The 57671-nt window shown below is 45.6% G+C and carries 49 protein-coding genes and 10 tRNA genes (1 of these 59 cut by a window edge); 14 read left to right on the top strand and 45 right to left on the bottom strand.

Translation table 11 applies throughout. The features are described from left to right. From ACOCLE_RS03620 to ACOCLE_RS03610, 3 genes are all read right to left on the bottom strand, one after another. Positions 1-824: the 5' portion of a hypothetical protein gene (locus ACOCLE_RS03620; RefSeq protein WP_419535544.1), read on the bottom strand. Its footprint begins 82 nt before the window's first position; the window shows 824 of its 906 coding nt (coding positions 1-824); it begins with the start codon at positions 822-824; its stop codon lies off the left edge, out of view. Between the two features lie 93 nt (positions 825-917). Further along, positions 918-1199 (bottom strand): hypothetical protein, encoded by a 282-nt coding sequence (locus tag ACOCLE_RS03615; protein ID WP_419535543.1) that lies wholly within the window; start codon positions 1197-1199, stop codon positions 918-920. 350 nt (positions 1200-1549) lie between these two features. Beyond that, positions 1550-2440, bottom strand: a complete 891-nt coding sequence (locus ACOCLE_RS03610; protein WP_419533099.1) for an IS982 family transposase — start codon at positions 2438-2440, stop codon at positions 1550-1552. A gap of 158 nt (positions 2441-2598) precedes the next feature. On the opposite strand from ACOCLE_RS03610, the gene tnpC (ACOCLE_RS03605) reads away from it, so the two are divergent. Beyond that, complete coding sequence (gene tnpC, locus ACOCLE_RS03605) at positions 2599-4104, top strand: IS66 family transposase (protein ID WP_419532963.1); 1506 nt, start codon at positions 2599-2601, stop codon at positions 4102-4104. Here tnpC (ACOCLE_RS03605) and ACOCLE_RS03600 read toward each other — a convergent pair whose 3' ends face one another. Then, entirely contained in the window at positions 4105-4632 is a 528-nt protein-coding gene (locus ACOCLE_RS03600) for a redoxin domain-containing protein (RefSeq protein ID WP_419535542.1), read from the bottom strand. Between the two features lie 399 nt (positions 4633-5031). Between ACOCLE_RS03600 and ACOCLE_RS03595 the strand changes: the two genes are divergently transcribed. Then, entirely contained in the window at positions 5032-5640 is a 609-nt protein-coding gene (locus tag ACOCLE_RS03595; RefSeq protein WP_419537146.1) for an epoxyqueuosine reductase QueH, read from the top strand. A gap of 300 nt (positions 5641-5940) precedes the next feature. Beyond that, positions 5941-7395: a sodium:solute symporter family protein gene (locus tag ACOCLE_RS03590; RefSeq protein ID WP_419535541.1), complete on the top strand. Its 1455-nt coding sequence runs from the start codon at positions 5941-5943 to the stop codon at positions 7393-7395. 13 nt (positions 7396-7408) lie between these two features. Here the strand turns inward: ACOCLE_RS03590 and ACOCLE_RS03585 are convergent, their stop codons facing one another. Both ACOCLE_RS03585 and ACOCLE_RS03580 read right to left on the bottom strand, forming a co-directional pair. Then, the gene (locus ACOCLE_RS03585) at positions 7409-8251 is read right to left on the bottom strand and encodes a sterol desaturase family protein (protein ID WP_419535540.1); all 843 of its coding nucleotides are present in this window, start codon (positions 8249-8251) and stop codon (positions 7409-7411) included. Between the two features lie 53 nt (positions 8252-8304). After that, positions 8305-8961, bottom strand: coding sequence for a TetR family transcriptional regulator (locus ACOCLE_RS03580; RefSeq protein WP_419535539.1), 657 nt, complete (start codon positions 8959-8961; stop codon positions 8305-8307). Positions 8962-9356: 395 nt separating this feature from the next. Between ACOCLE_RS03580 and ACOCLE_RS03575 the strand changes: the two genes are divergently transcribed. Then, positions 9357-10610: an MFS transporter gene (locus ACOCLE_RS03575; RefSeq protein ID WP_419535538.1), complete on the top strand. Its 1254-nt coding sequence runs from the start codon at positions 9357-9359 to the stop codon at positions 10608-10610. A gap of 66 nt (positions 10611-10676) precedes the next feature. Here ACOCLE_RS03575 and ACOCLE_RS03570 read toward each other — a convergent pair whose 3' ends face one another. The 10 genes from ACOCLE_RS03570 to ACOCLE_RS03525 form a co-directional block, all read right to left on the bottom strand. Continuing rightward, positions 10677-11651, bottom strand: a complete 975-nt coding sequence (locus tag ACOCLE_RS03570) for a hypothetical protein (RefSeq protein WP_419535537.1) — start codon at positions 11649-11651, stop codon at positions 10677-10679. A 183-nt stretch (positions 11652-11834) separates the two neighbouring features. Beyond that, positions 11835-11911, bottom strand: a tRNA-Asp gene (locus ACOCLE_RS03565). 71 nt (positions 11912-11982) lie between these two features. Beyond that, positions 11983-12058 (bottom strand) — tRNA-Val (locus ACOCLE_RS03560). A gap of 39 nt (positions 12059-12097) precedes the next feature. Next, positions 12098-12174: transfer RNA gene (locus tag ACOCLE_RS03555), tRNA-Asp, on the bottom strand. A gap of 71 nt (positions 12175-12245) precedes the next feature. Next, a tRNA-Val gene (locus ACOCLE_RS03550) sits at positions 12246-12321 on the bottom strand. A gap of 41 nt (positions 12322-12362) precedes the next feature. Then, positions 12363-12439: transfer RNA gene (locus tag ACOCLE_RS03545), tRNA-Asp, on the bottom strand. A 71-nt stretch (positions 12440-12510) separates the two neighbouring features. Next, a tRNA-Val gene (locus tag ACOCLE_RS03540) sits at positions 12511-12586 on the bottom strand. Positions 12587-12625: 39 nt separating this feature from the next. Next, positions 12626-12702: transfer RNA gene (locus tag ACOCLE_RS03535), tRNA-Asp, on the bottom strand. 122 nt (positions 12703-12824) lie between these two features. Next, positions 12825-12901: transfer RNA gene (locus ACOCLE_RS03530), tRNA-Asp, on the bottom strand. A gap of 77 nt (positions 12902-12978) precedes the next feature. Next, positions 12979-13054: transfer RNA gene (locus tag ACOCLE_RS03525), tRNA-Val, on the bottom strand. A 250-nt stretch (positions 13055-13304) separates the two neighbouring features. Between ACOCLE_RS03525 and rdgC the strand changes: the two genes are divergently transcribed. Continuing rightward, positions 13305-14315, top strand: coding sequence for a recombination-associated protein RdgC (gene rdgC / locus ACOCLE_RS03520; protein WP_419535536.1), 1011 nt, complete (start codon positions 13305-13307; stop codon positions 14313-14315). Positions 14316-14402: 87 nt separating this feature from the next. Here the strand turns inward: rdgC and ACOCLE_RS03515 are convergent, their stop codons facing one another. Then, positions 14403-15266, bottom strand: a complete 864-nt coding sequence (locus ACOCLE_RS03515; protein WP_419537145.1) for a co-chaperone YbbN — start codon at positions 15264-15266, stop codon at positions 14403-14405. Between the two features lie 1024 nt (positions 15267-16290). On the opposite strand from ACOCLE_RS03515, the gene ACOCLE_RS03510 reads away from it, so the two are divergent. Continuing rightward, positions 16291-17394, top strand: a complete 1104-nt coding sequence (locus tag ACOCLE_RS03510) for a phosphoribosylaminoimidazolesuccinocarboxamide synthase (protein ID WP_419535535.1) — start codon at positions 16291-16293, stop codon at positions 17392-17394. Between the two features lie 125 nt (positions 17395-17519). Continuing rightward, positions 17520-18800 (top strand): ISKra4 family transposase, encoded by a 1281-nt coding sequence (locus ACOCLE_RS03505; RefSeq protein ID WP_419532972.1) that lies wholly within the window; start codon positions 17520-17522, stop codon positions 18798-18800. A gap of 68 nt (positions 18801-18868) precedes the next feature. Here ACOCLE_RS03505 and bamC read toward each other — a convergent pair whose 3' ends face one another. Next, entirely contained in the window at positions 18869-20041 is a 1173-nt protein-coding gene (bamC, locus tag ACOCLE_RS03500) for an outer membrane protein assembly factor BamC (protein WP_419535534.1), read from the bottom strand. After that, positions 20041-20916 carry a 4-hydroxy-tetrahydrodipicolinate synthase gene (gene dapA, locus ACOCLE_RS03495; protein ID WP_419535533.1) on the bottom strand — a complete coding sequence of 292 codons (876 nt, stop codon included), beginning with the start codon at positions 20914-20916 and terminating at the stop codon, positions 20041-20043. The genes bamC and dapA overlap by 1 nt, the downstream gene beginning before the upstream one ends. A 428-nt stretch (positions 20917-21344) precedes the next feature. On the opposite strand from dapA, the gene ACOCLE_RS03490 reads away from it, so the two are divergent. Further along, a complete protein-coding gene (locus ACOCLE_RS03490) occupies positions 21345-21857 on the top strand; it encodes a peroxiredoxin (protein WP_419535532.1) in 513 nt (170 codons plus the stop codon). Between the two features lie 45 nt (positions 21858-21902). Here ACOCLE_RS03490 and ACOCLE_RS03485 read toward each other — a convergent pair whose 3' ends face one another. Together ACOCLE_RS03485 and ACOCLE_RS03480 are read right to left on the bottom strand one after the other, a co-directional pair. Beyond that, positions 21903-22967, bottom strand: a complete 1065-nt coding sequence (locus ACOCLE_RS03485) for an AI-2E family transporter (RefSeq protein WP_419535531.1) — start codon at positions 22965-22967, stop codon at positions 21903-21905. A 77-nt stretch (positions 22968-23044) separates the two neighbouring features. Further along, a complete protein-coding gene (locus ACOCLE_RS03480) occupies positions 23045-23275 on the bottom strand; it encodes a sulfurtransferase TusA family protein (protein WP_419535530.1) in 231 nt (76 codons plus the stop codon). A 242-nt stretch (positions 23276-23517) separates the two neighbouring features. On the opposite strand from ACOCLE_RS03480, the gene ACOCLE_RS03475 reads away from it, so the two are divergent. Further along, positions 23518-25002 (top strand): M48 family metalloprotease, encoded by a 1485-nt coding sequence (locus ACOCLE_RS03475; protein WP_419535529.1) that lies wholly within the window; start codon positions 23518-23520, stop codon positions 25000-25002. 192 nt (positions 25003-25194) lie between these two features. After that, positions 25195-25536 carry a hypothetical protein gene (locus tag ACOCLE_RS03470; RefSeq protein ID WP_419535528.1) on the top strand — a complete coding sequence of 114 codons (342 nt, stop codon included), beginning with the start codon at positions 25195-25197 and terminating at the stop codon, positions 25534-25536. A 41-nt stretch (positions 25537-25577) separates the two neighbouring features. Here the strand turns inward: ACOCLE_RS03470 and nadA are convergent, their stop codons facing one another. From nadA to ACOCLE_RS03415, 11 genes are all read right to left on the bottom strand, one after another. Continuing rightward, a complete protein-coding gene (nadA, locus tag ACOCLE_RS03465) occupies positions 25578-26621 on the bottom strand; it encodes a quinolinate synthase NadA (protein WP_419535527.1) in 1044 nt (347 codons plus the stop codon). A 273-nt stretch (positions 26622-26894) separates the two neighbouring features. Further along, positions 26895-26970: transfer RNA gene (locus tag ACOCLE_RS03460), tRNA-Lys, on the bottom strand. Between the two features lie 48 nt (positions 26971-27018). After that, complete coding sequence (gene queC / locus ACOCLE_RS03455; protein WP_419535526.1) at positions 27019-27714, bottom strand: 7-cyano-7-deazaguanine synthase QueC; 696 nt, start codon at positions 27712-27714, stop codon at positions 27019-27021. A gap of 27 nt (positions 27715-27741) precedes the next feature. Further along, positions 27742-28380, bottom strand: coding sequence for a 7-carboxy-7-deazaguanine synthase QueE (gene queE, locus ACOCLE_RS03450; protein ID WP_419535525.1), 639 nt, complete (start codon positions 28378-28380; stop codon positions 27742-27744). 303 nt (positions 28381-28683) lie between these two features. After that, the gene (gene ybgF, locus ACOCLE_RS03445) at positions 28684-29427 is read right to left on the bottom strand and encodes a tol-pal system protein YbgF (protein WP_419535524.1); all 744 of its coding nucleotides are present in this window, start codon (positions 29425-29427) and stop codon (positions 28684-28686) included. A gap of 232 nt (positions 29428-29659) precedes the next feature. Continuing rightward, on the bottom strand, positions 29660-30220 hold the full coding sequence (locus ACOCLE_RS03440) for an OmpA family protein (protein ID WP_419535523.1): 561 nt from the start codon (positions 30218-30220) through the stop codon (positions 29660-29662). A 435-nt stretch (positions 30221-30655) separates the two neighbouring features. After that, complete coding sequence (gene tolB, locus ACOCLE_RS03435) at positions 30656-31990, bottom strand: Tol-Pal system beta propeller repeat protein TolB (protein ID WP_419535522.1); 1335 nt, start codon at positions 31988-31990, stop codon at positions 30656-30658. Continuing rightward, positions 31987-32832, bottom strand: a complete 846-nt coding sequence (locus ACOCLE_RS03430; protein WP_419535521.1) for a TonB family protein — start codon at positions 32830-32832, stop codon at positions 31987-31989. Before ACOCLE_RS03430 ends, tolB begins: the two co-directional genes overlap by 4 nt. After that, positions 32833-33270, bottom strand: coding sequence for a protein TolR (gene tolR / locus ACOCLE_RS03425; protein ID WP_419535520.1), 438 nt, complete (start codon positions 33268-33270; stop codon positions 32833-32835). 15 nt (positions 33271-33285) lie between these two features. Then, on the bottom strand, positions 33286-33954 hold the full coding sequence (gene tolQ / locus ACOCLE_RS03420) for a protein TolQ (protein ID WP_419535519.1): 669 nt from the start codon (positions 33952-33954) through the stop codon (positions 33286-33288). Between the two features lie 269 nt (positions 33955-34223). Further along, positions 34224-36362, bottom strand: a complete 2139-nt coding sequence (locus ACOCLE_RS03415; protein ID WP_419537144.1) for an ATP-binding protein — start codon at positions 36360-36362, stop codon at positions 34224-34226. 706 nt (positions 36363-37068) lie between these two features. On the opposite strand from ACOCLE_RS03415, the gene ACOCLE_RS03410 reads away from it, so the two are divergent. Further along, a complete protein-coding gene (locus ACOCLE_RS03410) occupies positions 37069-37191 on the top strand; it encodes an AgrD family cyclic lactone autoinducer peptide (protein ID WP_419537143.1) in 123 nt (40 codons plus the stop codon). A gap of 582 nt (positions 37192-37773) precedes the next feature. On the opposite strand, the gene ACOCLE_RS03405 is transcribed toward ACOCLE_RS03410, so the two are convergent. Both ACOCLE_RS03405 and ruvB read right to left on the bottom strand, forming a co-directional pair. Further along, positions 37774-41454, bottom strand: coding sequence for a hypothetical protein (locus tag ACOCLE_RS03405; RefSeq protein WP_419535518.1), 3681 nt, complete (start codon positions 41452-41454; stop codon positions 37774-37776). A 781-nt stretch (positions 41455-42235) separates the two neighbouring features. Then, positions 42236-43240, bottom strand: coding sequence for a Holliday junction branch migration DNA helicase RuvB (ruvB, locus tag ACOCLE_RS03400; RefSeq protein ID WP_419535517.1), 1005 nt, complete (start codon positions 43238-43240; stop codon positions 42236-42238). Positions 43241-43469: 229 nt separating this feature from the next. On the opposite strand from ruvB, the gene rarD reads away from it, so the two are divergent. Continuing rightward, complete coding sequence (gene rarD, locus ACOCLE_RS03395) at positions 43470-44357, top strand: EamA family transporter RarD (RefSeq protein ID WP_419535516.1); 888 nt, start codon at positions 43470-43472, stop codon at positions 44355-44357. A 7-nt stretch (positions 44358-44364) separates the two neighbouring features. Here the strand turns inward: rarD and ruvA are convergent, their stop codons facing one another. From ruvA to ACOCLE_RS03365, 6 genes are all read right to left on the bottom strand, one after another. Further along, complete coding sequence (gene ruvA / locus ACOCLE_RS03390; RefSeq protein ID WP_419535515.1) at positions 44365-44982, bottom strand: Holliday junction branch migration protein RuvA; 618 nt, start codon at positions 44980-44982, stop codon at positions 44365-44367. Between the two features lie 10 nt (positions 44983-44992). Beyond that, the gene (gene ruvC, locus ACOCLE_RS03385; protein WP_066016450.1) at positions 44993-45517 is read right to left on the bottom strand and encodes a crossover junction endodeoxyribonuclease RuvC; all 525 of its coding nucleotides are present in this window, start codon (positions 45515-45517) and stop codon (positions 44993-44995) included. Between the two features lie 366 nt (positions 45518-45883). Beyond that, complete coding sequence (locus tag ACOCLE_RS03380; protein WP_419535514.1) at positions 45884-46630, bottom strand: YebC/PmpR family DNA-binding transcriptional regulator; 747 nt, start codon at positions 46628-46630, stop codon at positions 45884-45886. A gap of 61 nt (positions 46631-46691) precedes the next feature. Further along, complete coding sequence (aspS, locus tag ACOCLE_RS03375) at positions 46692-48476, bottom strand: aspartate--tRNA ligase (RefSeq protein WP_419535513.1); 1785 nt, start codon at positions 48474-48476, stop codon at positions 46692-46694. A 67-nt stretch (positions 48477-48543) separates the two neighbouring features. Continuing rightward, positions 48544-48816 carry an FmdB family zinc ribbon protein gene (locus tag ACOCLE_RS03370; protein WP_066016453.1) on the bottom strand — a complete coding sequence of 91 codons (273 nt, stop codon included), beginning with the start codon at positions 48814-48816 and terminating at the stop codon, positions 48544-48546. 189 nt (positions 48817-49005) lie between these two features. Next, positions 49006-49905: a hypothetical protein gene (locus ACOCLE_RS03365; RefSeq protein ID WP_419535512.1), complete on the bottom strand. Its 900-nt coding sequence runs from the start codon at positions 49903-49905 to the stop codon at positions 49006-49008. 127 nt (positions 49906-50032) lie between these two features. On the opposite strand from ACOCLE_RS03365, the gene tnpC (ACOCLE_RS03360) reads away from it, so the two are divergent. Further along, positions 50033-51538, top strand: a complete 1506-nt coding sequence (tnpC, locus tag ACOCLE_RS03360; protein WP_419532963.1) for an IS66 family transposase — start codon at positions 50033-50035, stop codon at positions 51536-51538. Between the two features lie 100 nt (positions 51539-51638). On the opposite strand, the gene ACOCLE_RS03355 is transcribed toward tnpC (ACOCLE_RS03360), so the two are convergent. The 3 genes from ACOCLE_RS03355 to ACOCLE_RS03345 form a co-directional block, all read right to left on the bottom strand. Beyond that, a complete protein-coding gene (locus ACOCLE_RS03355) occupies positions 51639-52061 on the bottom strand; it encodes a hypothetical protein (protein ID WP_419535511.1) in 423 nt (140 codons plus the stop codon). Positions 52062-52181: 120 nt separating this feature from the next. After that, a complete protein-coding gene (locus ACOCLE_RS03350; RefSeq protein ID WP_419535510.1) occupies positions 52182-53648 on the bottom strand; it encodes a hypothetical protein in 1467 nt (488 codons plus the stop codon). An 87-nt stretch (positions 53649-53735) separates the two neighbouring features. Then, positions 53736-54212: a hypothetical protein gene (locus ACOCLE_RS03345; protein WP_419535509.1), complete on the bottom strand. Its 477-nt coding sequence runs from the start codon at positions 54210-54212 to the stop codon at positions 53736-53738. A 351-nt stretch (positions 54213-54563) separates the two neighbouring features. Between ACOCLE_RS03345 and ACOCLE_RS03340 the strand changes: the two genes are divergently transcribed. Next, entirely contained in the window at positions 54564-55604 is a 1041-nt protein-coding gene (locus tag ACOCLE_RS03340; RefSeq protein WP_419535508.1) for an OprD family outer membrane porin, read from the top strand. A gap of 52 nt (positions 55605-55656) precedes the next feature. On the opposite strand, the gene ACOCLE_RS03335 is transcribed toward ACOCLE_RS03340, so the two are convergent. After that, positions 55657-56919: an OprD family outer membrane porin gene (locus tag ACOCLE_RS03335; protein ID WP_419535507.1), complete on the bottom strand. Its 1263-nt coding sequence runs from the start codon at positions 56917-56919 to the stop codon at positions 55657-55659. 192 nt (positions 56920-57111) lie between these two features. After that, complete coding sequence (locus tag ACOCLE_RS03330; RefSeq protein ID WP_419535506.1) at positions 57112-57453, bottom strand: HU family DNA-binding protein; 342 nt, start codon at positions 57451-57453, stop codon at positions 57112-57114. Positions 57454-57671 lie beyond the last annotated feature (218 nt).

Genomic DNA, 57671 nt, shown 5'->3' with positions numbered 1-57671 from the left:
ATCACATCAAGCTCATACTTTTGATAAAGTTTCAGTTTTTCCAGCTTCGACTGGTGGTATTGGTTTTCTCCGGAATGCCCTAAGTACTCTATATAAACATTGCCTGCGGGCAGGTAAAACTCACCATAGATACTCTCTTCTATGGGCAGACGACGCTCATAAGCATGGGCAATGCCAACCAGATAGAGCCAGTTGTCGATCAGTAGCTCGGTTTTAGACCTCACCAGATGACCATCTGCACAACGAAGTTTGGCAGGAAATTCAGCTCGGTAATGATTGATGGGATCATCTGCCTCTAAATCCAGACCGATAGCATGGGTCAGGTCTGCTCTGATCTCTTTCAACGAAGAACGCACTACAGGCTGGTCAAGTACAGCAACAGGCCAGCATACCCAACAACTACCGCTTCCAGCCTTTTCTCTTTGCTCACCACCAGAACGAATACCTGCCGAAGTCACCTTCCAGCCGGACTCATCATGTTTAATCCAACCTAACTCGGCAAACATTAAATTAACCTGTCGGGCAGAAACACCAGCGTGCTGGGCAAGACCCGTAGCCGTCAGGTTTCCTTCAGTACTCATAGCTGATGAAGCTGTTTCTTTGCCAACCCTCACAATCTCCGGCCAGACAATGTAAGTGCCATATTTAACGTGTGTTTTATACTCCCCCCCCTCCTCATGGCCCTTACGGGTTAACTCCCAATTGTCATTAATACGCTCAATCCACCCCGCCTGCTCCATTTTTCGGAATAGCTCTCCAACATGAAGCTCCAGCGAACGGGCCAGAGCACTGGTAGAAACCTTGTTTTTTACAGAATCAGACATAAGGACACGCCTTCAGCGGTTATTCTCAAAATTTACTGAAGGCGCTGAAAGAAAAAAAGAGAAAATATCAGAAATGATTGCTATAACTAATCGTTACTCTGCTTCGGCACCTTCCTGAGGGAAGGCAACAAACCTCAGGTAATCAGGATAACCAGAGTTTCGTGAAGGAAGCTCCACCGTTTTCACAGGGCCAAAATTCTGCTCTCCCTGTTCAGTCTTCACCTTTGGATCAAGTACCAAGTCATCACCCAATTTTCCATTGGCTGGGATAGCCACCTGGTTATTGTGAGCAGAAACGGTCAAAAGACCGTCCAACAACCGATTCAGTTCATCAAAATTGCGGCCAATAAACATTGGGTATGAATAGGAAGCCATTATTTTTTTACTGGAATTATCCAAAACAAAAACGGTACGAACCGTAAAATTATCGTAACTATTCAGCACCCTTCATATAAATCTACGCGATGTGCGACTTTGTCTGAAACTATCTCAAATTACTAGCCCGGATATTTCATAAACTGCCCCGAATCTCGGGCAGGACTTTGTCGCCCTAAGGGATTTTGTGAGGGAGTGCCGTACCGGGGAGTACGGTCGACCGAGCAAAACTCCCTTAGGGCGGCAAAGGACAAGCGAGAACGGGAGCACGTTTATGAAATATCCGGGCTAGCATGATGGTAAGTCCAAGTTGTATCTTCAAAATCACGCAATTATTTGCTTTCCGTTTTTTAATCTTCGGAAATAAGGTTCTCAAACTGTATTGCAGGACGACCAGCAATTATATTCAGATAAGAACCAATATTATGTGCCAGTAACTTCCGAGCGATACGTGATGTCATATGCCATCTATCTCGACAATGGCACTTTTCTATTTCAAAGCGCTCTGTCAATTGACCTATCACTGTTTCTATTCTCCGTCGTACCCGTAATACCAGCTTTACAAACGACTTCGGACGTTCATCTTGCATGTTTTTTCTCAGTGGCGTCTGAAGATCAATACCTAATTCCTGACAATCAGCTTTAAACTCAGGCCTTATATAGCCCTTATCGCCAAGCAAGAGGCCAGAAATGGTCTCGAGCATGTCATAGGCTGCATCACGCTCATCTACGTTCGCTGCGGTCAGAGTAAAACCCACAGGAATCCCTCGTGCTTCAACCAGCAAATGCCCCTGAAAGCCATAGAACTTCTTGTCCTTGGAAGCGCAGTAACCATAACCAGCCTCAGCTTTAAAGATACGGCTCTGTGGTGCACGGGTTCTGACGACAACATCAATCGGAAAACCATCGATTAAATGGATATCTGCATTATCTGCATGCATCATCTGGACTATACGAATTTGCAGTCGTTGTTTCACATGCCATAAGTTGGCGGCCTGTTTGACAAATGCCGAGCGTGAAGGAATGTCAGGAAACAGGTGTCGCCAGTGTCGGGTAAAATACTTCCAAATCTCAGTGTCCTTATGATGCCCAAGCCATTCACCGACAACTTCCATGGTGATCGCTTCACTATCAGTGAGCTTTGGTGGAAACCCTCGAAGTCGCAGTGGTACAGGAAAAAGCTCTTTTACCAAATCGTCGATCAAGCAGTAGACTGTAGTGATAAACTCTTCAACGGGCATGACTGAAACCTTCTTTGCTTTCTACTGCTTTTAATAGCAGAAAGCAGGATCAGTCATGTCTCCTTATGCAAACCTAAAAGTCGCACATGGCGTAAATCTGGAATTTTCTGATTTTTCGACCATCATCTTATACTCAATTTTTCTAACAAATCTCCAGTATGGAACCAGACTTCCCAGCTACTCCGTTTACCGAAGCTCTCCTTAAAGAGAATGAAGAGCTTCGGACCGAGAATGCGCTTTTACGGGAACGTTGCAGCGAACTGGAAGAAAGGGTTAATAAAAACAGTCAAAACAGTAGTAAGCCACCATCGTCAGATGGTTATCAAAAGCCCAGTAAAAAAGGGAGTGATAAAGGTGATACATCTTCCAAAGAAGCCCCCTGCTCCTCACAGGAAACACCGAACCCCAAAAGCCTTAGACCATCTTCAGGCAATAAACCAGGTGGCCAGAAAGGTCATCAAGGCTCTTGTTTGAGACGTGTCGCCTTACCCGATTATGTCAGGCATCTGAAGGTTGAAAAATGTTGCTGTTGCCAGTCTTCGCTTATCGATATTAAACCCACCAAATACATTGAGCGACAGGTTTTTGATCCAGGTAGACCCGGAGAATTTGAAGTTACCGCGTACTGGGCAGACGTTAAAGTATGTCCTTGTGGTAAACGGAACACCGCTGAGTTTCCCCAAGGAGTGAAAGCCGCTGCTCAATACGGAGAAGTGACTCAGGCAATGGCTGTTCATTTAAACCAGTATCACTTCATCCCATATCACCGGGTGTCTGAGTATTTCAATACTATTTATTGCATGAGTGTCAGCGCAGGCTCTGTTGCCAATTTTGTTGCCTATACCCATGAGAACCTGGCCTCTACTGAGCAGAGTATCCGCGATGCTTTACAAGAAAGTCCGGTTGCAGGAGCGGATGAAACTGGCATGCGGGTTGACGGTTCACTGTGGTGGTTACACATTATGCGAGATGACCAATGGACGCTTTACTACCTCTCAGAAAGGCGAGGTTGTGAAGCAATGGATGCAATGGGCATCCTGCTGACTTTTGCAGGCATTCTGGTTCACGATCATTGGAAGTCCTACTTTGCCTATGCGGCAGTGCATGTGCTTTGTAATGCCCATCATCTGAGAGAGCTTCAGGGAGTTGTCGATAGGGATGCGAATAAGCTGGCTCTGCGGCTGATGAAATTGCTTACGCTCTCCTGGCACTTCTGCAAGAAATACAAAGCAGCCGGTCTGACTCAAATGCCTGGTGCAATACAGCTTCGCATTGAGACGATATACGACCAAATCCTTCAAAGGGCTCTCACGAAGGAAACCGCTTATATGGAAAAACAACGACAGGTGCTTGGACGTAAGAAGGTCAGGAATACCAAGGCCTACAACCTGTTCAAAAGGCTTATTGAGTTTAAGGTTGAAACGTTGCGCTTCATGTCGGACTTTTCAATTCCCTTCGATAACAATGGCAGTGAACGTGATGCCAGGATGGCCAAACTTAAGCAGAAGATCTCAGGCTGCTTCAGAAGCGAAGACGGAGGTACCATGTTTACCCGAATCCGAAGCTATTTATCATCTGCTAAAAAGCAGGGGTTGAACATATTTCAGGCGCTTCTTAAAGCGGTTCGAAATTACAACAATACGCCTTTGCTGGGTGCTGAATAGTTACAAATTATCTTTCGCACTTCGCTCTATCCTTCCCTCAGTATCCTCAGGCAACATGCCATATTTTTTTGCTACTTCAAGTTCAGTATCCGCAATTACAGGAAAATCGACTTGTTTTGTACCGGCCAAAAGAGCAACATCCTCCATCCAAAGCCGATGCTGTTCAACAGAGTTAGGGCTAAGACCAATAACGTTTACCCCTTTTTTCTTAAAGCCACTCACCAATTTCTGAACTTCTGCAAGTTCGGTTGCACATACTGGGGTAAAATCTTGAGGATGGGAAAACAGAACGGTGAACTTACCACCCTCATTTTCTACCCATTGATAGAAATCAACACGCTCCCCATCCCCTGATGATGAAAGTTCCGCCTGGAAATTAGGCGCTGTATCACCGATGCTAAGTGTTGCTGCAGATGGGTATTGCGACAAACCCAAGAGAATAGCTCCCGCTATAATTGATAGCTGGTATTTTTTACTGACAAGTTCTTTGCTGTCATTAAATGGCTTAAAAAAACTTTTCATTAACATTTACCTTAGGGCTAGTGTTCATTCAGCTATTTTTCAAATGGAATTAATCCGCCTGACTCTCAAACACTGAGACATCAGCACACTGAGATTAGTATTAGACGGTGGTTTTTGTTATATGCTTTCGTATTTAAAAAAAACTAATGGAATACCAAGAGGCAATAAATCATTGCTAACGACTGACAAGCAGTAAATTGCAACAGTGAACGCCCTGTCAATTAAAAATTACCAACTAAACTTGTCCAATGAAATTATACTCAACGTAACATCATCAAAAATGGGGTTTCCATGAAGGCGAATCCTCTCTCTCTTGAAAGCTATCAGAGACCGATCCTCGAAATACCCAGAGAAGCCGAAAGCATCCTTCTTCATTCCTGCTGTGCCCCCTGTGCAGGTGAAGTTATGGAAGCAATTAAAGCATCAGGTATTGAGCAGACTGTGTTCTTTTACAACCCGAACATCCACCCTGCTGAGGAATACCAGCTTCGAAAGGATGAAAACAAAAGGTTCTGTGACAAGATTAATATTCCGTTCATTGATGCTGACTATGATACAGACAACTGGTTTGAACGAACCCGGGGCATGGAGAATGAACCGGAACGGGGTAAACGCTGCACAGCCTGTTTTGATATGCGATTCGAACGGACTGCTCTCTATGCTTATGAACACGACTTTGCGGTTATCTCCAGCACACTGGGCATTTCACGCTGGAAGAACATGGAACAGATCAATGACTGCGGCATCCGGTCTGCAGGGCATTATCCTGGCATTTCCTACTGGACTTACAACTGGCGTAAACAAGGAGGCAGTCAGAGAATGATTGAGCTCTCCAAACGGGAAGCCTTCTATCAACAGGAATACTGCGGTTGCGTATACAGCTTGAGAGACACAAACCGGTACCGGATGTCCCAAGGGCGCCCTCGAATAAAAAGGCTGGTGAATTTTTATGGGCAGAGCAAGGATGGGCATGACAAGAAAGAGGGCTGTGCAATTATTGCTACCTCTTCCTGAAGCTTCCTCAAAAAAATTTCGTCTATATTCCTTAATACTGATGGTCTGTCCATCCAACTCCAGCTGATATCAATAAGAATGAAGAAAATATTCCGGGCAGCTCTGATCTGCCTTCTGCCGCTTACTCTGATTATCTCAGTACCTTGGTACAGGGATAATACAGACATAATTGAGCACAGTTCGTTTACAGGCTTACCGGACTGGGTAGCTGTTGCACTGCTCTGCTACACACTGGTCCCACTGATTAATATCCTCATCTGGGCAACCTGTTACCCCGAAAATGATCACGATAACTAGCCCATGCCACCTATTATCTTCAGTCTGATCAATATCATCATCTATCTGCTTATTCTCATTCCCATATGCATCAAGGCAAAAAGGAGCAGCCTTCAACACAATGCCACTGATCACTATCTGGCGAACCGTTCTCTCGGGTTTATGGTTCTCTTCCTGACCATCTATGCCACTACATTCAGCGGTAACATTCTGGGCGTCAGTGGCCAGGCTTATCGATCCGGATTCACCTGGGTCATGTTTGCCGGTCTGGTGGCTGCCATCACATCCTCATTTCATCTGGTGATCCCCAAACTCCGACCACTGAGTGTTAAACACCATTTTGTGACACCCGGAGACTGGATTCGCTTCCGCTTTGGCAGTCATACCCATAGTCTGAGAATCCTGGTCTCCATTGTGCTGATACTCTCTCTGGGCAACTTCCTTTATGCCCAGCTAAAGGCGGCCGGTGAGATCATTGTTGTCATGACTCAGGAAGCCATCCCCTATGAAGCAGGAGTCATTGCCTTTGCCCTGATCATCCTGACTTACGATATTTTAGGTGGTCTCAGGGCTGTCGCCTGGACAGACATGATCCAGGGACTGATTATGCTGGCAGGCTTCGCCTGTCTGGGGCTGTGGATTATTGATACCTCACAAGGAATTGACAGGCTTTCCATGGCCATCGCGAAACATAGGCCTGAGAGCGTAAAAGTACCCGGCTTCACCACACAGGTTCAGTGGTTCAGCCTGATGATTCTTGGGGGCTTATCGGTCACCATCTACCCACAGACTCTGCAACGTATTTTTGCCGCTTCTTCAGATAAAGCCCTCCATCAGTCAATGGCCGCCATGGGCATTGTCGCTCTGTTTACCAGCACCGTATTTCTTTTCACAGGATGGGTAGCTATTCCCCTGTTCAGCCTTGATTCAGGCTTTCAGGCAGATCAGGTTCTTCCCAGACTGCTGGAGCAGTGGGCAGCCAGTAATATCTGGAATCGGGTCAGTGCCATGATGGTACTGCTGGCCATTCTTGCCGCCATCATGTCTACTGCTGACTCGGTGCTTCTTTCGGTGGTGTCCATGATCCGGCATGACCTGTTGAAAACCACTCAACGGGAAGGGCTCAAGTACGATACCACGATCACCATTACCTTGATGGCCCTGATATCCATTCTGGCACTGCATCGTGATATCACGCTGTGGCGCCTGATGGAACTCAAGCTTGAACTGCTGATTCAGTGCTTTCCCGCTTTTATCATTGCATTGCACTGGCGCAAACTTCCTGCTGTTTCCGTTCTGGCAGGCCTGGCTTTTGGACTGACGCTCCTCGGCGCCTTGCTGGCCCTGGGAATCAAGCAGATGGCCGGCGTCAATGCCGGCCTTATTGCGTTGGGAGGTAATGTACTGCTGATGGGGTTCACTTATTTCATTCAATCGTTACTGCTTCGATCTGACAATCATCAACTCATGTCAAAATAAAAGTTTCCTATGCTTAACTCGCATTCTTTTTTGCAAGAGGCATCAGCGGCTTTTTGATTACGGGCCAAAATAACTCTTCAGCCCAGTGCAAACGTTTTCCAATGGGTAAGCCAAAACGTTTTTGCCGCGTATTTGGAATTTTGGCCGTGCCAAACAGCGTATCAAAAATAAATAAAGTAATGGCGTAATTCCCATTGGGGTGAGATCCCTTGCCAAATGCATGATGAGCATGATGAGTATCCGGCAGAGTAATTACATGTTCAATTACACGCCAGAATGGCTCAGACCAGGGCATTTTCTCCCGCAGCCATAAGTCCCATCGAAAGGTAGTATGCGTCAGAGTATTCACTATGTAGGTCACCAGAACCGCCGCCACATAAGGCTCTCCCAAACCCAGATAGATGGCCAGTGGTCCAAACCAGCTCTGTGGCAGCAGCAATACCCAGAATACGTTATAGCGATATAAAACACCGACATTCAGGGTCTCCGCCGTATGATGAGTACGGTGAAGCTTCCAGAACCAGCGCCACTCATGGGCAAAACGGTGCATCCAGTAGTGCAGAAACTCCTGTACGACAAAAATTACCGCAAACGCCAGCCAGAAGTTTGTTCCAGCCATGGCTCCTGCACTGTCCTGAAAAAACATCAGTACTATAATACCCGACAATGTTCCAACCACCGGTGAAGAGAACACGGCATGAGCTGCAATACCGGCCAGCGTTAATCCAGCATCCCTCAGTGGCCGCTCGCCGCGGTGAATTCGACCGGACAACAACTCAAGCAGAAAAGCAGGAATAAAAACAGCAAGAACAACAATACCCAGTAGTTGCTGTTCCGGCGCAGGGATTGGGAACATAACGTTTTCCTTTTTTTATTATTTTTGGTTGTACTTCAATTAGTGGGTTCAACTCATCGCTGTTTCAAACCACCAACAATAAAGGCAATTAGTTGCTGCGACTGCTCCAGCAAATAATCATTGGTCCATATTTTCGATTGCTGTCGTCTAAGCAAGTCCCATAACGCCACAGTATGTATCAGTTGGGTACCGGCAAAATTCATACGAGAATGGAATTCGGTCTGTTCCAGTTCAGGCAGACAATCACGCACCATCCGAGTCATTAACTGCAGAGAGCTGGAACGGGGTCCATCAAACAGCAGTTGTTGATGTTGCCCACTCAGGGCTAACTGCGTAATCAAACTGACGTAATAGTTTTCACCCGGGTGCTCGATCAGGTGGTGGATATAGGGCATCACCAACGCTTCCACCAACGCTTCTAAAGAGTCAGCCTGATCTGACTGAGCGGCCATCAGCATATCATGCCGCCGGGCATTGAGAGGGATCATGCGCAGATCAAGAATAGCGGAAATCAACCCTTCTCTACTCCCAAAATGATACTGCACCGCCGAGTTATTTTTCTGGCCAGCCTCCCGGGCTATTTCTCTTTCAGAAATAGCATTCAGTCCTTTTTCAGCAATCATCTTTTCAGCCACCAGCATGAGGCTCAATTTGGCTTTACTGAATTTCGGTTCATTGACGACAGGTGTTTCTGACTTTTCTGTATTCATAGCAGCATTAAGTCACAGCAAAAAAATTAAGTCAACTGACTTAATTGAAAAAATTATGCGTTCTCCATCTGCCACCTATGGATACCGGAAGGCATTGGTATTACTATCCGCCCGAGAAATCGGGCTCAACCGAAAAAGCTGAAATGGGCAACCCGTGACTCGGAACCCTTAAGAATTTTTCCCGCAAATGATGAGGTTACACTCCTCTGCCCTGCAGTGAAGAGTTCATCAAAATACTGGATTCTGGGCCATAATTATCTAAACCAGAGCGTTTCTGAGAGCAATTACAAAGTTCCTGCGGGGATTTTCTATTCCGTTTTCCTGTCAGGCCGATAAAACCTGAAATAAATCGCTCAACCTCTCTACTTGTTAACACCGTTACCGGGCTACAAACTATGATACGTTTTGTTGCGCCACTGTCAGGCATGTTTATTTTCGCTCTGGCCAGCGGATACCTGACGACCCTGATTCCTCTGAGAATCAATGCGACAGATGGCAATAACTTTATGGCCGGTCTGATGGGTACCGCCTACTACCTGGGATTACTGGCAGGGTCATTTCGCTCAGAAAGTATCGTTTGCCGGGTAGGCCATATTCGCTCTTTTGCCTGCTTCATGGCGTTACTATGTGCCACCGTACTGAGCCTTGCTCTGTCCGAGAACACTACCAGCTGGCTGGTACTCCGCTTCCTGAACGGTATGGCGGTTGCTGGTATATTTGTGGTGGTTGAGTCCTGGCTTCTCTGTGAAAGTGACAGCTCTAACCGTGGCCGGGTACTGTCCTTCTATATGGTGTCACTCTATGGAGCGAACGCTATCGGGCAGCTTTTTGTCGGCTTCTTTGATAGCAGCAGTCTGACCCCTTTTATCCTGATTGGTATTCTCCTGTCATTGTCAATCTTCCCACCGGCAATGACCCGAATCCCAACGCCAGAGATAGAAGAGGCGTCTACACTGGGCTTCAGAAAGCTTTTCGAACTGACACCGTCTGGGGTACTCGGCTGTTTTGCCGGAGGCCTGGTGTTAGGTGGTTTGTACTCAATGCTTCCCATTTATCTGGCCGACCTGAGCGGCAGCGATGATCACACCGTAGCAATCTTTCTGGCCATCACCATGCTTGGCGGAATGGCACTGCAGTTTCCCGTGGGCTACCTCTCCGATATTATCGATCGCCGTAAAATGTTGATTCTGGTCGCCCTGGCGGGTTGTGCCGTTTGCTTTGCGTTAATCCTCAGCTCCCACGAAAACTGGCTGTATTACCCACTCTTATTCTTGTTTGGTGGTGCAACCTTCACTCTATATCCACTTGCCATCAGCCATGGCTGTGACCATATGCACCCGGATGATATTGTTGCAGGAACCCAGGGACTTCTTCTTGCCTACAGTTTTGGCGCGTGTATCGGCCCGATCTTCGCATCACTGTTTATGGGCCATATTCCAGAAGGCCTGATGCTGTACTTCATCACAATAATGGGGGCCACTGGTATCTTCTTCTTGATTCGGATGGCTTATCGTCCTGCAATATACACCAGTGAAGAGCAACACTTTATTCCCGTACCGCGCACCACCCCTATTGTTGCGCAGATTGACCCTCGCTCTGATGCCGAGGAGCTACTGGATACTGAAGAAACAGCTAATCCAGCCAGCTAAACCATTTACCGGGCAGCATTGACGGAGTTCATGCTGCCCGATAGCAATTCAGGGCATAGACATTGATTAGCCAGGCATTACAGTCAGTGTAATGATGTCGCTGTATGTGCCCGCCGGTAAATTATTTATACTGACTGCAGGCACTGATGCTCTGAATGTTGAAGTGACGGCTGGGCAGTCCTCACTATTATCAGCCAGAAGGTCCTCCACAACTCCGGCACTGCTTGATAAATGCTTTGTAAGGTCATGCCTGCTTCCTTTGCCGACAATCCAGAATGCCGAATAAGCAACCCCTTCTCCACGACTATTTTTCACCATTCCACGATTCGATGACCGGGCTTCAAGGCGATAGCTGGAAACAGAGCTGTAAACGCAAATCCGATTATTTGTAGCTACCCAGCGATTGCCATTTTCATGAAAGGTCAGATCATCAAGATTGGAAATTTTTACCACTTCACTTGCCCCGGTAAGTGTTATTGGTATTTCCAGGATCTTGCCACTGACACTACTATGCACCCAAAGCTGGCCTGAATAAGTGCCGGGCTGCAATTTCCCCAAGCCATAAAATGTCAAACCCAGTGTCATATCATCCCTGTCTGCACTGTCACATACGTTCTGAATATTGAATTTATAAGGTTCGTTATGTTTCACCAGAGCTATTTTTACTCCATTTAGCTCCGCACTGAAATGGTATTCCTGCCGGATACCACTGGCATCATTTTTGACAGAAAATTCCTCAAAGTCATAAGGATAATTGCTGAATGAAATATATAAGTCTTTCGATGTTTTCGTACTGCAGACAGAAATAGCAGTTTGGTACACCTCTTTTTCTACAGCACTCAATAACGATGTATTTATTTCAATACCGCTCACTGAACCAGGAGAAATTTGCATATCAGCCTGCAGTGAAGATGAGCCAAAAAAGAATGACGCAAAAGCATAAAAACAGTTAGCAACAAAACTTTGGACGGGCAGCAGGCGACACATAAATAAATTCTCAATAAGATCACATGCAAAAAACGTGACTCTCGGAATGCTCACCAAGGATCAACTATTCAGACGAGAGGAGAGAAAAAAGAAATTACCAGAAGAGAAATCGTATCTTATTTAAGCGGGATAAAGTCCACTCACAGCGATTTGAGAAGATTATTTGCCAAAAATACACGATAACAAAAAACCCTTACAACAAATATCGTAAGGGTTTCAGTACTATCTCAATAATAATGGCGGACCGGACGGGACTCGAACCCGCGACCTCCGGCGTGACAGGCCGGCATTCTAACCGACTGAACTACCGGTCCGCTGCTGTCATAAATCAAACATTAAATGCTCAATTTATGGTCACTCTGTTAACAACTGACGTTGTTGAATGTGGTGGGTGATGACGGGATCGAACCGCCGACCCTCTGCTTGTAAGGCAGATGCTCTCCCAGCTGAGCTAATCACCCAAATTTTTTTATTCACACGCTTAGAACGCAGGAATAAAATGGCGGACCGGACGGGACTCGAACCCGCGACCTCCGGCGTGACAGGCCGGCATTCTAACCGACTGAACTACCGGTCCGCTGCTGTCATAAATCAAACATTAAAAGCTCAATTTATGGTCACTCTGTTAACAACTGACGCTGTTGAATGTGGTGGGTGATGACGGGATCGAACCGCCGACCCTCTGCTTGTAAGGCAGATGCTCTCCCAGCTGAGCTAATCACCCAAATCTTTCTTTATTCACACGCTTTGAACGCAGGAATAAAATGGCGGACCGGACGGGACTCGAACCCGCGACCTCCGGCGTGACAGGCCGGCATTCTAACCGACTGAACTACCGGTCCGCTGCTGTCATAAATCAAACATTAAAAGCTCAATTTATGGTCACTCTGTTAACAACTGACGTTGTTGAATGTGGTGGGTGATGACGGGATCGAACCGCCGACCCTCTGCTTGTAAGGCAGATGCTCTCCCAGCTGAGCTAATCACCCAAATTTTTTTATTCACACGCTTAGAACGCAGGAATAAAATGGCGGACCGGACGGGACTCGAACCCGCGACCTCCGGCGTGACAGGCCGGCATTCTAACCGACTGAACTACCGGTCCGCTGAAACTTTTTCCGATCACTCCAGTGTTGCCACCAGCGCTACGGGAGGGAGACTTTACCAGAACTCCCCTCGATATCAAGCCCTGTTCAAGACTTGTTGGCATCAAAAGCAAAATAGAGATGGCGGACCGGACGGGACTCGAACCCGCGACCTCCGGCGTGACAGGCCGGCATTCTAACCGACTGAACTACCGGTCCGCTGATTTCATAAACAACAGAAGTCTTTTAACAACAACTGCACTATGAACACTGGATGCTAACAACATCTCTGAATCTGGTGGGTGATGACGGGATCGAACCGCCGACCCTCTGCTTGTAAGGCAGATGCTCTCCCAGCTGAGCTAATCACCCTGAACTCTTTTAAAGAGATTGTTAAGAACTTTGCTTTGGCACTTCAAGTTTCCCGAGAGCCCCTCTCAACAACGCGGCGAATTATAAGCAGCTAACCTGTTGATACGCAACAGTTATTAAAGACTTTTTTTTATACCCTCTTTATCTTTATAAACATCAGTCACTATTTTACGGTCAGGGTTTGCTACCATGTGCCTTTCCATCACAGCCTTGAGCTCATACTCGGAAGTGCAGCCCGACAATATGGAAAGTGGCCAAACTTCCTACTAATCAGGATTCTGGAACGATCATGTGGTTCAAAAATCTCATCTTTTATCGTTTTACCCAGCCATTCAAGACGTCTGCCGAAGACCTTGAAGAGCAACTCCGTCAGAAACGCTTTCGCAGCTGTGGCAGTCAGGATATGAGCACCTATGGATGGGTCCCACCATTAGGCAAGCATGGTGAACTGCTGACCCATGCTGGAAATGGCTTCATTATGATTACCGCCCGCAAGGAAGAGAAGATCCTTCCAGCGAGCGTGGTCAAGGACGCACTGGAAGAGAAAGTTGAACAAATTGAACAGGAGCAGGATCGTCAGGTTTTCAGCAAAGAGAAGAAAACATTAAAAGACGATGTACTGATGGAGCTGCTGCCAAAAGCATTCAGCCGCAGTCAGAACACCTTTGCTTATATTGACCCCGCTCAAGGCTGGCTGGTTGTGGATGCTTCTTCATTCAAGAAAGCGGAAGAGCTGACATCCTGTCTGCGCGAATGTCTTGGCAGCCTGCCGATTATTAATCCGCCACTCAAGAATATGCCCTCTCATGCCATGACACGCTGGCTGGCTCAGGAAGTCTCCATGCCTGACAAACTGGTGCTAGGTGATGAATGTGAGCTCCGCGAGCCTGGAGATGAAGGAGGTCAGGTCAAAGTCAGTAAGCAGGAGCTGGTCGGTGAAGAGGTTGAGGTTCACCTGCAAGCTGGTAAACAGGTCAGCAAGATGGCGCTGATATGGAATGACGCCCTGAGCTTCGTTCTTGGTGATGACCTGGTGATTCGCAAACTGAAGTTCACCGACTCTATTCAGGAGCAGCTTGATGAGGTCAATGCTGAAACAGCAGCCGAGCAGTTTGACGCTGACTTCTCCATCATGACACTCACGCTGCAGCAGATGCTGGACGAACTGATGGAAAACCTTGGAGGAATGAGCGAAGAAGCGCTGGAAAGAAATGAGGTGGTCAGCTTCTCGGTGAATATTACAGAAAAAGAGACCGTTTAAGATGTTGAACCACGAAGTTCACAAAAAGCACAAAGAAAAGATTTTTAAACTTTGTGCTCTCTTTGTGATCTTTGTGGTTCAAAACAATCAGTGCATTAGGCCAAAGAGCTTTCCACGATAGCGTTTGGCAACCGGGTTACCCTGCCCCAGCTGATCAAACACCTTCAACATGAGCAGTCTGGCACCGTCCTCGCGGAACTCACGATCCCGGCGAACAATCGTCAGCAGATTCTCCAGCGCTTCTTCATTCTCATCAGCAATCACCAGCCGAATCGCCAGCTGGTAACGAGCCTCATGATCATTTTCATTCTCGGCCAGTCGGGCTTCCAATTCATTCCGGGCAGGTGCATCTGCAACCATTTCATAGAAAGACAGCTTGGCTTTGGGCTGGGCAATACCTTCCGCATCTCCCGGAAGTACCGCCATCAACTGACGGGCTTCATCAATACGCCCGAGCTCCAACAGCAGGTTAACCTGCAACACCTGCAGTGCATGGTTATCAGGCTCATCTTTCAGAATATTTTGGAGAAGCTCCAGTGCCTGGCCTGCTTCGCCTTCGGCCATCAACGCCTCAACCTGCTGGCGAATCATTTCTGCCGGACTCATGGTCAGTGGGTCCAGCACTTCACGAAGCACCTCTTCTGACTGAGGCCCACTGAACACCTGAACCGGCCGCCCCTGGTGCAAAATTACCTGACCAGGCAATGCTCTTACCTGCAATTGATTCACCAGTTGCTGAGCCAGCATCTGTTCTGTTTCTGCTTCCACTTTCGCCAGTATCAGCTTGCCCTGATAAGATGCAGCCAACGTTTCCAGAACACCCAGCTGAGCCGAGCAGGCCGGATCACTCTGCATACCTATATAAAGCAGTACTGGTTGATCGACGGACTGCTGAAGCACTTCCTGAATATTCGCTTCTGTTACATCCACCACGAAGCTTTGTTCATTCATCACATTTGCCACCTTGAAAATCCTGCTGACCCTATGCTGCACTTCTGGCTGCAATAACCACAGTGCAACTTTAAGCTATGTAGGAATGATAAAGATACTTTCACCTTGCGATAAGGCCTCTGCCAGCATTTTTAACCCTTCATTTTTTAACGACCAGGCTCTACCTGAAGGAATGTGATTGAACACTTCGCCGCAATCCACCGCAAAATCACCCCGACAGAAAAAAACTTTTCTTTAAGAATATCTTGGAATTAGCGGTACTTTGTATAAATAGGCTTCAATCCAGGGCGGCCATCTTTACTTTACCCACAGAATCTGTGGATAAGTTTGTGGATGACCCCACACAACCCGTCACAAAGACCGATGTTTACTACCCCCTTATCAAACTGATCATTTTTTGATCTATTTTTTCTTCTTATTTTTCATACACTTAGGATAAGTACTTACAAAATCAGTCACTTATGGCGCCAAAAAAAAATACACGTCAATCGCTTGACATTTGTGCATAAAAAAAATTAGAACCCTCTTCTAGCCAGCACCTTAAGGCTCCCACCAAAAGCCCCGAACCAAAGCTCTAATAACAAACAGTTATTAATAAACCACCCCCTATTGAGCAGCTCCAAGCCCGTAAAGTCATGCTATGGATTTTTTTCCTGTACAGAGAGCATCGGTTATTTGCTATGATTTCGAGTCTGAACATCCCCGGTCATACCTTGCGCTGGTTAGGTTCTGTTCAAGGATGCACAGATTCAGACAGTAATGAGCCATTCCCTGTGAAAGCGCTTTTGAGTATTTACGTGCTGCCAACTACCAGTTCTACCTTCATGTAGTTAAGTAGTTCGCCTGCATGACAAAAGGCCTTTCATAGCTCAGCTGTCATCAGCCAGGAATATACTCACCAGCATTCAGGCTGCTGAAGGTAGACACTCATTCACTTGTTGCCTGCAAGCACCTCAAATAGCGTTGGGTATAGTTGTACCACCATCATTCGTCATAAATCGACAATACAGAACAGGTAGTTGCAATGAGTCTTGCTGATAAGGTCCTGGCCGTTAACAACGATCTCCCGATTCGAACCGACCATCCTATTCATTCCGGCAAAGTCCGCTCCGTCTACTGGCTTACCGAAGCTGACAGCAGGCGCCTTATTCATGAAAAAGGCTATGATGTTGCTCACGATGCGCCACTGGCCATTATGGTCATTTCCGACCGCATCAGTGCTTTTGACTGTATCTGGCATGGCGAAGGTGGATTACAAGGGATTCCAGGCAAAGGAGCCGCACTGAATGCGATTTCCAACCACTGGTTTAACCTGTTCAAGGAATACGGTCTGGCTGACAGCCATATTCTGGACATCCCCCACCCACTGGTATGGATAGTGCAAAAAGCACGCCCGGTCATGGTTGAGGCTATTTGTCGCCAATACATCACTGGCTCCATGTGGCGCGCTTACAGTCAAGGAGAACGTGAGTTCTGTGGAATCCGTTTACCGGAAGGTCTGCAAAAAGATCAGCAGTTGCCAGAGCTATTAATTACACCATCAACAAAAGGTGTAATGAAGGGAATTCCCGGCGTCCCCGAAGCCGATGACGTCAATATTACCCGTAAAAATCTTGAAGATAACTTCTCCTCATTTAATTTCAGTAGGCCAGAAGACATTGATCGATACGAAATACTGTTAAGGGAAGGGTTCAGCGTTATCAGCCAGTCTCTATCAGCCCTGGACCAGATTTTTGTTGATACCAAGTTCGAGTTTGGTTATGTCACCGATGCCAGCGGGCAGGAAAAGCTTATTTATATGGATGAGGTTGGTACTCCTGACTCATCCAGAATCTGGGATGGTGAAGCATACCGACAAGGTAAAGTGATTGAAAAATCAAAAGAGAGCTTCAGGCAGTTCCTGCTCAACCACTTCCCTGATCCGGATATTCTACTGAATAAAGAGAGAATGCCGGAACGGGAAGCGCTTGCCCGAGAGCATGCATTACCAGAAAGTGCATTTATGGATCTCTCCAAAACCTACACAGACATCGCCGAGACAATTACCGGGAAGCCTCTGGATGTTTCTGACAACCCCAAGGCCGAGATTATCGAGGTTCTGGCTAAAGAGTATGGCCTGATCGTTTAAAGGTCACTATTCAAAAGCAACAACCTGCGCTTAAGAACGACAGGGTGCTCTCTCTGAATGATTGAAACAATAGTGCTCTATTTTCACAGCTACTATGGGAACACCACTCATAATAGTTAACTGTCATGCCCGCTTCTGTTATTTCCAGCTCTACCAAAAGCATCGTTTTGCAAATTGAAGTTTCTATAGATTCAGGCAACATGCTGAATCTTGAAGATAGTTTACAGCGTGCACTCAATGAAGCCGGGCAGCTTGGAACAAAAGAGTTATTGGGGCTATTTGAATCACCCAATAAAGAACCTATCGTCGTTAATCAGCAGAAGTGGAACTACAAAGGAAAGGTTCTTAAGCACTATGAAACCTTATACGGTCGTATACCTTTGGAGCGCTCCGTATATCAGGGTGTCAGAGGTGGCAGTACTCTGGCAGCACTTGATCTTCGTGCCGGTATTATTGGTTCAGCTACCCCCAAATTTGCCAAGTCTATCGCCTGGAAATACAGCCAGATGCCAGCGCCTGCGGTAAAAGAAGATTTTGAGACCAACCATCAAAGGACGCTTTCAAATTCTTATATCAAGCATTTATCGGACAGAGTAGGTGCATTAATTGAAGACCAGCAAGACACTCACTACCACCTTCCTCCACTAAAAGAGCCTGTTGAAACAATAGCCATTGGTCTGGATGGAACCTGCATGCTGCTTTGTGAAGAAGGCTGGAGGGAAGCCATGTGTGGGACATTGAGCCTATATTCTGCAGATGGAGACAGGCTCCACACGATATATACAGCCAGTTCGCCAGAGTATGGTAAACAAAGCTTTATGAGCAAGCTCGACGAGGAGATTGCAGATCTAAAACGACTCTACCCAAATGCCACATACATCGGGGTAGCTGACGGGGCTAGAGAAAACTGGAGTTATTTGAAACAACATACCTCTGGGCAGATACTCGATTTTTATCATGCATCTGAATATTTAGCTGGAGCAGCGGAAGCACTGTTTCCAACCAGTAAGGCGAAGCGACACCAGTGGCTTGAAGACAGGCTACATAGTTTGAAAAACAAGCGTGGAGCAGCCAAAAAAATCCTTCAGGAAATTGAATCAGCCGAGCTCCCGAAAAAGACAATCGCACTGACAGAGAAGCGCTACAAAGCTGTGAGCTATTTTACAAACAATCACCAGTTAATGAATTATCATCAGGCGCTTAAACGCCATTGGCCAATAGGTTCAGGAGTTACTGAAGCGGCTTGTAAGACTCTGGTAAAGCAACGATTATGTGGTTCTGGAATGAGGTGGAAAGCAACAGGAGCGGAAGTGCTTTTGACAACAAGAGCACTGATCCAGAGTAAGGGGCGCTGGGAACAACTTTGGTCTGAGTTCATGACTGGAAAGGTTGAAGCTAACCTATGAGTCAGTTATCAAATTGAGAGAGCACCCGAACGACAGGCAAAAAAAGCAGGCTTGCGCCTGCTTTTTTATTAGAGGTTATTCTGGATAACCTTAAGTAGCCTCTGACTAACCTCTGCAGGTGCTGATGTATTAACATCCTTTTCTACAGAGAGCTGAACGACTTCCGAGTAATTACTCACCCTAACCGTTAACGTTTTCTTCTCATCAGAAACATCCACTTCTTCTTCATCGCTGAACCAGCCAGACCAGAAGCTCTTTTTCTTTTCAGCCTGTTTCAGCTGCGGAACTCCGTCTGCAAGATAAAAGAGACCTGCAGAGCGGTTACGATCCACTACTTTAAGCCCAGCCTTATCCAATGAATTGGAAACAGAGTCCCATACACGAGCATAAGACAAACCACGAACAGTCAGCACCGGGTTACCGTTACCATCCCGCCCTATCTCAGCAAGTGAACTAACATCCAGCCCCTGGGCCTGAAGAGAAACAGATGACTTCGTCTCATTTCGAGCTAGAAAAACCAGCAGCTCAGCGAGTACACCATTATCCAACCGTTTGCTTCGTTCCCCCAGGTTATCCCATTTCACTGGGACAGAAGGCTCTTTTCCTTTCTTTGGAAGAGGGCGCCCCTGATGATAAACATGAATCTCCGTCGTACCCTCTTTCAGACCACCACGAACCTCAAAGCGAAAACGGTCTTCCATTGGATCAAGATCATCAACACCAAACAACTTACCTAATGTCCGGTACATCACACCGTGATCTTTATCGTTGCCAAAATCATTCCACTGGGTTTCTACAATCCCCTTGGCTGGATTCTTTGTGGCAATACCAACACCTAACTCATCAAGATAGCCTATCACTCCGGGCCAGACTTCTGATGGTTCACGATCTACAGACAACCATTCCTGACTGCCATTTCGCTCAAGGCTGTAGTGATCACCCTCTTTCATCATCAATCGCTGGGATGGCCTTGGTACTTCGAAGTCTCTAGGTAACTGCTGGCCAGCTTGACTGATTTCAGGAATCACCAGAATATCACCCAGCTCACGGGACTGAACATTATCAGGCAGTTGAATTGGCTTGGAAGCCTGGGCCTCCGTATAGTCACCAGCACGATCCCGCAGATACCCTTGCTGGCCAAAGGGATTGGCACAACCTGTCAACACCAACGTGCCGATAGCAACAGACAGGCCCAACCGGGTGCGCCTTTTCAACTCACTGATCCTTTGACCTGGAACCATCAAATCAACCCCGCCTTTTTCAGTGCACTTCTAACCTCAGAGTGATAACACCCTGAGAGGGGCGTCAATGGCAAACGAATACCTTCCTTGATCATCCCCATTTCCATTAATGCCCATTTCACTGGAATCGGATTGGCTTCCAGAAAGAGCTTGCTGCTCAATGCATCAATCTGGGCATTGAGCGCTTCAGCTGAACTGCGATCGCCTGCAATCGCAGCGACACACAATTCATGCATAGTTTTTGGAGCAACATTATTAACGACAGAGATAACACCATTTGCCCCCTGGAGCATCAACTCCATACCAGTGGCATCATCGCCGGAATAAATAGCAAAGTCATCACCACACAGTTCCCGAATCTGTCTGCCGCGCTCAATAATACCCGTAGCTTCTTTCACACCAACAATATTATCAAGCTGACTCAGGCGACCTATAGTTTCTGGTAAAAGATCTACCGCAGTACGACCGGGCACATTATAGAGAATCTGGGGAATCGAGACCGATTCAGCTACCGTTTTATAATGAAGATAAAGCCCTTCCTGAGTCGGCTTGTTGTAATAAGGTGTCACCAGCAAACAGGCATCGACCCCCAATGCCTTGGCTTCAGCTGTCAGATGTACTGCCTCAGCTGTCGAGTTCGCCCCTGTACCGGCAATCACAGGAATCCGGCCATTAACCTGATCCACCATCCGCTTAATGGCTTCACAATGTTCCTGCACAGTCAGAGTGGCTGACTCACCTGTGGTGCCCACCACCACGATCCCATCAGTTCCCTGGTCGATATGATGCTCTACAAGTGCATGCATACTCTCCCAGTCCAGCTCACCATTGCCATACATGGGGGTAACAATTGCCACCAGGCTCCCGGTAATCATCAGTTCACTCCTAAAGGCAGAATCTTGCGTAATGTTACTAATGCCCCTTTATATTCACAAGGCCGAAATCTTACCCACAGCGACTCTTTATTGAAAAAGCTCAAGCCCCGAAGAGAGAAAAACCCAATTCTTTGAATACCTACTTCAGAACCTGCCTTTTTTTCAGTGATGGTTTAAACTATCTCCCTGAATTTAATAATGACTTCCGTATTGGCTCCAGAGCTCTTTCTTCTCATACAAGATGGCTCTGAAGAGGAAGCAGAACAATTGCATGGATTACCATGGCAGCTTCGCCGCAGACATACGGGCGGGGAAGTGGTCGAACTTTCGCTGCCTGAGCCGATAAATTTATAATTCTCTGGGGCTGCTGTATTAGACCAACAGAACCTGCAGCTATTTAACCAAATGAGAGCGACTAAGGATAAAACATGAGCGTAACTCTGGGCCAACCCGTTCCTGACTTTACCGCCCAAGCGACCAGTGACACGATGGTCAAACTCTCTGAACTCAAAGGTCGTAAAGTCGTACTGTTTTTTTACCCAAAAGACAATACTCCCGGCTGCACCAGTGAAGGGCAGGCCTTCAGAGATCTCTATGAGCAGTTTCAGGACTCAGATACCCTGGTCTTTGGTGTATCCAAAGACGGCATGAAAGCTCATGAAAACTTTCGAGCTAAACATGACTTCCCCTTTGAGCTGATTTCAGACAAAGATGAAACGCTTTGCAAACTGTTTGACGTTATCAAACTAAAACAAATGTATGGCAAGGAGTATATGGGGATCGAACGGAGCACCTTCCTCATTGATAGCAATGGCGTTCTCCAACATGAATGGCGAAAGGTTCGTATCAAAGGGCATGTAGAAGATGTTTTACAAGCCGCTCAGATGGTAGATACTCAAGCCCTGACAGACAATAGCGAAGAGAGCGACGAAGAGGAGTAATTAAAGCACCATTCTCTCAACTAAAGTGGGCCAAAGCCCACTTTTTTAACTTGATTCCACATCCGCCACAGCAGGCCAGGCATTCATTACCGCCTTTAATAAGGTCGCCAGAGGGATTGCAAAGAAGATCCCCCAGAACCCCCACAAACCGCCAAAAACCAGAACAGCAAGAATAATAGCAACCGGATGAAGGTTCACCGCCTCAGAGAAAAGCAGTGGCACCAGAACATTACCATCCAGCGCCTGAATAATCGCATAGGCCACCATCAGGATGACAAACTGATCACCCACGCCCCACTGGAAAAAACCAATAATGGCAATGGGAATCGTCACCACTGTTGCCCCGATATAAGGTACTACAACCGAGAAACCAACCATCACAGCCAGAAGTGCAGAGTAGCTTAACCCTAATATGGCAAACAGCACATAACTGATACCTCCAACAATGACAATTTCTATCGCCTTGCCACGAATATAGTTGGCAATCTGCCCATTCATCTCATCAGCGACCTGGTCAATCAACCGACGACGACGAGGCAAAATACCGGTTATCCAGCCCAGTAACACATCCTTATCCTTCAGAAAAAAGAAGACAAGAATAGGCACCAGAATTAAGTAGACCATGAGAGCGACAATACCGGGGAGCTTGGATAGCGAAAAAGAAAATGCCCATTGTCCAAAGTCAGCAAGGTGCTTATTAATGGTTGTGACCAGTAAACTAACCTGATGCTCAGAAACAAATCCTGGGTATAGATCAGGCAGGCTGACCAGCAAAGTCTGGCCTTCGCGGACCATGCCAGGCATTGCATTTAACAGATGAGTCACCTGCTCCCAGACTAATGGCACTACCACAAAAATCACCAGCAACAGCGCTGCCATAAACCCCATAAAGACCAGATTGACAGCCAGAAGATGAGGCATCCGTCGCCGCTCAAGCCAGTTCACCAGGCCCTGCATCAGGAAAGCAAAAATCAAAGCAGCCAATGCAGGTGCAAGCATTTTTCCCATGGTAAGGACAACAACAAAACCAACCAGCAATATGACCAGAAGAACAACCGCCTCCTGGTCCGAAAGATAGCTGTGCAACCACCCCTTAATTACATTCAGCATCAAATGCTCCGTTAATTATTCAATGGCCCAAGACTCATTCACTGAACTCAAGTCCCTTCAAGCTTAAGCTGACTGATCTACTTATGCTGCAATGTATGGATATAAATCCCCTGATCTTCTTCACTGGCAACCAGAATATGCCCACTGATTTTGGCAAAACTGGCAAAATCCCTGACAGAGCCTGGATCTGTAGCATACACTCTAATAACCTGACCTGACTGCATTTGACTGAGCGCCTGTTTTGCTTTCAGTAATGGCAGTGGACAGCTCATACCTTTAAGATCAAGTTCCTGGTCAACATCCATCATAACAACTCATTCTTCAGAGGCTTAAACAGTAAAATACACTCAACATTAATATCAGCGACAGAATCAGGATATCTATTAGTTACAGCGTCAAAACTGTGTAAGCACTTTAGCGGGCAAATGGTTAAAAAGGGTAATATCCTGTCCATGATCAAGCACTCTTATGACTGCACTGTGTTATATGGCACCGTCATAAACAGATTCGTGATAAAGTGTACCGTAGAAAACACGAGTATGGATATTCTATGAAACGAGCGGGCTTTTTGTCAGTGTTTATATTAGCCGCAGCGCTGACCTCTGTACTGTCGACTTACTCCAGCGTCACAATGAGCAGTAACCTCAACCTGCCAAGCCTGGGTGATACCACTTCGGGTATTATTTCCCAACAGGAAGAGTATGAACTTGGACGGTCATGGTTAAAAGCACTTCGCAATCAAACCCCTATGGTTTCTGACCCACAACTTAAAGACTACCTTGAAAACCTTATCTTCCGACTGGCCGCCTCAAGCCAACTTCAGGATCACCGGCTTGTCCCCCTCGTTATTGACAGCCCTGTCTTGAATGCTTTTGCGGCACCTGGTGGGATAGTTGGCGTTAACACCGGCCTGTTTCTCAACGCAGAAACTGAAGCTCAGTTTGCTGCTGTTCTGGCACACGAACTTGCACATTTGAGCCAGCGTCACTATGCCCGCAATGTTGAAGAAGCGCGTAATAAAAGCATCCCCAATGCTGCAGCCATTCTTGGCTCCATACTGATCATGGCAACCGCTGGCGGGGATGCTGGTGCCGCAGCCCTAACGTCAACTGTTGCAGGAATGCAGAGTGCACGACTTCGTTTCAGCCGTCAGTTTGAACGAGAGGCTGATAATATCGGCATCACCACGCTAGCTAAGGCAGGCTTTGACCCACAGGCAATGCCTGAAATCTTTGAGCAAATGAACAAAGCCAGCCGTTATGGCAGCCGCCCCCCAGAATTCCTCCTTACTCACCCGGTGACAGAAAACCGTATCGCAGACTCTCGGGCGCGGGCTGACCAGATGTCAGCCCAGAAGCTAAGAACAACTAAAGGTTCTCAAAACTACCAGTTCATGAGAATGCGTGCTGCTGTTTTAAACAGCAACAATCATCACGAAATGGCTCGCCAACTTAACAAAGAGCTGGAATCAGGACTCAATTCAGCGACGAAATCCAGTCAGCCAACGACTCGTTACGGACTGGCACTGGCCAGTATGAAAACGCGAAACTTTAAAGAAGCTGAGCGCCAGATGGCAGTGCTTATGCAGCAATACCCCGACAACCCTCATTTGATCATGACACAGGCAATGCTTGAAGCCGAGTCCGGAAATCCAACAAAAGGCCTGACAAGAATTGACAAGGCCCTGAACACAAACCCACAAAGTTACCCGCTGCTGGCCACACGAGCTGAGATTCTTTTAGAACAACAGAATTACCTTGAAGCACGCGACGAACTGCAAAAACTCAGCCGCCTTCGCCCAGATGATCCAGATACCTGGTTTGAGCTTGCTGAAGTCCAGGGACTTGCAGATGATATTGTTGGCCTTCACCAGTCCAGAGCAGAGTACTTTTTTTTAAATGGTAATACCGACGATGCGATCAAACATCTGCAATACGCAGTAAAAATGGCTGGTGACAACTTCTCTCTCAAATCAAAACTCCAGCAGAAGTTAACGGATATGCAGAATTACCGCCAGAAGATTAGAAACTCCTGATTGGAATGGAATAATACTGAGCTAATGCCTACAAGCACAGGGCATTAGCTAGAAGCTGGGCGACCCATAGCTTTTTAAGCTAATTAGAAATAATAAAAAAAATAATATAACTAATTATCTCAGTAAAAATTAAATGTGACCGTTTTTCTGAAATCACCCGTAAAACTCCAGTAATTAACAGGGAGTGGGACAATGAATACATTTACTATTGAAGGCTGGAAAAAGTCACAACCATCTTCATCTCCAATACCTATCGAAATGCTCCATTTCAGAATTAATGATCATTACCACCTAATACTCGAACAGGCTGAAGAAACGCTGCTGGAAAATGGACAAGACGATATGATGATTGACATTGACATCAGCACAATGGAGCTTGAGACCTCAAAGGACTGCGGAGGTCTGGCAGACTGTCAGTTAAGGGTTTATTTGAGCAGAGACTACCAGCGTGGACACTTCCACCTTGTCGGACACAGTGCCATCGACGGTAGTTTGATTTATTCAAATGCCGTGATGGTTGACCAGTTAGGGTAAGCAATACCCTCCTTTCGGGAGGGTAGTTTCTTAATCACAGGTTAAGTGGCAGGTGCAGCTGTAAAGTCCAGCATACGCTGTAAAGGTTTTAAAGCCTTTTCTCGCAACTCATCACTGACTTCAATAGTATTCAAGTCAGTCGGGTTTTCCAAACACCCTAAAAGAGCATCAAGCGTATTCATTGCCATCCATGGGCAGTGCGCACAGCTGCGACAGGTTGCCCCACTACCTGCTGTAGGAGCTTCGACAAAGCGCTTCTCAGGAGAAGCCTGCTGCATTTTGTAAAAGATCCCTCGATCAGTTGCGACAATAAACGTATTGTTCGCCATTTCCTGAGAAGCTCTCAACAGCTGGCTTGTTGAGCCTACCACATCTGCGATCTCAACCACTGAGTCGGGAGACTCAGGATGAACCAATACAGCCGCATCAGGATAAACACGTTTTAGATCTTCAATACCTTTTGCTTTGAACTCTTCGTGGACAATACAACTACTGTCCCAGAGCAGCATGTCAGCCCCGGTATTTTTTTGGATATAGCTACCAAGGTATTTATCAGGCCCCCAGATAATAGCTTTACCCTGAGCATCAAGATCTTCAACAATATCAAGGGCACAACTTGATGTGACCACCCAGTCTGCCCGCGCTTTTACAGCTGCCGAGGTGTTGGCATAAACAACGACTTCCCGATCAGGGTATTGATCACAAAAAGCAGAGAACTCTTCGACAGGACACCCCAGATCAAGCGAGCACTCTGCTTCAAGAGTGGGCATCAATACCTGCTTTTCAGGACTGAGGATTTTAGCCGTCTCCCCCATAAAGCGCACACCAGCAACGATCAGTGTTTCTGAATCGTGCCTGGCACCAAAACGAGCCATTTCCAATGAGTCAGCAATAAAGCCACCGGTTTCATCAGCCAACTCCTGAACGACAGGATCTGTATAGTAGTGAGCAACCAGAACAGCCCCCTTCTCTTTCAGAAGTTGTTTAATTCTGGTTTTCTTGGCTTCCTTATCAACCGGATCCACCGGCAATGGAGCCTTCTGCAAATGGCCCTGAACGAGCTCTCTGTCTATCACTGCATTCATAAAGCTTGCATCCGGCAAAGCACTCTACCTTCCTAGCCTCTTCAATGAACGGTGTCATATAAGAGCAAGGTAAGTGTCTGCAATTTCCTCTATCTATCAGCCATTAGCCAAAAATATTGCGCTACTTCCATCCCCAAAATGGAAGGAAACCCAGTTCCGCAGTATTTTCAGACACCATCTTATAAGAAAAATGTGGCGGGTAGTCTAACACAGCTCGGACGCCGCATCAGCACTATTGACGATTGTTATGAGTAGATAATAAGAAAGGAGAGATGGTGGGTCGTGTAGGATTCGAACCTACGACCAATTGGTTAAAAGCCAACTGCTCTACCAACTGAGCTAACGACCCAACTCGGGAAATTATACGCACCAGAATTTGTTTTACAAGCCAATTGATTTAAACCGCCTTACGATAAGACGTAGGGTCTACCACCCCCGCCTCAAGAAACCCCTTACGCCGATAACTGCAACTATCACAAACACCACAGGCAACACCATATTCATTGGCCTGATAGCAGGATATGGTCATACCGTAATCCACTCCCAGCTTTACCCCTTCAGATATTATTTCAGACTTGGTTAAATTCAGAAGTGGTGCCCTGATGCGAAAAAGATCACCTTCAACTCCAGCCCTGGTAGCAAGATTTGCCATCTCTTCGAATGCCTTCAAATATTCCGGACGACAATCAGGATAGTTGGAATAGTCAACGATATTGGCACCTATAAAGATATCGCGGGCCCCCAACACCTCCGCCCAGCCAAGCGCAAGTGACAGAAAAATCGTATTCCTTGCGGGAACATAAGTTACCGGAATCCGGCTCTCCGCTTCCTTAATGGGGTCTTGGAAATCCGGTACAGCAATACTCTCATCCGTCAGTGCCGATCCTCCTATGTCTGTTAACCCCAGCTTTAGAACTTTATGCTCAATAACACCTAAAGCCTCAGCCACCCTACGGGAAGCCTTGAGTTCAGAGAGATGACGCTGCCCGTAATCAAAACTGACAGAATAGCATTCAAACCCCTGCGCCAAAGCCATGGCAAGAACTGTGGCCGAGTCCAAACCTCCTGACAAAAGGACTACCGCTCTCTTCATCTGCAACACCTTTGTTAAGAAACAGTATCAGACACCCGGCAGATCTCCCCAGATCATCCGGTGCAGCTGTAATTGAAATCGAACAGGAAGCCTGTCTTCGAGAATCCAGCCGGCCAATGTCTCTGCTGACATCTCTCCACTGACGGGCGAAAAAAGGACATCGGAAACCCTGTTCGGCAGGTCATACTCGATAATTTTAGAAACAGACCACTCATAATCACCTCGGTCTGCAATGACAAACTTCAACTGATCCTTCTTATCCAGAAAGCTAATATTCTCATACAAGTTACGATGTGATTCACCCGATGCCGGAGGCTTCAAATCCATCACCTTAACCACTCGCTGATCCACATCAGATAAGCTTATTGCACCACTGGTCTCAAGAGAGACTTCATAATCTTGATCTGCCAGCTGACTCAATAAGCTGTAGCACGCTCTCTGAGCAAGGGGCTCGCCACCAGTTACAGTGACATATCTGGGACTGTATTCAGAGACTCTGTTTAAAATTGCATCAATGGGCAATAAGTCCCCTCCCTTAAAAGCATAATCTGTATCACACCATCGACAGCGTAACGGGCAGCCTGTTAAACGAACAAACACAGTGGGCAAGCCAGTTGTTCTGGTTTCCCCCTGCAATGAGTAAAAAATCTCAGTAATTCTGAGCATCAAGTTGCCTTCACATACCAGGGGTCAAATGAAAATGCCTTCAGCCTGATTCAAAAGCACCACGAACAGGGGAGCAGCCATTCATCAGGAGCTTAGCAAAACAGGAGCCAATATGAGTAAAGAGACGCGCTTTAAACCTTCACATACCATCATGAGAGAAGTAAGCAGCATAGCAGAGGGACAGAGTTAGAACCGAATATAGTATTTCTACAGAGAGAAGATGAGGAACTGGGGAATTGCCAGAAAATATGAAGGGATTCGCTGGCACAAGAAAGGTAAAAGCTCCGGCACCAGCGTATGGTATCAAGCCCCCCCCATCGTTCTCAGATAGGTATCCGAGAGTCTTGCCGCAGCACTATCGGGGTATTGCTGAATAACAGACTCAAGGAGCTCTCTGGCCTTTTTCTGATCTCCAAGCAAGTCATGAACCCTGCCGAGCTTATAACTGGCATCCGGAACCTTGGGGCTTTCAGGAAACGCATCAAGAACAATCTGAAAAGACTCTTTGGCATCGTCATAACGCCCCTGAGCCATATCAACTTCACCTAACCAATAACGCGCATTATCTGCATAACGCCCATCGGGGTAGGTTTTCAGGTGCTCCAGCAGTGTTTTTTTTGCTTCATCAAACTGCTTTGATCGAATAAAGCTGAATGCCGACTGATAAGCTGCCTCTTCGGCTTTGGTAGCCGATTGGTTCTTATTTTTCACAACATCATCAACAGGGGCACTGGCTATTGGGGGCTTCAAGTTTGCGACTGAGGTGGGATTGCCTACTTTTCCAGCCTGCCCGTTCAGCCGGGAGATACGCTCATCAAGATCCAGATATCTATCCCGGTTTTCCTGCTGGAGTTGCTCAATACGAAAGGCATGCTCTTCCAGCTGCCCGCGCATTTCCATCATTTCCTGACGAAGTTGATCCATCGTATTAAGCAGATGTGCTGTAACATTGTAATCGTCATCATCGGAGTCAACCGGGGATGAAATCATAACAGGCTCATCAGAGATCTTGCTGACTACTGCTCGAGTGTCCGTTGACAGCCCCATAGGTCTCGACTCTTCAACGGGAGCGGGCGCAGCATTAACACCAACACTCAAAGTTCCAGCGAGCACTAAGGGCAGTGCCATAGATAGTTGAAGCCTTGGGCTTGCTTTTCCTCTACTCATTCATCCCCCAGAAAAACGAAACCAGCCGCATTATCAAACCCTGGGTTGTAGAGGCATAATTTAAAGTAGGCCTGCACAAAGCAAGAGCAGATAACTTGACTGGTATTATCAATTACTCAACAACGATAACAGCACGACGATTCAGAGCCCATGCAGTGTCATTGTGCTCTGGATCCAGTGGCTTTTCAAAGCCGAAGCTGATGACTTCAATGCGGTTAGCAGCTACACCTTTAGCAGTGAGGTAATCTTTAACTGCATTGGCACGACGCTCACCCAGTGCAAGGTTATAGGTACGGGTGCCACGCTCATCAGTATGCCCCTGAATCACGATGTTTTTCATGTAACCAAGATCAGACGTCAGGTATGCAGCATGCACGTCCAGAGCCTTGTAAGCTTCATCACCCAGTTTGGAGCTGTCAAATGGGAAAAAGTAGGTATTTTTCTCCAGTAGAGCCTGAATTTCCTCTGGAGATTCATCGACTTTACCGCTGTCAATGACAGCCTGAACTGCAGGATCCAGAACCGGTTGAACTTCTACCAGCACTTCTTCTTCTACAGTGACTACAGGCGGTTGGGTTTCTGCTGTAGTTGGCTCTTTCTTGGAAGCACACCCTGCCAACCAGATAGCAGCTGCAGCCATAAAAGCGGCTTTAACAACATTGGCGATTTGCATTTTCAACTCCAATCATTCTCTACGGGATTTCAAAAATTTGTGCAGTACACTATCAGAACTGAGGTCGCCCGACTAGCCCGAATACCAAGGGATGATAAGGCTTCCTCAGAGAAAGAGCCATCAAAAAAGAAGCAGGCTTAAAAAGAAGGGAGCAAAATAGCGGCAGACTCATTATGACCACCCCAATACATTCATGGGTGCAACCGAAAATCCTGGCGACTGACGGATATCCCGCACCCTATTGATGAAGAAAAAGACAAAAAGACACCTCACCATTCAACGTCCTCCTTAATTACCTTCTTTCTTTCAGCCTACGGCAGCTACTCGAAAATTGATTCAAAAAGAGCTGGTTAATCGAGCATAGCAGCAAGCTGAGAAATCAGCAGGGCAAAATTCGGTCTGCTTATACCACAGTCATTTCACCCTGATACTTTCTTATCTAAGCTCAATACTTGGACCCCATGCAGGCTCCCTGACATCACCCTCAGCAGAAGGTAAGCGCTGCTTTACCCGACCATCAGCAGAGACAATACCCAGCTCACCGTTTTCGCCGCCCTGAACCGAGTAAATCAGTCTGCGCCCACCGGGCGCAATGCTTGGAGAATCTTCCAGCTTTGAAGATGTCAGCAGCCTCAACCGGTCGGTATCAAGATCAAGGATCGCAATATTGAAGTCAGCGGCCCCCTGACCTTTATGAACTAATGCCAGAGACTTTCCATCAGGAAAAACTTTCGCACGAGCATTAAACCGACCTTCAAAGGTTAGACGACGAGGCTTACCTTGTGGAATAAATTCACCATTACTTTTTCGACTGATATCTTGTTGATAAACCTGAGGGCTTCCTCCCCGATTAGAAGTAAAAATAATACTCTTACCATCTGGCATCCAGTCAGGCTCTGTATCAATACCATAATGGGTAGTTACATTACTGATTTTATTGGATGACAAGTCCAGGACATATACATCTGGATTTCCATCTTTGGACAGCACCATGGCTATGGATTTCCCATCTGGAGCCCAGACAGGAGAATTATTCAGCCCTTTAAAACCCGTCAGTTTTTTACGAATTCCTGTCGACAACTCCTGCATGTATATCGCTGGCCGACCCTGCTCAAAGGAAACATAGGTAACTTTTGTCCCATCAGGTGACCAGCTAGGCGATAGAATAGGCTCACTTGAGCTGAACACTTTACGATTTCGCTTACCATCAGCGTCGGCATAATTCAGCTGGTAATCGGTTCTTTTCGCATCGTACCTCTGGGCAGTGACATAGAGAATTCGAGTAGAAAAGTCGCCCTTGAGACCCGTTATTTTTTCATAAACCGCATCACTCACACGGTGTGCCATTTCCCGAAGCTGTGAGCCATTACCCGTAAAACCGCCCTTTGAAATACGCTTGCCTCTGATGACATCATATAACTGGTAGTTCACAGTATAAGCATTGTCTTTCAGCAGGACCTGACCTGTAACCAAGTAAGACGCGCCCAGCACCTTCCAGTCTCGATAATAAACTTCAGATTCACTGGACGGAAAGCTGAGCATACTGCTTCGTGGCATGGCTTTAAAAAGACCACTCAACTTCAAATCGTTATCAATAATCGCTGCAGGGTCTTCAGGTAACACCTTATCCCCCTTCCAGCTAAACGGGGACACAGCCATTGATACGGCCTTATCATTCCCTCGGGTTACTTCAAGAACCAGTTCTGCATGGACAGAAAAACCCCAAAGCAGAAATAAAAACAATAAACCGGTTTTAAATAAATACCTCATTTCACCAAATCCTCGGGTCTGAATCGGAAAGTTATTCGTCGGAAGTATTGATTAAATATACGTCGATCAAGATCCTTCAATTCAGTAAAAGGCTCCGCTCGACGAATGGCCTGAATAACTGATCGATCAAACTCATCATTTCCACTGGACTTCACCATGGTAATATCCTGCACATCACCAAAGGGGGACAGGCTGATTCGAACCTCTGTCACCATGTTATTGCGTGCACTGGGGGGTCTGTTCCAGTTCTGGGAAGTCAAACTTTTAATCAGCGCAGCATATTTAGCTTGCTCAAGCTGATCATGTTCAAGTTGCTGAGCCTCTTTTAAGGCCTCTTGCTCTGCCGCCAGAGCCCGCTCAAGCGCCTCCTTCTCTTTCCGTTTTCTTTCCTTCTCCTGCCTATGCCTCTCCTGCTCTTGACGCTCACGAGCAGCTTCCTCCTTTCTACGAAGCTCCTCTCTCTTTTTTTCCGCTTCACGCTTTAGTGCCAACGCCTTCTGTCGCTCTTGCTCCTTTTTCTGCTGCTCAGCTTTCCTCTTAGCCTCGGCTTTCTTTTTCGCTTCTGCCTGCCGTTTAGTTTCTTCTTTACGTTTTTTCTCTGCCTGACTTTGTACTGGCTTTTTGGTAGCGGTGGGCTTTTCAACCACTTTTGGTAGCGATACTAAGGCTGCACTGATGGGCATTGGTGGCGATATTCTCATACTGGATTCAGCATTCCAGTTGACAATAAGCACCAGAAACAAAGTGATATGCAGAATCAGAGATAGGGCTATCGCAAAGCCATAACTGTCTGAGTCTCTCGCAAGAAAGGCTGGAAAAGCGCTATTGAACCATCTTTTCATTTACTGCCCTTCCAGAGCCACCGGATCAGTTACCAACCCCACGTGACTGATACCCGAATTCTGCAAACCAGCCATTAACTGCACAACTGATCCATAGGAAACATTGGTATCACCCTGAATTAAAACCTGAATATTAGGTCTGGCACTCACTACTTTCCCGACTTTCTCTGTAAGGGAGGGAAGATCAACAGCCTTATCATGATCAGAACCAATATCCATAAAGTAACTGCCATCCGCCTTAACCGAAACAATCAGCACTTCCTTATCATCAGGTAGCGCAATGTTATCGCTACTGGTCTTTGGCAGCTCAACCTTAACCCCCTGTGTCATCATAGGGGCACTGATCATAAACGCGACCAATAGCACCATCATGATGTCGATAAAAGGCACCATGTTTATTTCAGACATGGGTTTACGACGATTTCTTACCTTTGCCATGGGTGTAAGATCCCTTTATGTCCGGCTGTATACTTTACGGTGAAGGATGCTCGAGAACTCATCCGCAAAAGTTTCGTAGTTGGACAATAATGCTTCTACTCTGGAAGCATAACGGTTATAAGCAACAACTGCTGGAATGGCTGCTACCAGTCCTACCGCTGTAGTGAGCAGAGCTTCTGCTATCCCCGGTGCGACGGATGCCAAAGTCGGCTGCTGAACCACCGCTAACCCACGAAAAGAATTCATAATACCTACGACAGTTCCAAAAAGACCAAGATAGGGACAAGTCGATCCGACACTCGCAAGAAATGGCAGATTCGCCTCAAGCCGTTCCTGCTCTCTGGAAATGGCTACCCGCATTGCTCGCTGCGTACCCTCCATCACTGCATCTGGCTCGGCTGTTCCCTGATTACGCAACCGGGTAAATTCGGTAAAACCAGCCTTAAAGATATGTTCCAGCCCTGAATCAGGATGCTCATTCTGCTGAACTTCTTTGTAGAGAAGAATCAGGTCCATGCCTGACCAGAAACGATCCTCAAAAGCAATCATTGCCTGCTGCGCATTCCTGAGCAGAACTCCCCGCTGGATAATCATCATCCACGAAACAACCGATGCTGCCACCAGTATCAACAATACCAGCAGCACAACCCAACTGGCATTGCCAATCAGAGCCCAAAGAGACATGCTTTCTGCCACCGACAACCTCTCTATCCATCAATTATGAAGTCAAAAATAGATTGATCATAACACCAAAAACCAGGATGGGGACCAGAACTACCTATGAGGAACAACAAAAGTAATGTGCATTGTAAGTATTTACCCAGTAAATATCAGATGAATAGCATGTAAGAGCAGGAGATCAAATCAGATTTACAGTGCGACTACAGAAGCAGCACTGCATCAATCAAGTTAATCCTGTATTCTCCCTATCAATAGAAAGTATCTCACAGCAGTCAGGCTGAATGACTTTGCAATGAAGCATAAAGAGACTCCAGCCCCTGAACATCCAGTGATTTGCACAGCTCAATAATTTTTCCGGGGAGGTTTCCATAGCCTTTTTCCAATGACCAGGCTTCCGCTTTTTCGGCAAGAGACTCCAGGTCACCAATTTCAAGTGAAAACTTCAATACTGACATCATTTCTTCCATACAGAGGTCAGAGGGAAACGGAGATGAGGAACCCTCACCGTCTGCCTCTAAATGATGATGAATACAGATAAATAACTCATCAAAATGAACAGGTTTTGCAATAAAGCCACAAAAACCCGCATCAGCAATTCTCATTCTTGTCTGCTCGGAAACGCTGGCAGAAATCGCCATAATCTTTATTGACCGCTGTTTAGTGATACCATGAATGGCCCTGGCAGCATCAAAACCATCCAAGCCGGGCATACGCAAATCCATTAAAATGAGGTCATAACGAGTATTTCTACATTTTTCAACGGCCTCAAGACCATCTCCAGCGGCATCAACATGAAAAGATTTGGACTTTAGTGCCTTGACCAGCATATCCCTATTATTAAAACTATCATCAACTACCAGTATCTGGCGTTTACTAAACAAACGTCCCTCTAATTCAACGGTATGCTCTGCTGGTTGTAATGATGTGTCAGCCTTTTCTTCTATACCTACACGACAGATCTGGTAAGGAATAGTAAAGTAGAAATTACTTCCTTTTCCAACCTCGCTTTCAACCTGAAGCTCTCCTCCCATAGCTTTTACAAGCCTGTAGCTGATTGATAAGCCCAGACCTGCACCGCCACAATCCTGCCCTTTCCTAAGCTGAGTAAATGGTTGAAACAATTCAGCGATATCAGAGGGAGAAATCCCCACTCCACTATCAACAACTTCAAACCTAAGCCTTTCATCCTTCAAAAGAACATTGACACATACGCTGCCAGAATCAGTAAACTTTACTGCATTACCGATCAAATTAATGAGTACCTGACGAAGCTTGATATTATCACCAACCAGTTCAGGTTGAACATCTTGATGAATGTTTAATAACAAATCCAACCCTTTGGCTTTTGCTACTTCGTGAACATTGGCAAATACCATACTTAAGGTAACTTGAAGGTTAAATGGAGCCAGACGGCTTCTTACGATACCACTCTCAATTTTGGTTATATCAAGAATGTCATTGATCATCGTAAGAAGATGCAAGCCACATGCCTCAAGAGAAGAAAGACTTTCTCGGTATTTCTCAGGAATACCATGATCCGTTAGAAGTAACTGCGCATAACCCAGAACACCATTAAGAGGGGTTCTGAGCTCATGACTAATGTGAGAAAGGAATAACGATTTTGCCTTGCTTGCTTTTTCTGCAGTTTCTTTAGCTTTTAGCAATTCTCCCTCGATCTGCTTTCTCTGGGTGATATCCCGAAAAACGATAGATATGAGAATGCCATCTGTTGTAGTCAACACATTACTGGAAATTTCAACAGGAAAACCATGACCGTATTTATCAAATCCACGAGAAAGCTTGGCATCAAGGCAGTGACTTTCAACCCTTGTTGAATCGAGTTTAGTCAAAAGCTCCAGATTTGAACGGTAATCAGGGTCAATGAGCAGAGCTAATGGCAACCCCAGCAAGTCTCTCTCATCATAACAGAAAAGCTCTTCTACCTTAGAGTTCACAAGATTGATGACACCGGCACTATCGGTTATAACAATTGCATCTGGTGAGCCGGCTATCAGAGACTTAAATTTTTCGGTATCACGAACACGATGGGTAATATCATTCCCCATCCCCTCTATACAATGAATCTGCTGTTTTGAGCTTTTTTCCGTGAACGCACCTTTATTTGAGTGTCCTGCACAACTCACCTCAATACAGCGTATTGAGCCATCTTTGTGGGACATTTCCAGCTCAAAAGTCTCTTGCCAATTACCACTTAATTGCTCTGTAAGAACCCTTTTGAAAGGCTCATTCAACGCTGACTCTGTCAGAAAATTTTGAATTTTCCCGGAGAACTCTTTCACTGTATACCCAAGTACTACAAGAATAGATGGGCTTACATAAGTAATGATGCCCGAACTGGTTATATGAAAATAAAAGTAACTCCCTCGTAACTGTTGAACCAGATTACCCATATTATTAGCTCTCGCCTTTTGCAAAGCCTCTTCCCTATTTAAAAGGCGTTTTTTCAGTCGCGTAAAACTCCTTCCAAGACTGACTGCCTCATCCTTGGAGTCTGAATAATTATCCCCCTGATCACCGGGCAAAAAGCCAAATGTATTCATTTGTTTTTTCAGTTCATTCAACGGTCTTGTTATCCGGCCGGAAACTATCCAGAGGCATATAATGGACAAAACCATTGCCAACCCTATAAGACTTGCACTCAACACTGCCTGTTTAATAACAGGCTTCATGAGATCACTTTCAAGGATGCTATGACTGAAGAACCAGTCTACAGACTGAACAGGAACAGCCGTGTGCCATTTATAAGTATCTCTGGTCAATATTCTGACGCTGGTAGCTTCTTTTTTATGAACAACATGATCTAGCACTTCTTTAAGAAATCCACATGGCATTTCTGGGTCTGAAGGCGGTTTAACTGGTCGAAAAAAAAACTGTGCTATAGGATTTGAGAACTCTGATGGAAAGAAAATGTCTCCATAGCCCTGGCATGGACCTAAACGCGAAAATCGCTCAACCGTCCTATATTTTGGCAATGATATGCCATTGGCAAATACAATATTCCCTTCTGAGTCAGCAATAATTATTCTTGTTCGGGGGTCAGATTTTATTGGATGATCAATCAATTTAGAACCATCTATATCAATTCTGAGAAAGTGAATAAAACCGTCATCGGTAGAAGACTTAATCAAAAAACTGGTTTCAAACTCAAAATCATCAACCTGCTCTGTATTCACGTACCAGCCAAAATTGTTACCTTCCTGTTCAATAACTGAAGAATAAAATGACTCGGGTATGTAGTAATGATTATTTTCATCACTACCAATAAACTGATCACCATTTCTCTGCCAATAAACTGAAGAGACCTTACTTAATCCACCCTCTTCAATATTATTAAAGTTAATAAAAGCGACCGCTTTAACTAGAAAAACATCACCAAACAACGATGTAACTTTTGGTGAAAAATCTTCCAACGAATTGTTATCAAAAGATAAGGCAAAAGCCTTCCCCGAAAGAATAACATTGTTAATATTTCCATTGATTAGAGAGGCATAATGTAAAGTTTGGTTAAGATGCCTGAGGCCAATTTCTGCTGAAGCAGCGCGAAAAGAAAAATATAAAAAAACAAATGTAACAAAGCAGTAAAAAACCAAGGCTGGAAACAAATTAAACAGTGTAATTTTCTGCCTGATAGAGGTTGACATAAGTTTTACTTATCTCTTTATAGTCATACTAGATACCAGAAACATCACCATGCTCGGGCATGGCCAATAAAACATGTCAACTTATTATATCTCTTATGTTACCCAGCAGAGTAATACTAATTAAGGTAGGGAAACTATATTCTTAATTATTATACATCTCCTAATCATCAGTATTAACTGGGGGAAAAAGGCTAACTGCATCGAGTGAAGGTAGATTCTCTCCTCCATATGCACAATCTTGGTCACGCATGTTAAGCATAAGCTGCCTATTATGGTCTCTCAGACCCAAGTCTTTAACAAAGACTTCAGGAAAGACGCGAAAAGGCTCACTGCCTTTACTATAACCTGAGAATGTCAGCCTATTATCAGGCCCCCTTCCCCGATAACCTACGTAGCCTCTCACGCCAATGTTTTCACCTTTGACAACAACAATATCCCCCGTATTAGAGCCCATTACACCACTAAGAATAAAGCTGATAACTTTCGCTGTTGCACTTCTAGCAACCTCCCCCTCTAACTGTTCAGGTAGATAAGCCTTCCCAAAGCTTCTACTCAGATAGCCACCAAATTTCCTGAATGATAGACAAACATAATATCCAGAATCTGCATGTGGAATATGGGCATATATTCGAGTTGGTAAAACTGCTTGAGCATCCCGAAGAACATCACGAAAAACACGAAATAGAAGCATTATCCTAGACGTTTTTTTGAGGGACAGCCTCATCGACAGATATGCCTCACCCTCTCGATTTCCAGAGCTTTGCCATGAACCACAATCTTCAGGCAGGTGGGTCATCATTTTCTCAAGGAAAGATACCCTAAAATCTGGAACTCTCTTTATTCTCCCTACCGTTAATTGCTGATATATTCCCTCAAACTCTGATAAAAACCCATCAAATAACCTCCGCTCAAAAGCAGATACTTTTTGTGCATAGGTAATGTTATAACTAAAATGATAAGGAGGAGCACTTAATGATCTTTCACCATTCAATGTAACTAAAGACCACTGAAACGTTTCCACATCCCGAATAAGATATGGAGGATTCATCTGATGGTTAACAAGTATAACTGTTGGATCTTTAAGAGATAGAACACATTTATTATACGAATCGTCTCCTCTAAATTCCTCAACAACAATCCTTTCTGGCCTATCAGAGGAATCCAACCATAAAAATTTTTGTGCTCGGACCTCCTTATCATTTCCACACCCAAGGCTAACCAATAAAAAGTCAATTTTTTGCCCAACAATTTCACCCAATGCTTTCATTATCACAGGAACAGTTTTATAATTTTTTCCATTTATAGCCTTATATATACTCTGAGTGACCAACTCCTTCTTAAAAACCTTGATATCATCTTGACCGAATCCCCAACCATGTTCTGGCAATTTACCGGACTCGAATAAAGCCTGATAAAAGCTATCTTTAACACCTCGTTGAGAATAAACAGAAACTTCTCTACAGGTGATATTTTTTAGGATAGCTGATACTTCTGCCTCACTATAACAACCACTCTTACTCAATCCTATTGTAACACCTCTATAGGCTCCCTCTACCAACCTTTTCTCCTGAAGATTATCTTTCTCGTCCGATTTTATTTTCCCTAAATGCTTATAGACGACTCGTAGACAAACATGTAGAAATCTGACTTTTGATGTTTGATCCAAAGAAGCAAAACCCACTGAATGATTTTCTGTAAGTTTACCCCCGCATATAAAATTATTAAAACCATCGGACAACTTTTCTATGAATGAGTCACAATTTCGACCTTCAATAAGGTCTATGGATAAATCTTTTTCCATAAAAGAAAAGAAACACGACTCAACCCATTTCACAAGCTCATTATCTGAAGCCAGCCAACCCAGAAGCGTATCCAAAATTACTTTTTGCCGCTCTACCTGATCCTTCATTTTTGTGTCAAATACTCCCTCCTCTTCGAATACAGAGTAGTCTGCCTCCTTTGGATGGAATAGTCTGAAAATCATAACGGGTATAAAAAAAAGACCAAACTCAAACACAGTGGATAATTTATGATTAAAGTCTTCTCTACGCTTAAACCAAGCTTTGGTTAAAAACTTATTTCCTGGAAAAACGCAGTCATTAACACTACTATTGGCAGGTGTTTGATCGATAAGAGTAAACCACCCATCCCTGACAACAAAATTTTCAGGATTTCCATCAATATTTAGCTTAATAACCCTTTTAAATCCTGGCACTTCCAGCAGCCTATTGATATCTCTTACTAGATACATAACCAATAACTCAAGACTCAAGATATTTAAAACAGTCATAGCTGAAACCATAGGGTTTGTAATCATAGTCCCAAACTTTTCCTGCTCTGAGAATCGAGTCTGAATCAATGCATAGCGATATTTATTCATTTTATCCTGAATCTCTTCTGCTAGTGCTTCAGCTTTATGATTCCCACCTCCATTATCACTTTCTGAGTTAGCATGTACTCTTCCACTGCGTTGAGTACTATTCATTCCAACAACGAATCCCAAGCTTCGGCAGCACTTGAAGTTTTGGTTCAATAGACCAGCTATATTCTCAATGTATTTATTTAGCGTACCGGTTGCAGCCGTTGTGACATCTGCTATGTTAGCTTCTAACAGATCCAGAGAGGCCATTCCAATCTTAACAACCAGGCTCGGAAACTCCATGAAGTCACAGGTATTCACTCCTATCCCAGCACCTCGATGATCTCCACCCATTGCATTATTTTCGGGATTCTCTGGATTCATATTCATAGCTATAGCTTTAGCCTGATCGCAGACATATTGTAAATCAGGATATGAACCTATGGAGCTTTTATTCCGAAGAGGTTCTCTACTTAAGTCTATTAAGTCAGAATCTTTAACGGGTATATCACTCATTAAAGGGATTTGAATTTCAATAAATTTCGGATATTCCTCCCCCCAATTGAGCTTCATTATTTCTGATCGATAGAAATCTTTTGGATTTTTACGACTCGTTGCCAATCGATCGCCTCTACCCGTTTTTTCCTGATCCACTGGCGGATGATCACGAAATTTAACCAGTATAGTGACGTCACAGCTTGAATTGGCTACCCGCTCTTTCAAGGCAGAAAATAAATCCGGATTATTGAAGGTTTCATGTTCCAATTGGTAAGTTGAAGGCATAATGGCTTTAGGCTCAATCTCTTTTTTAGCCTCCCCAGATATTAATGTTCCCCCTAATTCCCACTCCTTAAGTATTTGGGCATCAAGTGGGTTCTCTGGTACTAACTGAGGTTGAGGAGTCTTCATTATTACTGGAACGCACCGTTTTATTGATAGGATGAGCCCATCACCACCATCTATATTAAACTTCATCTCAAAAACAGTGTCTTCCTCCCCCCCTTCTTTAACAACCACTTCTTTCAGTGTTTTCAGTATAGGGTGACGTCTATCTGCAAAGTAATATCCACTAGAAGGATCAGCATATGTGTTGAATTCTTCTAGTAATTTTAATAAACAGGCATGATTTCTTAAGTAGTCGGTCGTTTTACGGCACTCCAAAACTAGACTACCCTCTTCCATAGTTTCTTTTGGTGCAGAAAGTATTCTTGATAGTTTTTCAAATGTTGAATTTGATCTTGCCTCTTCTAGCCGAACCTTTAAATCATCAAGTGATAAAAGCCCCACTGAATCAGATGGTACTTCATCAACAAGGAATGATTCCCGATCAGCCACATAGCATTCACTTTGTAACTCAAACTCTCTCTTCAGAAGTGCTGCTGTGGGTAATACTTTTATTGATTCCACAAGCGATTCAGCTTTAGCGAGCCCTCGTCCCTGCTCTCTCAAGCTGGCAGTATTTGTTCCATTACCAAATGGCAATAACGCAGGTACTCCCGCTCCTGATAACTTAGAGTATCTTGGAGACCTCATACTACGAGCTTGACGGATATCCTGAAATTCATCCGCAACAGAGCCAGCGGTTTCTGGCCGCCCCCCTCCTAAAAAATGAGTTCGCTCTTTCTCGTAGGGTCGGACACTATGCTCTCCCCTCAATGAAACGAACGAAGATCTCAGTCCTGTTTCCTGTCTCCAGTCAGAGCTGGGTAGGAATGTTGGTTTAACACACGGCTTAACCTTATGCACGCCACTTTCAGAAGAGAAATTTCCCTCGTCAGAGTACTGGCTACCAGCCTCTACAGCCTTCCCCCCTTGAGCTTGAGAAGTTCCTTGGCTCGTGTTTATAAATGACTTATGGCCTGCTCCTTCCACCCTTAATACCCTGTAGTTTCGATTTTATTCAGGTAATAAACCGCCTATCATTATAAACTCTATTTCTAGCCATCAATCTATTTAAAAATACTTTAACAATTTACTATTAGCTCATTACGATTCATTGATTTGTAGAATATGTAGAATTAGGGCTATTCTAAATTTGTCATGCGATCAGTTAACCACAACAAATTTATACTCCCTGAACATCGAAGGCCATTTTAATTCCATAAATATATTGCTTAACTCAGAGTGACTGTATTTACGCCCAAGCAAGGTAATAGTCACATTGGATGCATACTATTTTATATGGAGTAGAAATGTCCTGAACACAACAAATTCGTTCGAGTGTTCAGGAGATATGAAGTAGTGTAATTACTAATAATAATTTTTATTCAGAGTAGTCAAAACCAAAGTGCAGATAGGCATTTTTAGTCAACACCCGCCCTCTTGGTGTCCTCATAATATAACCCTGTTGAATCAAATAAGGCTCTAAAACATCTTCTATCGTATCCCTCTCTTCACTGATAGCAGCTGCCAGACTATCTACACCAACCGGGCCTCCATCAAACTTTTCAATCATAGCCAGCAACAGGCGACGATCCATATGATCAAAGCCACTGGCATCAACATCCAGCATATTCAAGGCTGCATCAGCAAGCGTACGGGTTACGGTACCATCGCCTTTTACTTCCGCATAATCTCTGACTCGCCTCAGAAGTCGGTTCGCTATACGGGGAGTACCTCTTGAACGGCGCGCAACTTCATTGGCCGCCTCCATATCCATCTGAACACCAAGAATGCCTGCCGAACGGAGAACGATTGAACTCAGGTCGGCGACACTGTAGAACTCCAGACGCTGCACAATACCGAAGCGATCCCTTAAAGGTGATGTCAACAGACCGGCGCGCGTAGTCGCCCCTACCAGGGTAAAGGGTGGAAGATCGAGTTTGATCGATCGTGCAGCAGGCCCTTCTCCAATCATGATGTCCAGCTGGTAATCTTCCATCGCAGGATAGAGCACTTCTTCAACAGCCGGGCTTAGGCGGTGGATTTCATCAATAAACAGAATGTCGTTGGGCTCAAGGTTTGTAAGGAGGGCAGCAAGGTCTCCGGCCTTCTCAATAACTGGCCCGGAAGTCGAACGGATATTGCTGCCCATTTCATTGGCAAGAATATGGGACAGCGTTGTCTTTCCCAACCCCGGCGGGCCAAATATCAACGTATGATCCAAAGCATCACCACGCTTTCGGGCCGCTTGGATAAATATCTCCATCTGCTCCCTGACTTTTGGCTGCCCTGCATACTCACTCAACCTCACGGGTCGAATAGCCCGATCCTGAGCCTCTTCATTCGGGCGCTCATTGGCCGAAATCAAGCGATCCGCTTCAATCATAATGTTTCCCAAAAATCACTTTAATCCAGACTAACACTTCCAGACTCCATTGACATAAGGTTCCTTTCTCAACTCAAGCCACTGGGTTTGGAACATGATGTCAACAGAACCTAATACTTAGTGCAAATGGAAATCCACGGTTTACCGAGCTTGCCGGTTATTTTGTCTAAGACTAGAATCCAAAAGCTGTCCGCAGTATGCGGTAAACCTTCAACCTGGCAGAGTAGTAATGTCATCGTCCGTATCTTCCACCGGATTGGGTTATTCGATCCTTGCATCACTGATGTTTGGTCTTATACCCTGGTATGTCCAGTGGCTTAACCCATTAGACGGCTCCCTTCTGTTCTGGAACCGTATCCTCTTTTCATCGGTCACTGCTCTAGTGTCACTGCTACTGCTTAGAAAGTTTCAACTGTTCCAACAGCTACTGAAACAACCAGAAAACATGCTTTGGCTTGCCGCTGGTACAATACTGGTCGGTTTTCAATGGTGGCTGTTTGTCTGGGCTCCAATCAATGACCTGACCACAGAGCTTTCCCTGGGTTATTTTCTACTGCCACTCACCCTGGTTCTAACCGGCCGTATTGCTTATGGTGAGAAATTAAGACCTTTACAGCTGGCAGGAACTGCCCTGGCTGCCACAGGCGTCGCTCATGAGATCTATCAGTTTGGGAGTCTTTCATGGGTTCCTGTTGCTATTGCTGCAGGTTATCCTCTCTACTTTCTCATACGAAGAAAAGTGAAAGTAAACTCTCTGGCCTGCTTTATGTTTGAGAACCTTTTACTGCTGCCATTTGCCATCTTTGCAATCGCAACCGATGAAAGTTTCTTCCAGGCACTTTCTGCCAACAGTGATCTCTACTATCTATTACCGGGGCTGGGTGTTCTCTGCACACTGGCTATGCTGATCTATGTCGCTGCGTCCAAAGCATTGCCTGTCAGTCTATTTGGTTTGCTGAGCTACCTGGAACCTGCCATTATCTTTATGGTAGCCATCTTCATTCTGAAGGAACCGTTACCATCATCACAGTGGGTCACCTACGGCTTCATTTGGCTGGCAACAGCCATTATCTGCATTGATTCCATTAGAATCGTCCGCAAACCAGCTGTTGCCTGAGAAGCCCTTAAATCATACTTCGTAACGCCTGTCTGATGAGTTCTTCACTGGACAGGCCTTCGACTTTAATCCGACCAATCACCTTACTGGCTTCCTGAGGCTTATAGCCCAGTGCAACCAGAGCACTGACTGCTTCCTGCTCAGTATCAGCTGCCTGCTTTTCGATAGCTTGGCCCAATGGAGTTCCCGTTAATCCATCAAGTTGTGCACCTGAACAATCCCATTTTGACAGCTTATCTTTTAACTCCACGATCAGGCGTTCTGCTGTTTTCTTTCCAACCCCGGGTAACTTCACCAGAGTGGAACTGTCACCGTCATGAACACATCGAACAAAGTCAGACGCTTCTATGCCGGAAAGCAATGTTAAGCCCAGTTTCGGACCAACCCCATTCACTTTGATCAGGGTACGAAAAAGCTCTCTCTCACGAGAGTCACTGAAACCATAAAGTAGCTGGGCATCTTCTCTAACAACAAAATGCGTATAAAGCGTTGCTTCAACACCAATCTCTGGCAGGCGGTAAAACACCGACATTGGCGCTTCAACTTCATAGCCCACTCCTCCTGCTTCAATGAGAAGATATGGCGCTTTTTTTTCCAGCAAAATACCGCGAAGTCTGCCTATCATATCCAGTATCCTAACGACTTAATAACCGACGATTTCTTCTACCCGTCGCACCCGCCATACGAACCAGGCTTGCACGCGTGTGAGAGTGGCACAATGCCACCGCCAAAGCATCTGCAGCGTCTGCCTGAGGTGTTTTATCCAGTTTCAGGATTGACGTAATCATGTGCTGCACCTGGGACTTTTCTGCAGACCCTTTGCCCACCACAGCCTGCTTCACCTGTCGTGCCGAATATTCTGAAACTTCAAGGCCATGATTGACAGCAGCAACAATCGCAGCTCCACGAGCCTGCCCAAGCTTCAGGGCAGAGTCAGCATTACGCGCCATAAACACCTGCTCAATACCGACAGATTGTGGACTGTACATTTCAATAACGGTATTGATTCCCTGGAAAATCTGGGCAAGTCGTTCTGGCAGCGGCCCATCCTGAATTCGGATACAGCCAGACGCCACGTATTTACATTGGGAGCCAATTTCCTCAATGATTCCATACCCGGTAATCCTGGACCCGGGGTCAATCCCCAACAATATGGCCATTCCATTTCTGTTCCAAACGTATCGTTAAAAAGAATACTGTATATACATACACGTTTCCAGCATTACAATTTTGAAACACGGCATTACCAAAATACGCTACGAAAGAACACTGTTGAGGCTTACTCTTGAACGTGAGTTTTAGGGAGTCAGCTTGCCAGATGAATAATCAAGTGAAAACATTACTGACCATTGCCAGTGTTACAGTGGTGCTTTTTCTAATCACCCTGGCCTTCAACCTGTGAGTTGACAACTGAACACCGCGCAATACCTGAGCCCCCCGGAAAAAATTCCTGCTTTTTCACACACCTACTTATAAAAAAACCCGGAAAAATCCGGGTTTTCAGTTAAAACAATATAAACCTACACTCAGGCCAGCTGCTCCATGATTTCTGCTGGAATGTCTGCATTAGTGTAGACATTCTGAACGTCATCCAGATCTTCCAGACGATCAACCAATTTCATGATTTTCTCAGCACCACCCAGATCAAGCTCTGTCTGTGTAGAAGCAATCATGGCAACTTCACCACCCGCTGGAGTGAGCCCTGCCGCTTCCAGAGCATCCTTAACGGCCATGAATTCAGTCCACTCTGTCAGTACTTCTGCGGAACCATCATCATTCGTGACCACATCTTCAGCACCGGCTTCCAGAGCGGCATCCATAAGCTGCTCTTCATCAACACCTTCTTCAAAGAAGATCTGACCTTTGCGCTCAAACAGATAAGCTACGGAGCCATCGGTTCCCAGGTTACCGCCATGCTTGGAAAAGGCATGACGAACTTCCGCCACAGTACGGTTGCGGTTATCCGTCAGACACTCAACCAGAACCGCAATACCACCAGCACCGTAACCTTCGTAGGTGACTTCTTCCATATTGGAATCGTCTTCACCACCGGCACCACGGGCAATAGCGCGGTTAATGGTATCCCGGGTCATATTGGCAGCCAGAGCTTTATCAACGATCGCTCTCAGCTTCGGGTTATCCTCAACATTACCGCCGCCCTGCTTTGCGGCAACAGTAAGCTCACGGATGATTTTGGTAAAAATCTTGCCCCGCTTGGCGTCCTGCGCGGCCTTACGGTGTTTAATGTTGGCCCATTTACTATGACCTGCCATAGAAACCTCTATTAAAAACGCTTGGCTGGCAATCGCTCGACAAAGCGACTGCCATGATTAATCAGTGACTGGTTGCAGATGCCGGATCGCGACGAATGCGCAGATTCAGATCACGGAGCTGCTGACTTTCCACTTCACCGGGAGCCTGGGTCAGCAAACAGGAAGCTGACTGGGTTTTCGGGAAAGCAATCACTTCACGAATGTTCGTAGTACCACACAGCAGCATTACCAGACGGTCCAGACCGAAAGCCAGACCACCGTGAGGAGGCGCACCGTACTTCAGGGCATCCAGCAGGAAGCCAAACTTCTCACGCTGCTCTTCTTCCTGAATATCCAGTACACGGAATACCGCCTGCTGCATTTCCTGGCGGTGAATACGAACAGAACCACCACCCACTTCATAGCCATTCAAGACCATATCATAAGCGCGGGACAACGCCTGAGATGGATTCGCTTCCAGTTCTTCCGGGGAGCAGGTTGGCGCCGTGAATGGGTGATGCAGGGCTGTCAGGCCACCATTATCCGTCTCTTCAAACATTGGGAAGTCAACGACCCACAGTGGCGCCCAGTCGCAAGTGTAAAGATTCAGATCTTCACCTACCTTACAACGCAACGCACCCAGCGCTTCATTTACAATCGTTTCTTTATCAGCACCAAAGAAGACGATATCGCCATTGGCCGCACCAATACGGGACATGATGTTCATGGTGACATCATCTCCCAGGAACTTGATGATTGGAGACTGAAGACCTTCAACGCCTTTCTCCAGTTCATTCACCTTGATCCAGGCCAGGCCTTTCGCACCATAAATGCTGACAAACTTGGTGTAGTCGTCAATCTGCTTACGGCTCAGCTCAGCCCCACCGGTCACCTTCAGGGCGGCAACACGACCTTTAGGATCTTCTGCTGGCCCTTTGAACACCTTAAAGTCAACGCCAGCCATCAGGTCAGCCACATCCACCAGCTCCAGAGGAATACGCAGATCAGGCTTGTCTGAACCGAAACGGCTCATGGCTTCGGCATAGGTCATGCGAGGGAATTCAGCCCCAAGATCCACACCCTTCACTTCATTGAACAGTTTTTTGACCAGAGACTCAGTAATTCCCATGATCTGAGCTTCATCCAGGAAGGATGTCTCAATATCGATCTGGGTAAATTCAGGCTGACGATCCGCACGCAGATCTTCATCACGGAAACATTTAACGATCTGGTAGTAACGGTCAAAACCAGACACCATCAGCATTTGCTTGAACAGCTGCGGAGACTGTGGCAGTGCGTAGAAATGCCCTGGATGTACACGGCTTGGAACCAGGTAGTCACGGGCACCTTCCGGAGTTGCACGGGTCAACATCGGTGTTTCGATATCCAGAAAACCGTGCTCTTCCATAAAACGACGCACTACGGCGGTAGCTTTGCTGCGAATAATCAGCTTTTCCTGCATCTCAGGACGACGCAGATCAATAACCCGGTTACGCAGGCGAACATCTTCACCAACATCAGTGTAACCTTCGATCTGGAATGGCGGAGTCTGAGCCTGGTTAAGGATTTCCACCTGTTTACCCAGAACTTCAATCTCACCGGTAGCCATGTTGCTATTCACAGTGCCTTCTGGGCGTGGGCGAACGATACCGGTGATTTTCAGGACATATTCGCTACGCACCTTATCAGCGAGTGCAAATGCTTCTTCAGTATCAGGGTCTACCACTACCTGAGCCAGGCCTTCGCGATCACGCAGGTCCAGAAAAATCACGCCACCGTGATCACGACGGCGATGTACCCAACCGCAGAGGGTGACTTCCTGCCCATCTTGGGAAAGATTCAGTTCGCCGCAATAATGGCTGCGCATAATATACCTCAAATCAGGAATTCAACTAGATTTCATCCATACAGCCGCTGGGCTGACAGGAAGTTGATCAATCACTGGTTGCCGGGCAACCACCACAACTGCTCTTGCTATCTTTGGCTGGGCAGTGGTTATCACTGGAAGACAGGTTTTTCTTACTGCCCCCCTTAAAGTCGGTTTCATACCAACCACCACCTTTCAGCCTGAAGGCCGGCGCACTTAACAGCTTTTTCAGTGCTGCCTGACCACAGGCAGGGCAATCACTCAATGGTTCATCACTGAATTTTTGAATCGCTTCAGTCACTTCGAAGCATTGCTCACACTGATACTCATAGATCGGCATTTAAGCTGGCCTACCTTTTTACTCACAACAGCAAGCACCATCAATACCGCATTGAATTAGGCACTTACGTTTACTGATTCGCAGAAAAACGGCCATTATACCCCAAAGACAGGCAGAGTCAGCCGTTGTCAAACAAAAAAAGCCGCACTGGCAATCAGTACGGCTTAATCAAAATGAAATTGATAGATATCAGGCTTTACTGGCCTTGCGAATGGCAGCTTCAGAGTACTCACTATCTTTCAACGCCTTCACAACCATCTCATCCACTATGCTCTCAAGATCAAAAAATCTGGCCAGGTACTGGCTTCGAGCATCATGTCCACCATCCAGTTGATTGATCACCGATATCTCTGCCATACGTTCTTTCAAAAGTAACAAGGCAAATGCCTGTGGATTATCTGCACCTTCCAGACTCAGGTTATCCCCCAGATAAGGCTGAGAAACAGCGCCTTTCTCATCATCCAGGTCTGGTGGCTCAGCTAAAAGAATCAGTGATAGCGCCTCCGAGGTTTCAGAGACTTTTTTCTCCGATGACGACAAATCAGCCTCAACAGAGTATTCACCCGTAGAAACAAGATTGTAAATCTCACTCAATAAATTGGGGGTTAACAACCCTTCCAATGTCGCGGCCAATTCATTGGGCTGGAGATCTTTTTGTAATTGTTGATTCTCTCCTCTTATTTGAGCCCGCTTCAATGATTTGGCCAGTACTAAACGATTTGCCTCTTCCGAAAACAACTTATCCAGCCTTAACAATTCATATTCCAGCTTATCCAGCGCCTGCTCCCCGGAATCAAGCCACTCCCTGTTATCCTCATTAAGAGATTTTGACAGCATTACCCTAATTTCAAAGGCTCCTTGAACCTGAGCTGCAAAAAAATGGATAAACACTTCAGAAAACTGTACCTGCAATTGACTGATGATATTCAGATATTGAAGATCTGCAATATTGTCGCTCACATCAACAATATCAGCTTGCAACTGACTTACGCTCAACTCAAGCTGTGCAATTTCACCTGAAAGCCTATTCACCAGCGCCGTATCAATGGTTGTCGCTGATTGAGCAGCTTGAAGCTCAGCAGACTTCATGACCAGAAGACCACTTTTCTCTGCAAGCTCCTCATTTTGTAACTATTCAGCACCCTTCATATAAATCTGGAATTTTCTGATTTTTCGACCATCATCTTATACTCAATTTTTCTAACAAATCTCCAGTATGGAACCAGACTTCCCAGCTACTCCGTTTACCGAAGCTCTCCTTAAAGAGAATGAAGAGCTTCGGACCGAGAATGCGCTTTTACGGGAACGTTGCAGCGAACTGGAAGAAAGGGTTAATAAAAACAGTCAAAACAGTAGTAAGCCACCATCGTCAGATGGTTATCAAAAGCCCAGTAAAAAAGGGAGTGATAAAGGTGATACATCTTCCAAAGAAGCCCCCTGCTCCTCACAGGAAACACCGAACCCCAAAAGCCTTAGACCATCTTCAGGCAATAAACCAGGTGGCCAGAAAGGTCATCAAGGCTCTTGTTTGAGACGTGTCGCCTTACCCGATTATGTCAGGCATCTGAAGGTTGAAAAATGTTGCTGTTGCCAGTCTTCGCTTATCGATATTAAACCCACCAAATACATTGAGCGACAGGTTTTTGATCCAGGTAGACCCGGAGAATTTGAAGTTACCGCGTACTGGGCAGACGTTAAAGTATGTCCTTGTGGTAAACGGAACACCGCTGAGTTTCCCCAAGGAGTGAAAGCCGCTGCTCAATACGGAGAAGTGACTCAGGCAATGGCTGTTCATTTAAACCAGTATCACTTCATCCCATATCACCGGGTGTCTGAGTATTTCAATACTATTTATTGCATGAGTGTCAGCGCAGGCTCTGTTGCCAATTTTGTTGCCTATACCCATGAGAACCTGGCCTCTACTGAGCAGAGTATCCGCGATGCTTTACAAGAAAGTCCGGTTGCAGGAGCGGATGAAACTGGCATGCGGGTTGACGGTTCACTGTGGTGGTTACACATTATGCGAGATGACCAATGGACGCTTTACTACCTCTCAGAAAGGCGAGGTTGTGAAGCAATGGATGCAATGGGCATCCTGCTGACTTTTGCAGGCATTCTGGTTCACGATCATTGGAAGTCCTACTTTGCCTATGCGGCAGTGCATGTGCTTTGTAATGCCCATCATCTGAGAGAGCTTCAGGGAGTTGTCGATAGGGATGCGAATAAGCTGGCTCTGCGGCTGATGAAATTGCTTACGCTCTCCTGGCACTTCTGCAAGAAATACAAAGCAGCCGGTCTGACTCAAATGCCTGGTGCAATACAGCTTCGCATTGAGACGATATACGACCAAATCCTTCAAAGGGCTCTCACGAAGGAAACCGCTTATATGGAAAAACAACGACAGGTGCTTGGACGTAAGAAGGTCAGGAATACCAAGGCCTACAACCTGTTCAAAAGGCTTATTGAGTTTAAGGTTGAAACGTTGCGCTTCATGTCGGACTTTTCAATTCCCTTCGATAACAATGGCAGTGAACGTGATGCCAGGATGGCCAAACTTAAGCAGAAGATCTCAGGCTGCTTCAGAAGCGAAGACGGAGGTACCATGTTTACCCGAATCCGAAGCTATTTATCATCTGCTAAAAAGCAGGGGTTGAACATATTTCAGGCGCTTCTTAAAGCGGTTCGAAATTACAACAATACGCCTTTGCTGGGTGCTGAATAGTTACCTCATTTTTATGATTCAGCGTTAAACCTAGAGCGGTAATCTCGGACTGTCGTTTCCCAATACCAACCTTGAGCTCGGCTATTTTAATACGCTTTTGCTAAAGATCCTGTCGCTGCGAAGAAGCCTGATCGATTGTCTGCGCATTATTCAACGCCTTGATATCACTGAGTATCCCTCGAAATGCCATCAATAACGTTTGAGTATCCGAGAAATCAATATTTTCTGCACCATACTGCGCCCGAAAATCTGAGAAAATTGAGCCAAACCCCTCAAGCCTTCCTACAAGTGCTTTTTGCAAATAGGCCGAGCTGGATAGTTGAGTATTATTAGGCGAGTCCAGTGCCACAGAATCATCACTTTCCTGCACACTTACATCACTGGAAAAAGACACAGAGTTACTTTTCTCAAAGCCACTACTGACAGGGGTGTCTGTTGTAGAAGAAACAGCATCTGAAGGAAGCGCAGGATTTACCGTTTCCGCTCCCTGACTATTTTCAATTCCATTGACTGATCCAGACATAGTGACTCCTTCACACAAATGCATTAGCAGTCTAAGAGCTGGCCTTAAAACCCGCTGATTAATACAGATTTAATTGCACTAACGGACATAAGGCCTGTTTTTAAAGAGCAAAAAATAACGTTAAAACTTCTTCGACTTCATAATTGCCGCTTCAGATAACTCCTGATCTTTAATAGCTTCGACCACCATGGCATCAACTTCACGCTCCGCCTCAAGTAGCTGCGCAAACTGGTTAGTTCCTACCGAGTCTACAACCACCCCATCAGCATTCTTACCAAGAGCCTCCTGAATATCAGCCATACGCTCTTTTAATAAGAGCAAGGCAAATGCCTGAGGATTATTGGCACCTTCAAGACTAAGACTGTCACCAAGATATGGTTGATCAACCGGATTCTCCTCACTGGCCGTCACAGATGGCTCGGCCAGAAGAATTAATGCCAGCCCTTCTGCAGCATCGGCCAACTGCTGGTCCGATGGAGCAGCCTGATTAGCTACCGAAGCCAATGCTGCTGTGTCCTGAGCTGAAAACAGACTGAATAAATTGCTGACAACCTGAGGACTCAAAAGAGCCTTCAGTTCGGCAGCGATTCCTTGAGGCTGAACATTCTCAGAATAGCGGTCAAACTCTCGAACAACTTCCCGGTTAAAATCCGACAAGATTTGTTTCGCAAGCTTCACTTGCAACTCTTCACGAGAAAACAGGGCATCTAACTCCTGCAACTCCCTTTCAAGTGCATCCAGTTTTTCCTCGCCGGTCTCAAGATCTTCTTCATCTTCAGATTTAACAGGGGCAATAGCAAACGCCCTGGTAACAAACTCCGCACTTTCAGTCAGTGCAAGCAATGCCTGCCTGACAGCAACCTGAACACGGCGTGCCTGATTTTGCGATTCAAGAGTAGCAACTTCACCGCTTAATGCTGAAATTTCAGCCTGCAGAGCACTGACTTCAGACTGAAGCTGTGAAACTTCTGCGGTAAGGGAGTTTACTAAATTTGTATCTACAGGATTTGCAGACTGAGCGGTAGACAACTCAGCAGACTTGGAAGTCAAAATAGCTTGTTTAGCTTGTAAGCTTGATTGCTTTCCCTGAAGCTCAAGATTCTTTGCATCAATGACCGCCTGACTCTTATCAATCTCGATCTGGGCTTTGGATATCTCAGACCTCTGAGCCTGCAGAAACTGACGCTCTGAAGATACACTATCGATATTTTCAGCACTATTTAGGGCTTTGATATCACTGATCATTCCCCGAAATACCAGCAACAATGTCTGTGTGTCAGACAAGTCAATCTGACCGGACGAAAACTGGGCATTGAAATTCGAAAAAACGGACCTGAATCCTTCTAACCTGGCTTTAAAAGCCTGCTGCAGGAAACTTGTACTACTGGTAGTAGTCTCTTCAGGGGAGTCCAGAGAGGTACTACCCTGACTGACTCCGGTAGCATCCCCTTCAGTCTGGGAGACGGAGTTTTCTGTACTGAATCCACTACTGACGGAACCTCCAGAATCAACAGGGTCCGTGCCCGTTGTAGTGGGGGTGCTCGTCGTCGTTGGCGTACTCCCCGTTTCTCCAATTGGGTTCGACATAATAACTCCCTCCATGAGTTCTTCTATTTTCAAGCCAATCCAATAACCTGATTGTCGTTACAGAGCAACTAACACACCTCTATGCATCTACTGCAACTTGTTATCAATGTAACGAATCAATTTCTTTGCCTGCTGAAGCTCATCTTTCCAACGTGCGGAGTGACTTGCCCTTAAGACAGCCTCTGACGAGGCTTTTTGAGCCAGCTCCCATCGCTCTATCTCAACAAAACTTTTTGCCATCATCAAAGAAGCCCTCGGATCCTTTGCGTCCAGCTTCTCAGCATGAGCCAGCGTTGCTGCAGACTGGGCAAACTGAGAAAGCTCATATTGAGAAAGGCCAAGACCAAGAAAGTAGGAGTAGCACGTATGATCAAGCAGGCAGAGATGTCGGAAAACTTTTAGAGCATCACTAAACTGACCAGAATTAAAGCGAGCAAAGGCCACTTTATACATCGCATCAAGCTGGCTCTGATCCATTTTTCGAATTTCTTTCATGGTGCCACCCTTAGCTAGATAAGCAAGCCAAAGTGGCGCTGAGGTCGGCTGATCAGCCTTGTTATCCATAACCCTCGAAAGCCTCATCCCAGATAAAATGATTTAAGGTATTATTCAATTATAACTACTATATAGTTAGTCCCATTAGTCATTAGTAGTAATAAAAAAACAAACAAAGATTTTAAAATAAAAATCAAACAGTTATAAAGAAATTAAAATTAATTAAATTTAAACAATGACCAAAAATAAAGATTGAAAACCCCTCAATTAATGCTTAATTACTACCTGTATACGAGAATCATTTATTATTTATAGTTATAAATAACAGTTTCTTTATTATCCAACCAACGATTACCGCCTTCATCGATTCAACTTAATTAATCAGCACCTAATAGAATCACAACTGGGAGTTCTATGTTGATGAATTACCATAATGTACGGACACCCCCTGAAAAGCCTGCCCCCCTTACTTCTTTAATGGCATTAGCTGCAACCATAATGCTGCTGGGTTCTCAAGCATCAAAAGCAGCTGAAGCCCTACAGAATAATTTCTGGCATTATTCCCCTGAGAATATTAATGCCCAATACACTTCTGGTCATTTCATCTCATTCCGGGAGTATTCACCGAACTATTCACCAACATCCAGCTTCTCTAATAGCACTTTTTCAGTGACTCCAATACGCTTGACTGTAAGTGATAACCCAGGAAGAGACCCTGTTTCAGGAGCAGAGCTCAGTTTTCAACATCACGAACTTGGCTCCAGGCTCGCTTATGCAGAAAACGATTCCGACATCAGATACTATTTTGCCAATCTGAACTACCTGGTTAACCTGAGCGATCATTCAACCCTATTACTGGATGGACAGTTTTATCGAGGTCAGGAGAGCAGCACCCTGAAAAGCAGCACACAACCACCGGGAAGTTTTGATACAGAAGCCAACCTTTACAACATAAATGCCCAGCTAACCATTAATCAGCTGTCGCTAAGCGCCTCGTTCAGTCAAGTGGACGCCCAGAAAAAACACGCACTGGGCGTTTTTGATTACTCCGCTGCGCACCCATTAAGCCCCGATACCCAAGGTTCTGCTTACTGGACCCGAAGACAGATATCAGATTTCAACTTTAATGGTGAAAAAGTCTGGCAGGCCGGTATTGCCTACAATTTTCACCACATTGGCGCACCAGGATTAACACTGGGTTATACCTACACTTATGGCAACGATATAAAAACCAACCATCCCGAGTTCACTGAAAAATACAGAGAGAGCGAACATAATTTCGAGGTGGGTTACCTGTTTCAAAAACCCCAGCTGAAGGGACTGGGCCTGAAGCTTCAGTATGCACAATACCTTGCTGACAAGGCTTTGAGTGAGATCAGCAGTTCGGAAAACGAAACACCAGCAGGCAATGGCAACACTGACTTGAGGGTCTATCTGGACTATTCCGTCACTATTTTTTAAACAAAAAAAAGAGGGCAAAAGCCCTCTTTTTTCAACCTAAACTCTTAACTGCTTAGAATGCAGCAACAGAGTAAGTCAGGTACAGACGGTTCACGTCTTCGTCGTACAGAGTATCCAATGTCTCATCATCAGTCACTGTACCTTCAGCACGATAATTAGTGTACAGCCATGCTACAGAAAGCCCCTCAAGCGAGCCATCGAATGCGTAAGAAACATAGCTGCCATACTCACGACGCTTGAAGCCATCAATGTTATCCGCATCATCGCCCTTGGCATACCAGACATCCCAGCTCAAGCCTTCAAGGCCCTGATCTGCAAAGTTGTAGCCAGCATTAACCAGATACGCTTTTTCACCCTCTTCTGTGTAGTTTTCCCACTGAGAGAGACTAGAGTTCAAGCTATCGTTATTACCATCGACATAATTTGGATCGTAATCACCGTCTTTAGTCTTGTTATAACCCAGACCTACATAGGCATTGCCATAGTTATAGGTTGCGTTCAGGTTATAGTACTTGGCTTTGTAATCATCGCCAGGCTCATCACTTTTCAATTTACCGTAGCGAACATCAAGATCAACGGAGCTCATGTCATCAAGCTCAAAGCCATAGGCAGCTTTAAGGAAGGTTTGCTTGACAGTATCTTTAGAGTTTCCGTACTCAGCAGCCAGATCCAAACCTTCAAAGCTGTAATTACCACCCAGAATACGAATATTTTCTACAATTTCAGCACCATCATTTTTAGTCAGATCGTTACTCAATGCTGATTCATTACGGTCACTGAAACCAGTAATTTCAGTAAAGTAGAGATTGGCTCCCTCAAAACCAACAGAAAGATCATAACCCGTAGAGCTGGCCCCCAGAACACGCGAACCTGAATCTGAGTAAGTTTCGGTGCTACGCTTCTTGACACCAACAGTACCCGCCAAATCAACACCACTGAATGTGGTTCTGGCTTTCAGATAAGCCTGTTGAAAGCCCGAAATATCATCGCCCTTCCCATCAGCCCCAGCAGGAACGTTTGTTTTAAACTCACTGTTTGCTTTTACGCTCAGAGGACCCGCATATCCAGCTGTAACCACTGCACCTACCAGATCATTTACATAACCGGTATCAAAGTCAGCAACCAGACCGTGAACCCACTCTTTACGGTCATAACCAGTGTCATCACCGGTCTTATCTTTCTCATCCCAATAGAAGTTCTTGTAGGTAAAGGTCAGGCTTGGATCCATGGTTACCGCTTCGGAGGCCTGAACAGAAGTAGCTGCAACAGCCGCAGCAACGGCTACACCCAGTGCGCTTTTAGCGAGGGTTTTCATAATCGGAATTGCTCCCTGTGTACTTTGTGTTGTGTTTATTATTGCGACTACCACCAACTGACATAAGCAGTTCCCCTTGGCGATATACGTCCTTTTCGCAATGTGAAATCATTTTTCTATAACGCCGATCAAATTGCAACCATAAAAAAAGGGGCTTTTCAGCCCCTTTTATTTTTGACCCGTATCAAGGGTCTAAGACGTTGCGAACTCTTTCAGCTTTTTCAACGGCCTGACCTTAACCTGAATCGATGCTGGCTTAGCAGGAACATCCATCAACTCACCGGGTTTAAAGGGATTAGGCACACCTTTCTTAGCTTTTTGAGCAGGCTTTTTCTTGGTAACAATTTTCAAAAGACCAGGTAATGTAAATTCACCACATCCCCGTTTTTTAATATGGCGTTCAACCAGATCCCCAAGCTCTTCCATTACTGCACCGACTTGTTTTCTACTAAGCCCGGTATTTTCTGCAATTTCTGCAAGCATCTGGGTTTTGCTGTACTTTTCCTTGATAGCGGGTGCTTTTTTCGCAGCCATAGTCATACTCTCCTGATGAAAATTCCTTTTAAGCCTTCCCTTTAGGCTTTCCCTTTAAAAGAGGGCATAGAGTGCTTGCCAATGTTCATGCTGCTGTCTGGAATAAGGCTATTTTCTTTTTCCAGCTAACTGCAACGATCAGCTACTGCATTATCTGCCACTGCACCAGGCGGATTTCGTACCTCCATTCTCTAAAAAGCAATCTCAAAAGATGCCTT

It is taken from the genome of Endozoicomonas sp., assembly GCF_965196975.1.
In the GTDB taxonomy this organism is placed as follows: domain Bacteria; phylum Pseudomonadota; class Gammaproteobacteria; order Pseudomonadales; family Endozoicomonadaceae; genus Endozoicomonas.
The sequence above is the reverse complement of the archived record's forward strand: the minus strand, read 5'-3'. Positions and strand labels throughout refer to the sequence as shown.

Coding starts and splice junctions, on each gene's coding strand:
- ACOCLE_RS03615 (WP_419535543.1), bottom strand. CDS start 1,199: ATGGCTTCCTATTCATACCCAATGTTTATTGGCCGCAATTTTGATGAA.
- ACOCLE_RS03610 (WP_419533099.1), bottom strand. CDS start 2,440: ATGCCCGTTGAAGAGTTTATCACTACAGTCTACTGCTTGATCGACGAT.
- tnpC (WP_419532963.1), top strand. CDS start 2,599: ATGGAACCAGACTTCCCAGCTACTCCGTTTACCGAAGCTCTCCTTAAA.
- ACOCLE_RS03600 (WP_419535542.1), bottom strand. CDS start 4,632: ATGTTAATGAAAAGTTTTTTTAAGCCATTTAATGACAGCAAAGAACTT.
- ACOCLE_RS03595 (WP_419537146.1), top strand. CDS start 5,032: ATGGAAGCAATTAAAGCATCAGGTATTGAGCAGACTGTGTTCTTTTAC.
- ACOCLE_RS03590 (WP_419535541.1), top strand. CDS start 5,941: ATGCCACCTATTATCTTCAGTCTGATCAATATCATCATCTATCTGCTT.
- ACOCLE_RS03585 (WP_419535540.1), bottom strand. CDS start 8,251: ATGTTCCCAATCCCTGCGCCGGAACAGCAACTACTGGGTATTGTTGTT.
- ACOCLE_RS03580 (WP_419535539.1), bottom strand. CDS start 8,961: ATGAATACAGAAAAGTCAGAAACACCTGTCGTCAATGAACCGAAATTC.
- ACOCLE_RS03575 (WP_419535538.1), top strand. CDS start 9,357: ATGATACGTTTTGTTGCGCCACTGTCAGGCATGTTTATTTTCGCTCTG.
- ACOCLE_RS03515 (WP_419537145.1), bottom strand. CDS start 15,266: ATGAATGAACAAAGCTTCGTGGTGGATGTAACAGAAGCGAATATTCAG.
- ACOCLE_RS03510 (WP_419535535.1), top strand. CDS start 16,291: ATGAGTCTTGCTGATAAGGTCCTGGCCGTTAACAACGATCTCCCGATT.
- ACOCLE_RS03505 (WP_419532972.1), top strand. CDS start 17,520: ATGCCCGCTTCTGTTATTTCCAGCTCTACCAAAAGCATCGTTTTGCAA.
- bamC (WP_419535534.1), bottom strand. CDS start 20,041: ATGGTTCCAGGTCAAAGGATCAGTGAGTTGAAAAGGCGCACCCGGTTG.
- dapA (WP_419535533.1), bottom strand. CDS start 20,916: ATGATTACCGGGAGCCTGGTGGCAATTGTTACCCCCATGTATGGCAAT.
- ACOCLE_RS03490 (WP_419535532.1), top strand. CDS start 21,345: ATGAGCGTAACTCTGGGCCAACCCGTTCCTGACTTTACCGCCCAAGCG.
- ACOCLE_RS03485 (WP_419535531.1), bottom strand. CDS start 22,967: ATGCTGAATGTAATTAAGGGGTGGTTGCACAGCTATCTTTCGGACCAG.
- ACOCLE_RS03480 (WP_419535530.1), bottom strand. CDS start 23,275: ATGATGGATGTTGACCAGGAACTTGATCTTAAAGGTATGAGCTGTCCA.
- ACOCLE_RS03475 (WP_419535529.1), top strand. CDS start 23,518: ATGAAACGAGCGGGCTTTTTGTCAGTGTTTATATTAGCCGCAGCGCTG.
- ACOCLE_RS03470 (WP_419535528.1), top strand. CDS start 25,195: ATGAATACATTTACTATTGAAGGCTGGAAAAAGTCACAACCATCTTCA.
- nadA (WP_419535527.1), bottom strand. CDS start 26,621: ATGAATGCAGTGATAGACAGAGAGCTCGTTCAGGGCCATTTGCAGAAG.
- queC (WP_419535526.1), bottom strand. CDS start 27,714: ATGAAGAGAGCGGTAGTCCTTTTGTCAGGAGGTTTGGACTCGGCCACA.
- queE (WP_419535525.1), bottom strand. CDS start 28,380: ATGCTCAGAATTACTGAGATTTTTTACTCATTGCAGGGGGAAACCAGA.
- ybgF (WP_419535524.1), bottom strand. CDS start 29,427: ATGGGGCTGTCAACGGACACTCGAGCAGTAGTCAGCAAGATCTCTGAT.
- ACOCLE_RS03440 (WP_419535523.1), bottom strand. CDS start 30,220: ATGCAAATCGCCAATGTTGTTAAAGCCGCTTTTATGGCTGCAGCTGCT.
- tolB (WP_419535522.1), bottom strand. CDS start 31,990: ATGAGGTATTTATTTAAAACCGGTTTATTGTTTTTATTTCTGCTTTGG.
- ACOCLE_RS03430 (WP_419535521.1), bottom strand. CDS start 32,832: ATGAAAAGATGGTTCAATAGCGCTTTTCCAGCCTTTCTTGCGAGAGAC.
- tolR (WP_419535520.1), bottom strand. CDS start 33,270: ATGGCAAAGGTAAGAAATCGTCGTAAACCCATGTCTGAAATAAACATG.
- tolQ (WP_419535519.1), bottom strand. CDS start 33,954: ATGTCTCTTTGGGCTCTGATTGGCAATGCCAGTTGGGTTGTGCTGCTG.
- ACOCLE_RS03415 (WP_419537144.1), bottom strand. CDS start 36,362: ATGGGTAATCTGGTTCAACAGTTACGAGGGAGTTACTTTTATTTTCAT.
- ruvB (WP_419535517.1), bottom strand. CDS start 43,240: ATGATTGAAGCGGATCGCTTGATTTCGGCCAATGAGCGCCCGAATGAA.
- rarD (WP_419535516.1), top strand. CDS start 43,470: ATGTCATCGTCCGTATCTTCCACCGGATTGGGTTATTCGATCCTTGCA.
- ruvA (WP_419535515.1), bottom strand. CDS start 44,982: ATGATAGGCAGACTTCGCGGTATTTTGCTGGAAAAAAAAGCGCCATAT.
- ruvC (WP_066016450.1), bottom strand. CDS start 45,517: ATGGCCATATTGTTGGGGATTGACCCCGGGTCCAGGATTACCGGGTAT.
- ACOCLE_RS03380 (WP_419535514.1), bottom strand. CDS start 46,630: ATGGCAGGTCATAGTAAATGGGCCAACATTAAACACCGTAAGGCCGCG.
- aspS (WP_419535513.1), bottom strand. CDS start 48,476: ATGCGCAGCCATTATTGCGGCGAACTGAATCTTTCCCAAGATGGGCAG.
- ACOCLE_RS03370 (WP_066016453.1), bottom strand. CDS start 48,816: ATGCCGATCTATGAGTATCAGTGTGAGCAATGCTTCGAAGTGACTGAA.
- ACOCLE_RS03365 (WP_419535512.1), bottom strand. CDS start 49,905: ATGAAGTCTGCTGAGCTTCAAGCTGCTCAATCAGCGACAACCATTGAT.
- tnpC (WP_419532963.1), top strand. CDS start 50,033: ATGGAACCAGACTTCCCAGCTACTCCGTTTACCGAAGCTCTCCTTAAA.
- ACOCLE_RS03355 (WP_419535511.1), bottom strand. CDS start 52,061: ATGTCTGGATCAGTCAATGGAATTGAAAATAGTCAGGGAGCGGAAACG.
- ACOCLE_RS03350 (WP_419535510.1), bottom strand. CDS start 53,648: ATGTCGAACCCAATTGGAGAAACGGGGAGTACGCCAACGACGACGAGC.
- ACOCLE_RS03345 (WP_419535509.1), bottom strand. CDS start 54,212: ATGGATAACAAGGCTGATCAGCCGACCTCAGCGCCACTTTGGCTTGCT.
- ACOCLE_RS03340 (WP_419535508.1), top strand. CDS start 54,564: ATGAATTACCATAATGTACGGACACCCCCTGAAAAGCCTGCCCCCCTT.
- ACOCLE_RS03335 (WP_419535507.1), bottom strand. CDS start 56,919: ATGAAAACCCTCGCTAAAAGCGCACTGGGTGTAGCCGTTGCTGCGGCT.
- ACOCLE_RS03330 (WP_419535506.1), bottom strand. CDS start 57,453: ATGGCTGCGAAAAAAGCACCCGCTATCAAGGAAAAGTACAGCAAAACC.